Consider the following 57,671-nt stretch of genomic DNA (forward strand, 5'->3'; position numbering starts at 1 on the left):
GAAGGGTGTGGTGGTCTCGCATGCCGGTGTCGGTGGGGTGATTGCGGCCGAGCGTGAGCATTTCGGGGTCGATGCCTCGTCGCGGGTGTTGCATGTGTGTTCGCCGAGTTTCGATGTGTCGTTGCTCGAGTTGGGGGTGGGGTTTTCGGCGGGGGCGACGGTGGTGGTGGCGCCGGCGGGGGTCGGTGGTGGTCCGGATCTGGCGGATGTGATTGCGTCGCAGTCGGTGTCGCATGTGTTCATGACGCCGGGTGCGTTGGGGTCGATGGATCCTGCCGGGTTGGACGAGTTGCGTGTGGTGGTGGTGGCGGGGGAGTCGTTCACGCCGGATCTGGTGCGGCGGTGGTCGGTGCCGGGTCGGCGGCGGTTCTTCAATGCTTATGGTCCGACGGAGACGACGATTCTGGCGACGTCGTCGGCGGAGTTGGTGCCGGAGGCGCCGGTGGTGATCGGGTCGGCGATCGCGGGGGTGGGTGCGTTCGTGCTCGACGAGCGTCTGCGTCCGGTGCCCGAGGGTGTGGTGGGGGAGTTGTATGTGGCCGGGGCGCAGGTGGCGCGGGGTTATCACGGTCGGTTCGGGTTGACGGCGGCGCGGTTCGTGGCCGATCCGTTCACTGCGGGTGGTCGGATGTATCGGACGGGGGATCTGGTGCGTCGGGGTGGCGATGGGGTGTTCGAGTATGTGGGGCGTAGCGATTTCCAGGTGAAGATCCGGGGGTTCCGGGTCGAGTTGGGGGAGATCGATGCGGCGTTGTCGGCGGTGCCGGGGGTCGGTTTCGCGGTGACGGTGGGGGCGGTGTTGGCGTCGGGGGAGTCGGCGTTGGTGTCGTATGTGGTGCCCGAGGCGGGGGCGGTGTTGGATCCGGTGCGGGTGCGGGAGTCGGTGGCCGAGGTGGTGCCGGGGTTCATGGTGCCGTCGTTGGTGATGGTGCTCGATCGGGTGCCGTTGACGCCGGTGGGGAAGGTGGATCGGGCGGCGTTGCCGGAGCCGGTGTTCGAGGTGGCCGAGTATCGGGCGCCGCGGACGCCGATGGAGGTGGCCGTGGCCTCGGAGGTTGCGCAGGTTCTGGGTCTCGAGCGGGTCGGGTTGGATGATTCGTTCGTCGATCTCGGGGGTAATTCGTTGGCGGCGACGCGGTTGGTGGCGCGGTTGTCGGCGCGGTTGGGGTATCGGGTGGCGGTGCCGGTGGTGTTCGAGGCGTCGTCGGTGCTGGAGTTGGCGGCGCGGCTCGACGACACCGCCGGTGCCGGTGTCGGTGCCGGTGTCGATGCTGCTGCGGCCGGGGCCGGGGTGGTGTTGGCGGCGCGGCGGCGTCCGGAGCGGGTGCCGTTGTCGTTGGCGCAGCAACGCATGTGGTTCCTCGGTCGGTTCGATTCCTCTGCGGCATACAATATTCCGATCGTCGTACGGTTGACCGGCCGGCTCGACGTCGAGGCGATACGGGCGGCGGTCCGTGATCTCGTCGCCCGGCACGAAACGCTCCGTACCGTCTACCCCGAGGTCGACGGTGTCCCGGTGCAGGATGTCCTTCCGGTCGAGGCGTTCGTTCCGGATCTCGTCCCGATCGAGGTCGATTCCGGCGACGTGCAGGCCGAGATCGAAGCCGTCCTGGCGACCCGATTCGACGTCACCCGTGAGGTTCCCGTCCTCGCCCGGCTCCTGCGCTGCAGGAACGGTAGCGAAAGTGGCGACAGTGCAACCGATCACGTGCTCGTCGTGGTCGTCCATCACATCGCCGCCGACGGAGCGTCGCTGGCTCCGCTGACCCGCGACCTCGCCGCGTCCTATGCGGCGCGCGCGGCCGGAACGGTCCCGGATCTCCCGCCGTTGTCCGTCCAGTACGCGGACTACGCACTGTGGCAACGGGACGCGCTCGGAAGCGCGTCCGCCCCCGAGTCGGTCGCCGCACGGCAGCTCGACTACTGGCGACGCGCCCTCGACGGGTTGCCCGACCAGCTCGACCTGCCCACCGATCGCCCCCGCCCGACGGTGCAGTCGCACCGCGGGGGAAGCGTCGACGTCACCGTCGCCGCCCACGTCTACGACCGACTGCGCGAACTCGCCGCGAGCCGGGGTGCGACCCCGTTCATGGTCGTGCAGGCCGCGTTCGCGGTGATGTTGGCCCGACTGTCCGGGACGCGCGACATCGCGATCGGCACACCCATCGCCGGACGCACCGATCCGCTGCTCGACGATCTCATCGGCATGTTCGTCAACACGCTCGTCTTCCGGACGGTGGTGGACGCTGCCGAATCGTTCGAGGAACTCCTCGACCGCAGCCGCACAACGGTGCTGGAGGCCTTCGACCACGCCGACCTGCCGTTCGAGCGTCTCGTCGAAGCGCTCGATCCCGCCCGCTCCCTGGCCCGGCATCCGCTCTTCCAGGTGGGCCTGTCGTTCCAGAACCTGGCGCCGTCGCGACTGGAACTCCCGGACCTGGCCGTCGAGAGCCTCGTGCCCGAGACCCGGACGTCGCAGTTCGATCTGCATCTCGTCGTCGGCGAACACTTCGACCGGGACGGGCGGTGCACCGGTCTGGCCGGTCAGCTCACGTACGCGGCCGACCTGTTCGACGAGGAGACCGCCCGCTCGTTCTCGGACATGTTCGCGCGTGTGCTCGATGCGCTCGTCGCCACGCCGTCACGTCCCGTGGGGGACGCCGACATGCTGGGCGCACACCAGCGGTCCCGGGTGCTCGAGGCCGGCCGGGGCGCGCAGCGTCCACTGGACGCCTGCACCCTTCCCGATCTGTTCCGGGCGCAGGCGGGTCGCCGACCCGACGCGATCGCACTCGTCCACGACGGAACATCGATGTCCTACAAGGACTTCGACGATCGTGTGAACCAGTGTGCCCGTGCCCTGATCGCCGCCGGTGTCGGTCCGGAGACCCGGGTCGGCCTCATGATCGAGCAGTCGGCCGAACTGGTGGTCGCGATGTACGCTGCGTCCGTTGCCGGCGGAGCCTACGTTCCGCTCGACCCGTCCCTGCCGGCCGGACGCATCGCGCAGATCGTCGCGGCTGCCGGACCCGCCGTCGTCGTGTGTGCGGGTGCGGAGCCTGCCGCCGGCGATCTCGGCGACGCCGTGGTCATCGACGTCGACGACCCCGCCCACGCCTCGCTGTCCGCGGCGCCGGTGACCGACGCCGACCGGCGCGGCCCGCTGCAACCGGAGAACATCGCGTACGTGCTGTTCACCTCCGGCTCGACGGGCGTCCCCAAGGGCGTCGCGGTCACCCACCGCGCGGTGACCAACCAGATGCGGTGGATGCAGGAACGTTTCGGCCTCGGGCCCGACGACGTGTCGGTCCTGCACACCCCGGCGACCTTCGACCTGTCCGTCTGGGAGTTCTGGGGCTGGTCGACGTGCGGTGGTCGCCTGGTCGTCGCCGACCGCGGACGCCATCCCGATCCTCGTGCCATGACCGCCATGCTCGAGCGCGAAGGGGTCACGACCTTCCACGGCGTTCCGACGATGCTCGACATGCTCCTGTCGGGTGTGGAGGGGAGACTCCCGTCGACCCTGCGGCACGTGCTGTCCATCGGCGAGTCCCTGCCCGTCGCCACCGCGCAGGCGTTCGCCACGCGCAGCGACGCCGAGTTGGTGAATCTCTACGGGCCGACGGAAGCGGCCGTCGCGGTGACCGATCATCCGGTGACCGGCGCGGACGTCCACGCCGTTCCGATCGGGACGCCGGTATGGAACACCGGGGTCCATGTCCTCGACGACCGCCTCGGCGCGGTCCCGATCGGCACCGTCGGAGAGTTGTACCTCGCCGGGGATCAGCTCGCGCGCGGCTATATCGCGCGGGAAGGCGAGACCGCCGGCAGGTTCGTCGCGAATCCCTTCGGCTGCGGAGAACGTCTGTACCGGACCGGCGACCTGGTGCGCTGGGTGACCACGGCGCGCGGACCGGAGTTGGAGTACGTCGGCCGGCGGGATCTGCAGGTCAAGATCCGGGGATTCCGGATCGAGCTCGGTGAGATCGAGGACGCATTGCGCGCGTGCCCCGGAATCATCGCCGCAGCGGCGACGGTGCAGCAGGACGCACGTCGCGGCGACCGCGTGGTGGCCTTCGTCGTCACCGCGGACGGCAGCGCCCCGGACACCGCCGCACTGCGGACCTCACTGGGCGAGCGGCTGCCGAACTACATGGTTCCGGCCGACATCCGCGCGATCGACTGCTTGCCGAAGGGGAACACGGGCAAACTCGACCGGAAGGCCCTCCCGCTCGTCCCGTCCGCACCGACCGGGCATCGTCCGCCTGTCACCGGCGTCGAATCCGTCGTCGCCGAGACGTTCGGGAAGGTCCTCGGCGTCGAGTCGATCGGGCGCGACGACGACTTCTTCCGGTCGGGCGGTACCTCTCTCGTCGCGGTCCGGGCGGTCAGCGAGCTCGGGACGGTCCTGGGGCGTCCCGTGCCGCTCGAGTGGTTGTTCGCCCATTCCGTCGTCGCCGAGTTGGCGGAGCGGATCGAACGCGGCGACCGCGACGGTGAGCAGTCGGCGTCGAACGCGTTCGACGTGGTCTTCCCGCTGCGCACGGGCCTCACCGAGGGCGAACCGGTGTTCTTCGTGCACCCCGTCGTCGGCCTCGCGTGGGGATTCTCGCGGCTCGCCGAGTTCGTCGACGCCGACCGTCCGGTCTACGGATTGCAATCGCCCGCGTTGTCGGGTACCGAGGAGCTTCCCGGCTCGATCCGGGAATGGGCGGCCCTGTACGTGAACGAGATCCGGCGCGCGCACCCCGAAGGGCCCTACCACCTCGTCGGGTGGTCGATGGGCGGGGTGATCGCGCACGAGATGGCCGTGCAACTGCAACAGCGGGGAAGTTCGGTCGGCTCGCTCGTCCTGCTCGACGCGCATGTGCCGGCGCCGCTGCCCGAGTCCGTCGATCCGCAGTCGGTGGCGCTCGCGGCACTGAACGGTCTCGACAACGGCAGTCGCGGTGTCACTTCTGTCGGAGATATCACATCGATTCTCGGGCGTGGCGAAATCGACAACGACGTATTTCCGTCCATGGAGTCGTTTCTCGGCGGCATCAGTCATTCGTTCGACGTCCTCGAGCGGCACTGCCCGGGCCGCTTCGACGGCGAGCTGCTCTTCGTGGGGTCGCGGAGTTCGTCGTCGCCGGAAGGCGATTCCCGCAGGGACTGGACCGAGTTCGTCACCGGGAGGGTGCACCGCCACGACATCGACGTCTCGCACTGGGCCATGACGGGAGAGCACGCGTGCCGCACCGTCGGCCCGCTGCTCGCCTCCTGGTGCAATCGTCGAGTATGTCCGAATTGTGAAGCATCCGAGCGCGACTCGAAACTTCGTGTCGGCGATTGAAGTGGCAACGTCTGTACTACTGTGAAAGACTCGTGTAGTTCGGCGAACGTGAACGGGCAGTCGGGGGCCTGATCACGTCGATGAGCCAGAGCGCGTGCCGATTTCGGCGTGCGTTCATCAGCCGTACCATCCCCGGCGCGAAGCGGGGAGTGGTATGACGACGAATGCGATGGACTTCGACTCGGCCCACTCGGACGGGGATTCGGCTTCCGGAATCCGTCCGTCGGACCGGCCTCGAAGGTTGCGCCGTAGCGCACCGACCGCACTGTTGCCTCATCTGCTCGCCGTTGCCGTCGAACGGAATCCGGACGGCACCGCCGTCGTCTCCGAATCCGGGGCTCTCGCCTACCGCGAACTCGACGCCGAATCGTCACGCCTTGCGCGTCTTCTCATCTCGCGCGGAATCGGCCCCGAGGACCGCGTTGCGCTCGTCCTCACACGGTCGATCGAATCCGTCCTCGCGACCTGGGCCGTGGCGAAGACCGGTGCGGCGTTCGTGCCCGTCGACCCCACTTATCCTGCCGATCGCGTCGCGTACATGCTGGGCGATTCGGGTGCCGGACTCGTCCTGACCACCGAGGCCCACGCCGACGCGGTGACCGTCGACGTGGCCGCTCTCGTGCTCGACTCGGCGGAGGTGCGCGCCGAGACGGCCGAGATGTCGCCGGATCCCGTCTTCTTCGACGAGCGCATCGGTGTCGTGCACGCGGACAACACCGCGTACGTGATCTACACATCCGGTTCGACCGGCCGCCCCAAGGGCGTCGTGGTGACGCACTCCGGTCTCGGCAACTTCTGCGCCGAGCAGGTGGAGCGCTACGGCCTGTCGCCGCAGTCGCGCACATTGCATTTCGCGTCACCGAGTTTCGACGCGTCCGTGCTGGAACTGCTGATGGCCGTGGGTGCGTCGTCGACCATGGTCGTCGCCCCGCCGTCCGTCTTCGGGGGCTCGGAATTCGCGGATTTCGTGCTGCAGCACGGGGTCACCCACGCGTTCGTCACGCCGGCGGCTCTGGCCTCGGTGGACCCGGCCGGCCTCGACGTGCTCGGCACCGTCGTCGTGGGCGGCGAGGCGTGCCCGCCCGAACTGGTGTCGCGGTGGGCGCCGGGACGTCGCTTCCACAACGGGTACGGCCCGACCGAGACGACGATCATGTCGAACATCTCCGATGCGCTCGCCCCGGGCGAGAAGGTGACGATCGGACCGCCGATCCGCAATGTCGCGGAGGCCGTGCTCGATTCGCGACTGCATCCCGTTCCCGTCGGGGTCGCCGGCGAACTCTACGTCGCCGGACCCGGTCTGGCCCGTGGATATCTGGGACGGCCCGCGCTGACGGCGGCGAGGTTCGTCGCGGCACCGGGAGGCGGGCGGATGTACCGCACCGGCGACGTCGTGCGAGGGCCGGAAACGACCTCCTCGGGCATCGTCTACCTGGGCCGTAACGACTTCCAGGTGAAGGTCCGCGGATTCCGCATCGAACTCGGGGAGATCGACGCCGCACTTGCGTCCTTCCCCGGGGTGGACTTCGCACTCACCGTCGGCCGCGAGACACCGGCCGGAGAGACACAACTCGTCTCCTACGTGCACGGCACCGACGGTCCCCTCGATCCGGGCAGTCTCGTGGAGCATGTGGCCGGGCTGCTCCCGGCATACATGGTTCCCGCCGCGGTCGTGCCGCTCGACCGCATCCCGCTGACCCCGTCCGGAAAGATCGATCGCGCAGCGCTTCCCGAGGTGGGAGCGACCGCCGCCGAGTTCCGGGCTCCGGTCACCGATTCCGAGAAGGCCGTCGCGGACGTCTTCGCCGACGTCCTCGGGCTCGATCACGTCGGACTCGACGACGACTTCTTCGATCTCGGTGGCAACTCGCTGCTCGCGACGTCCGTGGTGGGACGCATCCGGGCGCGGCTCGGCGTCGCCGTCCGCGCGGCCGCGCTGTTCGATGAGCCGACCGTCGAGGCACTCGCCCGGCACGTCGCGGCGACCACCTCCATCCGCGCGGTGCCGCTCGTCGCGGGCCCGCGACCCGCACACCTGCCGCTGTCCTACGCGCAGCAGCGCATGTGGTTCCTCAACCGCCTCGACCCCGAATCCGCCCTGTACAACATCCCGCTCGCGGTGCGTCTGGTCGGGGCGCTCGACGTCGACGTGATGCGTGCGGCATTCGCCGACCTCGTCGAACGTCACGAGACACTCCGTACCGTCTATCCCGAGATCGACGGCGTGGGGGAGCAGCGCATCCTCGAGCCGCACGCGCGGGTCGCCGACGTGTCGGTCGAACAGGTGTCGGTCGACGAACTGCCGGAGCATCTCGCGCGCGTCGCCGGCCGCGGATTCGACGTGACCGCCGAGGTTCCCGTCCGCGCACATCTGTTCGCGACGGCACCCGACGAGCACATCCTCGTCCTCGTCCTACATCACATCGCCGGTGACGGCACCTCGCTCGCACCTCTTGTGCGCGACCTCGTGACCGCCTACACGGCGCGACTGGCCGGGCATGCGCCCGGCTGGGCCCCGCTGCCGGTGCAGTACGCCGACTACACGCTCTGGCAGCGGGAAGTGCTCGGTACCGACGACGATCCCGAATCCGTCGCGGGCCGTCAGCTCGCGTACTGGACCGAAGCGCTCGGCGGTGTCCCCGAGCACCTCGATCTCGCCACCGATCACGTGCGTCCCCCGATCCTCGGCGCGGGTGGCGGTGCCGTGCGGGTCGAACTGGACGGCGACGTCCACGAGGCGATCACCGCGCTCGCCCGCCGGGCGGGCGCCACCCCGTTCATGGTGGTACACGCCGCTCTCGCCGCGCTGCTCGCGCGCCTGTCGAACACCCACGACGTCGTGATCGGCACCCCCGTCGCCGGACGTCCGGCGCCCGAACTCGACGGTGTCGTGGGCATGTTCGTCAACATGCTCGCGCTGCGCACCGAGGTCGATCTCGGCGGCACCTTCGCCGATCTGCTCGAGCAGGCGCGCGGCGTCGACGTCGCGGCCTTCGACCACGCCGACATCCCGTTCGAGCGACTCGTCGAGGTGCTCGACCCCGTCCGGTCCCCGTCCCGCCATCCCCTCTTCCAGGTGGGCCTGTCGTACCACAACTTCGCGGTCGACGCGCTCGAGCTGCCGGGCCTGCGCGTGGAGGCTCTCGACGCCTCGTCCTCGTCGGTCCGTTTCGACCTCCACGTGACGATCGCCGACAAGGGCATCGACGGAGGACCGGGCGGATTCGACATCGAATTCGGTTATGCCACCGACCTGTTCGAGGAAGCCTCGATCCGGCGCATGGTCGACCGCTATCTGCGTATCCTGCGGGTCGTCGCCGAGGACCCCGACGTCGTGGTCGGCGACATCGACCTGCACGATCCCGACCAGCTTGCCGCCATGCTCGAAGCGTGGGAGGCCGAGCAGATCGCGGTGGGCCCGGGTCGGACACTCGCCGACCTGTTCGCCGACCAGGTCCGCGCAACGCCCACCGCGTGCGCGCTCGTCGACGCGAACGGCGAACTCACCTACCGCGAATTCGCCGACCGGGTCCGTCGTCTCGCCCGGCTGCTGATCGAGGAGGGAGTGGGTCCGGAGACGGTCGTCGCGCTCCCGATCCGACGCTCGATCGATCTCGTCGTCGCGATGTACGCCGTCGTCGAGGCGGGAGGTGCGTACCTGCCGCTCGACCCCGACCATCCGCGCGACCGTGTCGAGTACATCGTCGAATCGGCGGATCCGGCGTGTGTCCTCACCACGAGCCGCGACGGCGTCGACCTGCCCGGCGACCGCCCGGTCATCGAGGTCGACACGGTCGATCTCACCGCCTACAGCGGCCGGGAGATCCGCAATGCCGATCGCCTCGCCCCGTTGCGCGCCGGCAACGCGGCCTACGTGATCTACACCTCCGGGTCCACGGGACGCCCGAAGGGTGTCGTCGTCTCGCACGAGGCGATCGTCAACCAGCTCGTCTGGAAGCGGAAGGAATACCACCTCGGCGTAGGCGACGCCGTCCTGCTCAAGACCGCGGCGACCTTCGACCTGTCGGTGTGGGAGTTCTGGTCGTCGCTCACCTCCGGTGCGAAGCTCGTCGTCGCCGCACCCGACGGGCACCGGGATCCGGCCTACCTCAACGACCTGATCCGGCGTGAGCACGTGACGACCCTGCACGTCGTGCCGTCGATGCTCGACGCCCTGCTCGACGACGCGGACGGCGAGCTGCCCGAGTCGTTGCGACGGGTGCTGGCGATCGGGGAGGTTCTCCCCGTCGACACCGCCGAACGCACCCTCGAACGATCGCACACCGATCTCGTCAACCTTTACGGCCCGACCGAAGCGGCCGTCTCCGTGACCGCGCACCGTGTCACCGAGACGGGGGAGAGCTCCGTTCCGATCGGCGGTCCGATCCCCAACACGCAGGTGTTCGTCCTCGACGAACGACTGCACCCGGTGCCGCCGGGCGTAGCCGGAGAGCTCTACCTCGCCGGAACCCAGCTCGCCCGCGGCTATTCCGGGCGTCCGGAGCTGACCGCCGAGCGGTTCGTGGCGAATCCCTTCGGTGAGCCCGGCACGCGCCTCTACCGCACCGGAGACCTCGTGCGCTGGCGGTTCGACGACGATCAACTCTCGGGCACGCTCGAATACCTCGACCGGGCCGACTTCCAGGTGAAGGTGCGCGGATTCCGCATCGAGCTGGGGGAGATCGAGTCGGCGCTGCGTGCACTGCCGCAGATCCGCGATGCGGTGGCGACGGTGCAGCACGGTGACCGGATCGTCGCGTTCGTCGTCCCGGCCGCGGGAACACCCGACATCACGTCCATCCGTGCCGCGCTGGCCCGGACGCTGCCGTCCTACATGGTCCCGCAGGGCTTCGTGACACTCGACGCGCTTCCTCTCAACGTCAACGGCAAGGTCGATCGCAAGGCACTCCCGGAGGCGGAGGTCGTCACGGCGCCGTACCGCGCTCCGCGCACCGACACGGAGACGGCAGTGGCGTCGGTGTACGCCGAAGTGCTCGGCAGCGACGAGCCGGCCGGTCTCGACGACGACTTCTTCGGAATCGGCGGCACTTCGCTCAGCGCGGTCAAGGTCGCCGCGCGCCTGCGCGACCGGCTCGACGCCCACGTCGAGCTGCCGTGGCTGTTCCTGCATCCGGGCGTGGAGGAACTCGCCGCGCGGATCGATTCCCACAGCACCTCCGAGACGAACACGCTCGGCAACGCCGGTCTCGACCCGCTGCTGCCCCTGCGTTCCGGTGGGGACGGTGCACCGGTGTTCTGCATCCACCCGGTCACCGGACTCGCGTGGGGTTTCGCCGGCCTCGTCCCGTACCTCGGAGACCGTCCGGTCTACGGCCTGCAGTCGCCCGCGCTCGGCGAGACGGGCAACCTGCCCGACGACATCGGTAGCTGGGCGGACGAGTACGTCCGGCTCATCCGGCAGACGCACCCCCATGGCCCCTACCATCTCGTCGGATGGTCCATGGGTGGCATGCTGGCCCACGCCGTCGCCGTCCGTCTGCGGCGTGCGGGGGAGCAGGTCCCGACCCTCACGATCCTCGACGCCTACCCCGAGGCCGGAGTTGTCGCCGCCGGAACGCAGGTGACCGCACCGACCATCGCGAACGTGCTCGGCATTCCGGTGGACGGCCCGGCTGCGGATGTTCCCCTCACCGAACTCACCGCCGAAAGCGCGCAGGAAGTGGTGCAGGCCCTGCCCGCTCCGTTCGACAGCCTGTCGCCGGAGCGGATCACGCGGATCGTCGAGGGGGTCCGGCACTCGTACTCGGTTCTCGCGGCGCATCGTCCCGAGGTCTACGACGGGGACCTGACCGTCTTCGTCGCCGAGGCCGATCGTCCGATGTCCTCCACCGAGGCCTGGTATCCCTACGTGAACGGCCTGGTGACCACGCGCGAGGTGCCGGTCTCCCATTGGGACATGGCAACGAGAAAGGCGTGGGCGATCATCGGCCCCGCGATCGGCCGCCGTCTCGACGAGAGGCGCTGACCAGCCACAACTCGACATCCCTCCACCGTGGGGCGGCCCCGACCGGGTCGTCCCACCGTGGCGTGCGTGCCCACAGCCGTAACATGGCTCCCCGGTCGCCGATGCTCTAATGGGCACATGACCGCCCGGTAACAACCGGGGGGTCGCGGCCGGAACGGGACATACGAGGGATCGGGACCAGTGGTGAGTGAAGCCTTGCGTAAGGTCGGCGAGCAGCAGGGAGACGGAGTGAAGGTCGGGGACCCCGACGACACCCGTCCCGCGGCAGCCGAGCGGCGACGGCCTCGCCGGCGGCCCGAGCGTCGCGGAGCCCGGGCAGCACTGCTTCCGCAGCTCCTCGCGGCGGCCGTCGAACGCGACCCGTCCGCGACCGCGGTGGTCGAGGACGAGCGCTCGCTCACCTACGCCGAGCTCGACGAGGCGTCCTCGCGGCTCGCGCGGTATCTGATCGGCCTCGGTATCGGTCCCGAGGACGTCGTCGCCCTCGCGATCGTCCGGTCGGTCGAATCCGTGCTCGCCACGTGGGCGGTCGCGAAGACCGGTGCCGCCTTCGTGCCCGTCGACCCGAACTATCCCGCCGACCGGGTCGAGCACATGACGGTCGACTCCGGCGCGGCGCTCGGCCTGACCCTCACCCGTACCGAGGCGGCGCTGCCCGTCACGACCCGGTGGATCGCGCTCGACGACCCCGCGATCGAGCAGCAGCTCGCGGACCTTCCGTCCGAGCCTGTCTCGTTCGACGAACGGGTGCGGACGCTGCGGGTCGAGAACACGGCCTACATCATCTACACCTCGGGATCGACGGGACGGCCGAAGGGCGTCGTCGTCACCCATTCGGGGCTGGGCAACTTCTGCGCCGAGCAGGTGGAGCGGTACGCCCTGACCTCCGCGTCGCGCACCCTTCACTTCGCGTCACCGAGCTTCGACGCCTCGATCCTCGAACTGTTGCTGGCGATCGGCGCCTCGTCGACGATGGTGATCGCCCCGACCTCCGTGTACGGCGGTGAGGAGTTCGCCGATCTTGTTGTGCGACAAGGAGTCACGCACGCTTTCGTCACCCCCTCCGCCCTGGCCTCGGTCGACCCGGCGGGCCTGGGCGTGCTCGACTGCATCGTCGTCGGCGGGGAGGCGTGCCCGCCGGACCTCGTGACGCGATGGGCGCCGGGCCGCCGGTTCTTCAACGGATACGGCCCCACGGAAACGACCATCATGACGAACATCTCGGATCCGCTGGTTCCGGGTGAGCAGGTCACGATCGGTGCTCCCATCCGCAACACCACCGCGCACGTGCTGGATTCGCGGCTGCACGCGGTTCCGGCCGGAGTGACGGGCGAGCTCTATCTGTCGGGACCGGGCGTGGCCCGCGGATACCACCGCCGGGCGGAGCTGACCGCCTCCCGATTCGTCGCAGCACCGGGCGGCACGCGCATGTACCGCACGGGAGACCTCGTCCGCGGTCCCCGCGACGCCGAGTCCCCGATCGTCTACATCGGACGGAACGACTTCCAGGTCAAGGTCCGCGGCTTCCGCATCGAACTCGGCGAGATCGACGCCGTGCTGGCCTCCTCGCCTGCAGTGGATTTCGCGGCGACGCTGGCGCGCACCGGCCCGTCAGGGCAGGCGCAGCTCATCGCGTACGTCCACGCCGCCCCCGGCGCGACCGTCGACTCGCAGGAATTGTCGGCCCTCGCCGCGGAACGGCTTCCGGCCCACATGGTTCCCTCGGCCATCGTGTCGATCGACGAGATCCCCCTCTCGCCCACCGGCAAACTCGATCGCGACGCGCTTCCGGATCCGGGGCCGATCGTCACCGAATTCCGGGCGCCGCGGACGGGCACCGAGCTCGCGATCGCTGCGGTGTTCGCCGACGTGCTCGGGCTCGCGACCGAACAGGTCGGCCTCGACGACGACTTCTTCGATCTCGGTGGCAACTCGCTGGTCGCCACCCGCGTGGCGGCGCGGCTGAGCGAGCGCCTCGGCGTGCGGGTGCCCGCCCGCCTGCTGTTCGAGGGCTCGACGGTCGCCGCGCTCGCAGCCCTGGTCGAACCCCTCGCCGGCGACGACCGGATCCCCCTCGTGGCAGGCCCCCGCCCCGAGACGATCCCGCTGTCGCTCGCCCAGCAGCGCATGTGGTTCCTGAGCCGGTTCGACACCGCCTCGGCCGCGAACAACATCCCCGTCGCGCTGCGTCTGCGCGGGAAGCTCGACACCGATGCGCTCGGCGCCGCCGTCGCCGACCTCGTCGAACGCCACGAGACGCTGCGGACCGTCTACCCGGACCACGACGGCGTGGGCAGTCAGCTGATCCTGCCCGCCTCGCAGGCGACACCGGCGCTGCGTGCCGAGGTCGTCACGGAGGCCGAGGTACAGAGCCGCGTGGTGCGCGCGGTGACCACCGGCTTCGACGTCACCGCCGAGGTGCCGCTGCGCCTCGAACTGCTGCGCATCACGCGTGACGACGCCTCCGGAGCCACCGGCGACGACGAGCATGTCCTGATCATCGTCGTCCACCACATCGCCGCCGACGGCACCTCGATCGAACCGTTCGTGCGCGACCTCGTCACCGCCTACCTCGCCCGCGCGAACGGCGCTGCGCCCGGCTGGGAACCGTTGGCGGTGCACTACGCGGACTACACCCTGTGGCAGCGGGCCGTCCTGGGCGACGAGGACGATCCGGATTCGCCGGTCTCGCAGGAGATCGCCTACTGGACATCCGTACTCGCCGATCTGCCGGATCGCCTCGACCTGCCCACCGATCGGCCCCGCCCGGTCGAGGCCTCGGGTCGCGGCGCCACCGTCGAATTCGAGATCGACGCCGTCCTGCACGAGGCCGTGGTCGAACTCGGGCGGGCCGCGGGGTGCTCACCGTTCATGGTCGTGCACGCCGCCTTCGCGATTCTGCTGTCCCGGATCTCGGGTGCGAACGACATCGCCATCGGCACGCCGGTCGCAGGGCGCGGTGAGCAGGTCCTCGAGGATCTCATCGGCATGTTCGTCAACACGCTCGTGCTGCGGACATCCGTCACCCCGGAGCGGACGTTCGCCGACGTCCTGCGCGAGGTCCGCGCCTCGGACATCGACGCTTTCGCCCACGCCGAGCTACCTTTCGAGCGCCTCGTCGAGATTCTCGACCCGGTCCGGTCCGCCGGTCACCATCCGCTCTTCCAGGTGGCCCTGTTCTTCCAGAACATGGAGCAGCCCGAACTCGCCTTGCCCGGGCTGGAGGTCGAGCCGGTGGACCTCGGCGGCAGCATCGCCAAGTTCGACCTGCAGCTCACCGTCGGACCTCGGGAGATCGAGGGCCGTCCCGCCGGAATGGGTGCCCAGTTCACCTACGCGAGCGATCTTTTCGACGAGTCGACGGTGCAGTCTCTCGCAACGCGTCTCGTGACCGTCCTCGACGCGCTCACCGGCGACGTCGACGCGGTCGTCGGCGACGTCGAGCTGCTGTCCCCGCCGGAGCGGCATGCGCTCACCGTCGAGGTGAACGCCACCGAGCGCCCGATCGCCCCGCAGACACTGCTGTCGCGGTACCGGGCGCAGGTCGCCGCGACACCGGACGTCACCGCCGTCGTCTTCGGCGACGACTCGCTCACCTACGCGGAGTTCGATGCGAGGGTCAATCGCCTGGCCCGGCATCTGATCTCGGTCGGTGTCGGTCCCGAATCGCTGGTTGCGCTGGGGATCCGGCGCTCGATCGATCTGGTCGTCGCCATGTACGCGGTCGTCGCGGCGGGTGGTGCCTACGTGCCGCTCGACCCCGACCATCCGGCCGACCGGATCGGGCACATCCTCGACACCGCACGACCGGTGTGTGTGCTGAGCACCGGCACCGATGCCGGCGACCTTCCCGAGGGCGTCGACATCATCCTCGTCGACGGTCCGGACCTGCCGGAATACCCGGCCGGCCCCGTGCGTGAGGATGAACTGCGGGGCACCGTCCGGGGCACGTCGCCGGCCTACGTGATCTTCACGTCCGGGTCCACCGGACGCCCGAAGGGTGTGTCGGTGCCGCACGAAGCGATCGTCAACCAGCTCGAGTGGATGGCGGCGGAATACGACATCTCCGCCCGGGACGTGTACCTGCAGAAGACCGCCACGACCTTCGACGTGTCGCTGTGGGGCTATTTCCTGCCGCTGCGGACCGGGGGGACGCTCGTCGTCGCGACGCACGACGGGCACCGCGACCCGGCCTACGTGGCCGAGGCGATCGTCCGGTACGGCGTCACACTCACCGACTTCGTCCCGTCGATGCTCACCGTCTTCGCGGCGCACGCCCCGGCCGGTGTTCGCGCGAGCCTGCGTCACGTCTTTGTGATCGGTGAGGCGCTCCCGCCGGAGACGGTGACGGCCTTCCGGCGTCTCGCCGACGCGGCGGTCCACAACCTCTACGGCCCCACCGAGGCCGCGGTCTCGGCCACCTACTGGCCCGCCGAGGGCGGCGACCATTCCGTGCCGATCGGCGTTCCCGAAGCGAACGTGCAGGTGTACGTGCTGGATTCGCGTCTGCGGCCCACGCCGGTGGGAACGCCGGGCGAACTCTATCTCGGTGGGGTGCAGCTCGCTCGCGGCTACGAGAAGCGTCCCGACCTGACATCCGACCGGTTCGTCGCGAGCCCCCTCGGGGCGCGGGGAAGCCGCATGTACCGCACCGGCGACCTGGTGCGGTGGCGCCGCACCGACGACGGTGCACTCGTCCTGGACTATCTGGGCCGCACCGACTTCCAGGTCAAGTTCCGCGGTCAGCGTATCGAGCTCGGCGAGATCGAGACCGCTCTGCTCGGGTGCCCGGAAGTGAGCCAGGCCGTCGCGCTCGTCGTGCCCACTCCCACCGGCGAGCAGCTGGTCGCCTACGTCGTGCCGGCGCCCGGGCACAGCGTCGAGAAGACGGCGCTCCTCGACGCCGTGCGCAGCGTCCTGCCGTCGTACATGGTGCCGTCGGCGGTCGTCGTGCTCGACGCGTTCCCGCTCAACACGAGCGGCAAGCTCGACCGTAAGGCCCTGCCGGAACCCGTCTTCGAGGTTCGCGAATTCCGCGCTCCCCGAACGCCGATCGAGGAGATCGTCGCGAACGTCTACGCCGACGTCCTCGGTGTCGACCGGGTCGGACGCGACGACCACTTCTTCGACCTCGGCGGCAACTCGCTCGTTGCCACGCAGGTCGCCGCGCGTCTCGGTGCCGCGCTCGGCACGCGGGTCGCGGTGCGGTCGCTCTTCGAGCATCCCGTCGTCGAATCCCTCGCCGCCCACATCGAGTCGTCGGCGGCCGGTGCCGCAGCCGTCCCGCTCACGGCCCGCACCCGGCCCGATCACGTGCCGCTGTCGCTGGCGCAGCAGCGGATGTGGTTCCTCAACCGGTTCGAACCGGACTCGGCGGTGAACAACCTGCCGCTCGTGATCCGGCTGCGCGGATCGCTCGATCTCGACGCGTTGCGCGGCGCAGTCGGCGACGTGGTGCTGCGGCACGAATCCCTGCGGACCGTCTACCCGGAGACCGACGGCATCGCCCACCAGGTCGTCCTCCCGGCGTCCTCGGTGGTTCCCGCCGTGGAGCTGTCCGAAGTGGATCCCGGCGACGTCCTGACGCAGGTCGCGGCGATCCTCGACACCGGCTTCGACGTCACGGCGGAGGTTCCGCTGCGGATCCGGCTGTTGCGGGTCGCCGCCGACGATCACGTCCTCGTCGTGGTGCTCCATCACATCAGCGGCGACGGCTTCTCGATGGGCCCGCTCGCCCGCGATGTCATGGTGGCCTACAGTGCCAGAACCGAAGGACTGCAGCCGAACTGGGCGCCGCTTCCGGTCCAGTACGCCGACTACACGCTGTGGCAGAGGGAGGTGCTCGGTTCCGAGGACGACCCGGACGCGCCGATCTCCCGCCAGCTCGCCTACTGGCGCGACGCGCTGAAGGGCATCCCGGAGCAGATCGATCTGCCCGCCGACCGTCCGCGACCCGCCGTCGCCTCGGGCCGCGGTGCGAATACCGCCGTGGCGATCGATGCGCAGACGCACGCGGCGCTCGAACATCTCGCGCGCGACCGCGGCGCGTCGTTGTTCATGGTGTTCCACAGCGCCCTGGCGGCCGTCCTCGCGCGACTGTCGGGGACCGAGGACATCGTCGTCGGCGCCCCCATCGCCGGACGCGGCGAGCAGCTGCTCGACGACATGATAGGTATGTTCGTCAACACGCTCGTGCTGCGCAGCGAGGTGCGTCCCTCCGACACCTTCGCCGACCTCCTCGGCCGGGTCCGCGAGAGCGATCTCGGGGCATTCGGACACGCCGACCTGCCGTTCGAGCGGCTCGTGGAGGTGCTCGACCCGGAACGGTCGCAGGCACGCCACCCGCTGTTCCAGGTCGCGCTGACCTTCCAGAATCTCGGACGGTCCCGATTCGAACTGCCCGGCCTGGCCGTCGAAGCGTTCGACGTTCCCGTCGCCCATGCCAAGTTCGACCTGCAGGTCACCGTCGTCGAGAGGTTCGACGCCGACGGCGCTCCCGGTGGTCTCGACGTCGTGCTGACCTACGCCGTCGATCTGTTCGACGAGGCGACGATGCGCCGGTTCGGCGACCGCCTCGGCCGGATGCTCACGGCCGCGGCGACGAATCCCGAGGCCGTGATCGGCGATGTGTCACTGCTCGATCCGGCCGAACGCCGCGAGGTGCTCGAGGCATGGAACGAGCCCGGAGCCCGCGCCGCCGATGTCACGCTCGTGGACCGCTTCCGCGAAGCCGCCGAAGCGCATCCGGATTCGGTTGCCGTGACCTTCGGTGACCGGCAGCTCACCTACGCCGAACTGTCCGCACGGGTCAACCGTCTCGCGCGCGAACTCGTCGACCGCGGTGTCCGCCCCGACACCCTCGTCGGCGTCGCGTTGCCGCGCACGGAGGAACTCGTCGTCGCGCTGCTCGCGGTGCAGCAGGCCGGTGGCGGTTACCTGCCGATCGACCTCACCTATCCGGCCGAGCGCCTCGCGTTCATGCTCGCCGACGCGGCACCGGTCTGCGTGCTCGTGGCGGGGGAGTCCGGATCGCTGCCCGCGACCGACGTCCCGGTGATCGATCTCGACCGGCTCGATCTCTCGACGCGGTCGGCCGACCCGATCTCCGACGAGGAGCGCGTGGCACCGCCGCGCAGCGACAATCTCGCGTACGTCATCTACACCTCCGGCTCCACGGGCCGGCCCAAGGGTGTGCAGATCCCGCACCGCACGGTGCTCGAGCTGTTCGAGAACACCGCGCCCGCATTCGGATTCGACGCCGACGACGTGTGGACTCTGTTCCACTCCTACGCCTTCGACTTCTCCGTGTGGGAACTGTGGGGCCCGCTGCTCCACGGCGGACGGCTCGTGGTCGTCGACTACCACACCTCGCGCTCCCCGGAGGATTTCCACGCCCTTCTGCGGCGCGAGCGGGTCACCGTGCTCAACCAGACCCCCTCGGCGTTCTACCAGCTCGCCGAGGCGGACGCCGTCGTGGCAGAGCAGGATCCCGACGCACAGCCGCTGTCCCTGCGGTACGTCGTGTTCGGCGGAGAGGCACTGGATCTGCGTCGCCTGGCCGGCTGGTATCGGCGGCACGGGGATTCAGGGCGAGCGCCGCGCCTGGTCAACATGTACGGCATCACCGAGACCACCGTGCACGTCTCGCATCTCGAACTGTCCTCCGCCGACGTCGACAACCCGGCGAGCACCGTCGGCCGCGCGATCCCCGGCCTCGGCATCTACGTGCTCGACGCCCGTCTGCAGCCCGTCCCGGTGGGCGTACCCGGTGAGATCTACGTCCGCGGCGGCCAGCTCGCACGCGGTTATCTCGGTCGTGCCGAGCTGACGTCCGGACGGTTCGTCGCCGATCCCTACGGTGCGCCGGGCTCCCGCATGTACCGCACCGGTGACGTCGCCCGATGGAACGCGCGCGGTCACCTCGAATACGCCGGTCGCAGCGACCTGCAGGTACAGCTGCGCGGCTTCCGCATCGAACTCGGCGAGATCGAGGCAGCACTGACCGGTGTGGAGGGTGTCGCGCACGCCGTCGCATCCGTGTGGTCGGACGAGAACACCGGGGAGAAGCTGGTCGGTTACGTCGTCCCGCGTGCCGGACACACCGTTGCCCCGTCCGAGGTGCTCGAGCGGGTCGGTGAATTCCTTACCGGCTACATGGTTCCCGACGCGGTGCTCGTGCTCGACGCGCTGCCGCTGACTCCGAACGGCAAACTCGACCGCAGGTCGCTGCCCGCCCCCGTGTTCACCAGCGACCGGGAGTTCCGGGCGCCGCGGACACCGATCGAGCAGACCATCGCCGAGGTCTTCGCTGACGTGCTCGGCCTCGAGCAGGTCGGGCTCGACGATTCGTTCTTCGCGCTCGGCGGCGACAGCATCGTATCGATCCAACTGGTGTCCCGGGCGAAAGCCCGCGGTGTCGTGTTCACCCCGCGCGAGGTGTTCGAGCAGCGCACGGTGGCAGGACTCGCCGAGGTGGCGCGCGCCGGAACGGGATCCGAGCCGGTGTTGCGTGAACTCGAGGGGGGTGGGGTCGGCGAGATCCCGCTCACCCCGATCGTGCGGTACATGGTCGAACGCGGCGGCGGTTTCGACCGGTACACCCAGACCATCGCACTCGAACTGCCGGCCGGCATCGACCGCAGCGACGTCGTGGCGACCGTCGCCGCCGTGGTGGATCGGCACGACATGCTCCGGGCAACCTTGCGGGACAACGGTTCCGGTGAGTCGGTGCTGTCCACCTCCGCGCCGGGAAGTATCGACGTCGACGCCCTCGTGACCCGGGTGGAGGTCCCTGCGGATGCGGGCGACGACGAGTGGGTCGCGATCGCCGCGCGCGAACTCGACGCTGCAGAGGGGCGTCTCGCTCCGTCGCAGGGCATCGTCACACAGTTCGTCTGGCTCGATCCCGCTGCCGAGGCGACGCGTACCGGGCGGCTGATCGTCGTGGCGCACCACCTCGTCGTCGATGGGGTGTCGTGGCGGATCCTGGTGCCCGACTTCGTCACCGCGTGGGCTCAGATCAGCCACGGACAGCGACCCGCACTCCAGCCCGTCGGCACGTCGTTCCGCACCTGGGCACACGCTCTCGTCGACGGCGCGTCCGGCCGCACGGCGGAGCTGCCGCTGTGGTCCTCGGTCCTCGAAGGACCCGACCCGCTGCTCGGCGACCGCCCGTTCGACCCGTCGGTCGACCTGGCATCGACGGTCGTGAAGGTGCCGGTCCGGGTCGACGCGGCGACCACCGAGACACTGCTGACCACCCTGCCCGAGCTCTACCACGGCTCGGTCAACGACGTGCTGCTCACGGGTCTCGCACTGGCCCTGGCCGAGTGGCGTCGGGCGCGGGGCACGGACGTGCGGTCGGCACTGATCCGTCTCGAGGGTCACGGCCGCGAGGAGGACGTCGTCCCGGGCTCGGACCTCTCGCGCACCGTCGGCTGGTTCACGACGATGTTCCCCGTGCGGCTCGACCTGTCCGACGTCGACCTCGACGACGCGGCGGCCGGTGGTGCGAGTGCGGGTGCGGCGCTGAAGGCGGTCAAGGAGGATCTCCGCCGCGTCCCCGACAAGGGCATCGGCTACGGCCTGCTCCGGTACTGCAACCCCGAGACGTCCGCTCGTCTCGCCACGACGCCCGCCGGGCAGATCAGCTTCAACTATCTCGGTCGGCTCGACGCCGGTGAGGTCTCGACCGACCGGGTGCCGGAACTCGGGTGGCTGCCCGCCGGCGACCTCGGGGACCTGTCCGGAACCGATGATCCCGACGCACCGGCCCTCGCGGCCGTCGACATCAACGCCGTCGTCCTCGGAGGCGAACTCGGAGCGAACTTCGGGTACGCGTCCGGGCTGCTCGACCGCGCCGACGTCGAGGACCTCGCACAGCGCTGGGTGCGTGCACTCGAAGCCCTCGCCGCGCACGTCACGCGCCCGGAGGCCGGGGGACGGACCCCGTCCGACCTGTCGCTGGTCGACGTCACCCAACGCGACATCGACCTGTGGGAGTCGCGGTACTCCGGCGCCGACGACGCGTGGCCGCTCGCTCCGCTCCAGGCCGGACTGCTCTACCACGCACACCTGGCGGAGGGGCACTCCGACGTCTACAACACGCAGGTGCTCGTGCACCTTGCGGGAGTGGTCGACGCGCAGCGACTGCGCGCGGCGGCGGGTGCCCTGCTCGAGCGCTACCCGAACCTCCGCGCGGCGTTCGTGGCGAGCGAATCGGGTCTCCCCGTACAGGTCGTCGTCGACGACGTCGTCCTGCCGTGGCGCGAACTCGACATCCGGAGCGACGACCCCGCGGCACTCGCCGAGGTGCTACGGGCGGAACAGGCCGTCGCCTTCGACATGGCCGAGCCGCCGCTGATCCGCTTCGTCCTGGTCCGCACCGGGGACGACGGTTGGACCCTCGCGGTCACGAGCCACCACATCCTTCTCGACGGCTGGTCGATGCCGCTGCTGATGAAGGACCTGCTGGTGCTCTACGCGACGCGGGGCGACGCGGACGTCCTCGGCCGGGCACCGTCCTATCGCGCGTATCTCGAATGGCTCGCGCGTCGTGACCACGAGGCTTCCGTGCAGGCGTGGATCCGCTCGCTCGACGGGATCGAGGAACCCACCCTGCTGGCGGGGGGGAACACCGACGACACCGGCGGCACACCGGCCGAGCATCGGATCGACCTCGGTCGTGAACGGTCCGACGGTCTCACGGACACGGCCTCGCGGCTCGGTGTCACGGTCAACACCGTGCTCCAGGGCGCATGGGCGGTGCTCCTGGCCCGGACGACCGACCGCGACGACGTCGTGTTCGGTACCACCGTGTCGGGGCGGCCCGCGGACCTTCCGGGTGTCGAGTCGATGGTCGGGCTCTTCATCAACACCCTTCCAGTGCGAGTGCGCCTCGGCACCACCGACACCGGGCACGATCTGCTCCGCCGCATCCAGGGTGAGCAGGCCGAACTGCTCGATCACCATCACGTCGGGCTCGCCGAGATCCAGCAACGCACCGGCACGGGGGCGCTGTTCGACACGCTGCTCGTGTACGAGTCCTATCCGGTCGACCGGAGCGGAATCGAGGCCGCGGGATCGATCGACGGACTCGTCGTCGCCGGCGTCAACGCCCGGGACGCGACGCACTACCCGCTGACCGTCGTCGTCACCTCCGACGACGCGTTGACCCTCGCGTTCAAGTACCGCAGCGACATCCTGGACGCGGCGGACGTGGAGGAGCTCGCCACCAGGTACGTCCGGATCCTCGATGCACTCGTCGCCGCTCCCGAGTCCCCGGTGGACTCCCTGCCGTATCTCGACGCGGTCGAGATCGAGGACCTCACGGACCGGTGGGGCGGACCGGCGCTGCCCGCGGTGCCGCTCGGCGATCTGCTGGCGGCCACGGCCGCCCACAACCCCGACGGCGTCGCGGTCGTCCACGCAGGACGCTCGCTCACCTATGCCGAACTCGACGCCCGGTCGTCGCGACTGGCGCGGCTGCTCGTCGGCCGGGGGATCGGGACGGAGGACGTGGTCGCGCTGGGACTGACCCGTTCGTTCGACTCGATCACCGCCGTGTGGGCGGTCGCCCGGGCCGGAGCCGCCTACGTGCCGGTCGACCCGAACTATCCGGCCGACCGTGTCGCCCACATGATCTCCGACTCGGGGGCGGTCCTCGGTCTCACCCTCTCGACCGAGCGGGACCGCCTGCCCGGCGACGTGCAGTGGATCGACCTGACCGATCCGTCCACGCTCGCGGAGCTGGAAGCGCTGTCCGACGAACCGTTCGCCGCGCACGAACGGCTCCGTCCGGTGCGGGCGGGCAACGTCGCCTACGTCATCTACACGTCGGGGTCCACGGGTCTACCGAAGGGCGTCGTGGTGTCGAACTCCGGGTTGGCGAACTTCGCTGCGGCGCAACGTGAGCACTACGGACTGGACACCGGTACGCGTGCGCTGCACTTCGCGTCGCCGAGTTTCGACGCCTCCGTCCTCGAATTGCTCCTCGCGGTGGGCGGGGGTGGAACCCTCGTGATCGCATCCCCGGGGATCTACGGAGGCAGCGATCTCGCCGAGCTGATCCGGTCGGAAGGTGTGACGCACGCGTTCATCACCTCCGCGGCGGTCGCCACCCTCGATCCGGAGGGGCTCGACGGGCTCCGGGTACTCGCCGCCGGCGGCGAGGCCGTGCCACCGGAACTGGTGGCGCGCTGGGCGCCCGGACGGGCGTTCCACAATGTCTACGGTCCGACGGAGACCACGATCGTGACCACGATCAGCGAACCGCTGGCACCGGGGGATCCGATCACGATCGGAGGACCGATCCGGGGTGTCCGCGCGCTCGTGCTCGACAAGCGTCTCCGCCCGGTGCCGGTCGGAGTGCCCGGCGAGCTGTACATGTCCGGAGTGCAGACGGCACGCGGATACCACCGCAGGCCGGGGCTCACGGCGGAGCGCTTCGTCGCCGATCCGTTCGGGTCCGGTGGACGTCTCTACCGCACCGGCGACGTGGTCCGGTGGACCGGCGACGGGAAGATCGCCTATGTGGGACGGTCGGACTTCCAGGTGAAGGTGCGCGGATTCCGCATCGAACTCGACGAGATCGACGCCGTCCTGCGGCGCGAGCCGAGCGTGGACTTCGCCGTCACCGTCGCCCGCAGGTACGACACCGGCGGTGTTCGCCTGATCTCGTACGTGACCGCCACGGCCGGCCACGTCGTCGACCCGGAGGACCTGCTGCGCGCAGCCACCCGAGCTCTACCGCAGCACATGGTGCCCGCCGACCTCGTCGTGCTCGACGCCGTGCCGCTGACACACGTCGGAAAGCTCGATCGCGCAGCGTTGCCGGACCCGGAGACACGGACCCGTCCGTACCGTGCTCCGCGCACCGGCCTCGAACGGGTCGTCGCGCGGGTGTACGCCGACGCCCTCGACGTGGAACAGGTCGGTCTCGACGACGACTTCTTCGATCTCGGTGGCAACTCCCTTGTGGCCACCCAGGTGGTCGCGAGGCTGCGCGACGAGACCGGACTCCAGGTGCGCGTCCCGTGGCTGCTCGAGACGCCGGCTGTCGAATCGCTCGCGTCGCGGCTCGCCGAGGCCGTGAACGGAACCGGTACCGAGCCCGTCGAGGGTGGGGACGCCGGTTCGGCCGTGCTCGTGACGCTGCGACCGGGTGACGCGACGGCGCCGGTGTTCTGCTTCCACCCGATGATCGGGTTGGCCTGGCCGTACGCGCCGCTCGCGGCGCGACTCGCGACGAGCAGTGCCGTGTACGGGGTGCAGACCCCGGCGCTGAGCGAACCCGGCTTCACCGCGGCCTCGCTCACCGATCTCGCGCGGAGGTACACGGACGAGATCGTTGCCGCCGCGCCCGACAGCCGGTACCGCCTGATCGGGTGGTCGCTCGGCGGTGTGCTCGCCCACGCCGTCGCGGTCGAGTTGCAGGCGCGCGGGTTGCAGGTCGAGGACCTCGCCCTGATCGACAGCATCCCGCGGATCGACACCGACCGGTTCGCGGCCGAGCTCTCGGAGAACCTGCGTGCCTTCGGCGTCTCCGTGGACACCACCGCACTCGACGGCGGTCTTCCGCACGAAGCCGCGGAATCGCTGGTCCGCGCGATGCCGGACGGCCTGATCGACCTGGATGTGGAGCGGGTGCAGGGCATCTTCGCCGCGGCCGTCACTTCGCCCGAGCTGATCAACGCCCACGAACCGGAGCTGTTCTCCGGCGACATGGAATTCTTCAGCGCGACGGAGGATCACCCGACGGAGGCGGACGCCGCCGATCTGTGGAGGCCGTTCGTGTCGGGTCGTGTCCGGACGCGGTTCGTGCCGGGGGCGCACGGGGAGATGATGGATCCTTCCGCCATCGACATCATCGCCCCGGCGCTCGACGCCGCCACACGGGTGGTCGCCGAAAGTGGTGGAGACCGTCGGTCACGGTAATGTGCACGAACGATTCGTCGATACACGTTGTGCTGCGCCGGACGGCGCGCCTCGGCCCGCCCGAGGTCTGTAGCCCACGCCCGGAAGCGGGTCTGAGGAGGTTGTCGGAATGAAGGTTGTCCAGTCGAGGACGCGGGCTCGGAAGACGAAGTTCGCTGCGGTGTCCGCAGCGGTCGTCGCCCTGCCGTTGTTCTTCGGCGGCGTGACCGCCGGAGCGGATCCGGTCGCGGATACGCTTCAGCCGATCGAGTCGGTGACCAGTGAGAACGGCTCGAAGATCACCCGCATCGAGAACTACGGCGAGCAGCAGCTGCTGGTCTACGTGTACTCCGCCTCGATGGACGAGGAGATCCTGCTCGACGTCTGGCGTCCGGCCGACACGAGCGAGCCGCGCCCGACGTTGTACCTCCTCAACGGTGCCGGTGGCGGCGAGGACAGCGCCACCTGGCGCTTCCGCACCGACGCGATCGAGTTCTTCAAGGACAAGAACGTCAATGTCGTCTCGCCGGTCGGTGGCAAGTGGAGCTACTACACCGACTGGAAGAACGAGGACCCGGTCCTCGGCGTCAACAAGTGGGAGACCTTCCTGACGAAGGAGATCCCGCCCCTGATCGACGCCGCGCTGGGCACCGACGGCGTCAACGCGATCGCCGGTCTGTCGTCCTCCGGTACGTCGGTCCTGCAGCTGCCCATCGCTGCTCCCGGCCTGTACCAGGGTGTCGCGGCCTACAGCGGTTGCGCCCAGACCTCCGACCCGATCGGCCAGCAGTTCGTCAAGCTCGTCGTCGAGACCTGGGGTGGCGGCGACACCCGCAACATGTGGGGCGAACTGGACGATCCCGCCTGGGTCGAGAACGACCCGTACGTGCACGCCGAGGAGCTGCGCGGACTCGATCTGTACATCTCCAACGGCACCGGCCTGCCCGGGCGCTACGACACCCTCGCCGGCCCGCAGATCGACGGTGAGGTCGACGTGCTCGCCAACCAGATCATCGTCGGCGGCGTCATCGAGGCGGCGACCAACTACTGCACGCACAATCTCCGTACCCGCCTCGACGAGCTCGATATCCCCGCCACGTTCAACTTCCGCGACTCCGGCACCCACTCCTGGGGTTACTGGCAGGACGACCTGAAGGATTCGTGGCCGGTGCTCGAGAAGGCACTCGGCCTGACCTCCTAGGTCCTGCCCCGACAGGCCGGTCCTCGCGACCACACGGGAAGGCCTCTCTCCGCCCTAGCGGAGAGGGGCCTTTTTCGATCCCGTGCCGGGCGGGGGTGAGCTCAGTTCTGTTCGGCCGACCGCCGGTACCCGACGACGGCCGGGACCACGAAGACCGCCACCATGCCGGCCGACCACAGGACCGTCTTCAGGAACGGCTCGGCGACCGGACCGCCCATCGCCAGCGCGCGCATCGTGTCGATCGCGCAGGACATCGGCTGATTCGCCACGATGGGCTGCAACCAGCTCGGATACGCCATGACCGGCACGAACCCCGAGTTGAAGAACATGAGCAGGGTGCACAGGATCGAGACGGTCTCGACCAGGGGCGTGCGCCCCGGCAAGGTCGCCAGCGCCGTCACCATCATCGCGAAGCCCAGACCGAAGATCAGCGGGACCACGAGGATGAGCAGGGTGGGGCCGATGCCCTGCGTGAACCGGAAGCCCAGCGCGATGCCGGCGGCGAAGATCACGAGAGAGGTGACGAACACGCGCACCATCTCCGCCATCAACCGGCCCACGAGCCCAGCCGAACGATGAATCGGCAGTGTGTGGAACCGGCCGAGCAGCCCGGAATCTCGTTCGGTGCGCAATCCCACCGCGCTGACCACCGAGCCGAACATCGCGCCGACGAGCACGATCATGGGAACGGTGCCGAAGATCGACGAATATCCGGTCGCGGCGGTGATGCTGTCACCGAGCACGATGCGGAACATCACGAGCGTCAGCGCCGGATAGATGAGCGCCTGGATCATCGTGGCGGGATCGCGGGCCCACCTCAGCAGCAGCCGTCCGCACTGGAGACGGCTGTGCTCCCACAGGGCACCGAGCGAACTCTCGCTGCGGATGCGATCCGGTTCCGGGTAGGTGAAGGCCGGGCCCGGTCCCCGCGACGTCTCGACGGTCTCGCTCATGGCCTCACTCCCGTCTCGTCGCGGCCCACACGGCCCCCGGAATGCAGATCACGGCGAGCCCGATCATCCAGAACAGGCTCGGGCGGAAGACCTCCCAGGTCACCCCGTCCTGGGCCATGTCGCGCATCGCGAAGGAGAACTGGGAGATCGGCTGGTTGCGGACGAACGGCCTGATCCACTCGGGAAATCCCTCCTCGGGAACGAAACCGCACGACAGCATCCCGAGAATCAGCTGCGGCAGGGTCAGCGCCTGCGCGGTCGCTTCGGGGCTCCGGGACAGGCATCCGATCGCGTCGGCGCCCAGACACAACAGCAGGCTGATGATCAGTGCGGTCGCGCAGAACAACACCGCCTGCCCGAGCCCTGCGGAGAAGCGGAAGCCGATCAGGTAACCGAATCCGATCGCTGCCGCCAGGGAGATGACCGACCGCACCGTGCTCGCCGTCATCCGCGACGCCAACGGCGCCGCGGCGGCGACGGGCATCGTCTGCAGGCGTGAGGTTACACCGGTCGTGCCTTCCTGCGCCGCCAGCTGCGCCGCGGAGATGGCGGTGAACGCCATCGACTGCAACACGATGATGGGCATGAGGAACTGCGCGTAGTCGATGCCCTGCAGCTGCATGACGAACTTGAGCGGCAGGTAGAAACCCAGGCCGAAGACGAACGGTGCCAGGACCGCGAGGACCAGCTCGCCGTATCTGGCCATCGTGCGCAGCGAGCGGACCGTCAGCACCCACCACTGGTCGACCGACGACGGGGTGATCCGGCGGTGCGCGCCGCCCCGGCGTGAGGGAGGAGCGAACGAGGAGGTGTCGGGTGCGCTTCCCACCATCACCTCGTCGGTGCGGGCGGTCACGGTCGTTCCCCTGCCGAAGCAGGTTCCGCTTGTTCGGACGCCGGTGCAGCGGTTCGGTCGGCGAGCGCGGTCGGGTCGGTGTCGGACGCCCCCGGAGCGCGGCCGTCCGGAGTGGACGCCGAGTGCCCCGTGAGCCGGAGGAAGACGTCGTCGAGAGAGGGACGCCGCAGGCCGATGTCGGCGAGTTCGACACCCAGGGGCTCGATACGCCGCAGTACCTCGGTGAGGGTCGCGGCACCGTCGGGCGCCGGAACGGACACCCGATCCGCGTCGGGGACCGTACCCTCCCGCAGATCCTGCGGGAGGAGACCGTCCAGTGCCCGGAGGAGCTCGGGTATCGCGCGCGGGTCGACCGGGACGATCTCGCAGTGGGTGCCGCCTGCGGACGACTTCAACTGGTTCGCGGTGCCCTCCGCGATCACCGTGCCCTTGTCGATGACGATGATGTTGTCGCTGAGCACATCCGCTTCTTCGAGGTACTGCGTCGTCAGCAGCACCGTGATGCCCTGCTCCTTGAGCGCCGCCACCAGCGACCACACGCCCTGCCGGCTGCGCGGATCGAGTCCGGTGGTCGGCTCGTCGAGGAAGACCACGCGGGGCCGGACCACGAGACCGCACGCGATGTCGACCCGTCGGCGCATACCGCCCGAATAGCCCTTGACGGGGCGACGCCCGGCGTCGACGAGATCGAACTCCTCGAGAAGTTCGTCCGCGCGTCGCGTGGCGGACTTCTTGTCCAGGCCCATCAGGCGCCCGAACAGGATCAGGTTCTCGCGACCGGTGAGGGTGTCGTCGAGTGCGGCGAACTGGCCGGTCATCATGATCGAGCGCCGGACCGCAGCGGCCTCGGTCACCACGTCGTGCCCGGCGACCACCGCGCGCCCCGAGGTGGGTCGCAGGAGGGTCGACAGCACCTTGACCATCGTGGTCTTGCCGGCGCCGTTGGGACCGAGAATGCCGAGGACACGGCCCGGAGGCGCGGAAAAACTGATCCCGTCGAGCGCGTGGACCTCGCCGAACGACTTGTGGACGTCCTCCACGAGAACTGCCTGGTCGTGATCGCTCACATCACACCCCGCCGTAGATCTCGGTCCCCGTCGGGGACGGGTCGGTCCGTCACCGTCGGAATCGTACCGGGACGCACGGTTCCGGGAGGCGCGGACGGACACGCTCGTCCGCGTCCGCAGGTCAGGACCAGACGCCGAGCCCGTCGAGATGATCGACGAGGCGGCGGGCCCCGTCGGTGAAGTGCGCACGTATCTCGCGCCCGGCGGTCTCGACGTCGCCGGAGCGCAGTGCCTGCAGCAGTCGTTCGTGGGACGCGACCGCCTCCGTGCCCCAGCGGCGGTCGTCCGAGTAGAAGTGCACGGGCGTGTACCGGGTCGCGTTGTGCAGGAACCATGCGAGCTTGCGCGAACCCGCCGTCCGGTTCAGGGTCCGGTGGAACTCGAACTCCAGATCCTCGATGCGCGCACCGTCACCGGCCCGCACGGCCTCGGCGAAGCGCGTCTCCAATTCTTCGAGTTCGGCCAGGATCTCGTCCGTCATCAGCGTCGTGGCACGCTCCACGAGCCTCTCGGCGAGCCTGCCCTGGAGCCAGAAGATGTCGTCGATGTCCGATCTGTCGAGTGGGGACACCACGTATCCGCGGTGGGGGACGAGTTCGACGAGTCCTTCACCCCGCAGGGTCAGCAGAGCCTCGCGCACCGGGGTGACGCTCACCCCGAGTTCGGCCGCGGTCTCGTCCAAACGGACGAAGTCGCCAGGTCGCGCACCGCCGGACATGATGAGGTTTCTCACGTGCGCGGCGACGTCGTCGGAGAGCTGCGGGCGCCTGTGCAGCACACCGGATCTCGACGAACCGGACGAAGCGGACGGGTTCATGGGCGCGCCTTTCCGGGAGTCGATGGATTGCATTATCACCGGCGGGTCTCGACGGCATCACGGCCGGGGGTGACATGCCGCACACATTTCCGGGCCCGCCCGGACGGCGGCACGGTTCATGGTTTGGTGGCCGGGTGAGCACCGGAGTATCACGCCGACGGTTACTGGGAGGGGCCGCAGGCGGATTTCTCGCATGGGGCGCGAGCGCGGGAAGCAGTCGCGCCGCGCCGCCGCGCCGCCTCCCTCCGCCCGACTCGGTCGTCACCTCCGACCCCGCGAGGATGAGTGCGGTCGAGGCGGCAGCGCTGCTGCACGCCGGCGAACTGCATCCCCGCGAACTGCTCGACGCCTGCCTGGACCGCACGCGCTCGTTCGACGGTGGGATCGGAGCATGGATCCGTCTCTATCCCGAGGTCGCCTACGCGGCAGCCGGGGCGGCGGGCGAGCGGCTGGCGCGCGCACGCCGGGATCGTGTTCCGGCGCCGCTCGTGTGCGGCCTCCCCATCGCCCTCAAGGACATCTTCGCGGTCTCGGGACTTCCCCTCACCGCGTCCAGTCGCGTCCTCGAGGGGAACATCGCGGCCGGGCACTCGGGTGCATGGCGCCGCCTGGAGGACGCCGGTGCGGTGCTCATGGGGCACGTGCACACCGACGAGTTCGCGATCGGTGTCGCCACCCCGCAGGTCGGCAACCCGTGGAACACCGAGATGTCGCCCGGAGGATCGTCCGGTGGGAGCGCGGCCGCGCTCGCCGCGCGGTTCGCGCCCCTGGCGCTGGGCAGCGACACCGGCGGTTCCGTCCGGTTCCCGGCGAGCGCCTGCGGTGTCTCGTCGATCAAGCCGACCTACGGGCGCATCACCTCGCACGGCATGATCCCGCTGACCTGGACCCGCGACCACGTGGGGCCGATGGGGCGCAGCGTCGCGGACGCATCCCTGATGATGACCGTGCTGGCGGGTGCCGATTCCGCCGATCCGATCACGGCGCTCGGCCCCGACGTTCCGGCGAACGGCTATCCGGTGGCGGCGGCCGGGGGAGCGAACCCGCTCGCCGGCGTGCGGATCGGGCTGCCGGTGGCCGCGAGGCCCGCAGCGCCCGAAGCCGTGCAGCGTGTGGTCGACGACGCGGCGCGGGTGGCGGAGTCGCTCGGCGCGGTCACCGTCCCGGTGACGATGCCACCCCTGCCGGAATCGCTCGCGACCGGCGATCAGGTCGAAATGGGCGCCTATCACCAGCAATTCACCGATCGACTCGGTCTGTACCGCCCCGAGAACGCGGTGGCCGCGGGCACGGCGGTGGCATCGCTCGTCGTCCCGGTGGGCGACTACCTCACCTTCGAGCGTGATCGCCTACGGTACCAGAGCGAGTACAACCGGATGTTCGTCGAACAGGATCTCGACGCGATCATGCTCCCCGGCGCCTCCGTCGACGGCGCGCGACGCCAGGAGTTCCTCGGTATCAGCGTCACGGCCGGCGTCACTGGCGAGGTGAGGTGGGCGAACTACTCCGGTGCCCCGGTGGTGACGCTGCCCGCCGGGTATTCCGCCGCGACCGGGATGCCGGTCGGCGTGCAGCTCGGTGCGCGGCCGTGGCAGGACGAGCGACTCATCGGGATCGGACTCGAACTGCAGGAGGCGCTTCCCCTGTGGCGTGACGAGCCGCAACTCGTCGCCGCCGCGGCGCGCGCTCCCGAGGTCGCGCAGGTCCCGCCCGGCCCCGGCCCCGATCCGACGAATACGATCGGAGCGGCTGCGCCGGTTCGGACACTGCCGATGAACCCCATCGGCTAGGCGCGATCGCGCAGGCCCGACCGAGCGGTGCGTCTTTCGAGGCGCACATCACGCACCGTCGCGAGTTGAACTCTCGGCCGTGCTCCTGCATACTGGTCGGGTTGCCTTGACCGGGCCATGGATGTTTCGCGGCTCGGAACGGGAAAGACGTGACAGTCGCGGATCGAGCCTCACGGCCTGGTCGCGGCCACATGCAAGACGGAAGCAGTACCCCTGTGTGCTCCTGCGAGCGCAGCCGGTTCCGTTCCTTGCGGTGTCGAAGCCTTTGAGTCTCGACGCCGGGGAATGAGCGGCGGGCCGACACGCCCGACCGCGTGGGCCGGAGAACAATGACAGATGAACAGCGGCAAGCGGATCGGATACGTCCGGCTCGCAATGTGTTTCGAGTGCTGTTCTCGGTCGCCGTTCCCGGGGGAACTGTGCAGACGAGGTGGTTTCCGGCTCCGCCGGGGATCACGAAACGCGGCAAGAAAAGGACACTAAGCGTGGCGGGACAGAAGATCCGCATCAGGCTCAAGGCCTATGACCACGAGGCGATCGACGCATCTGCGCGCAAGATCGTCGAGACGGTGACCCGTACGGGTGCCCGCGTGGTCGGCCCGGTGCCGTTGCCCACTGAAAAGAACGTGTACTGCGTCATCCGCTCGCCGCACAAGTACAAGGACTCGCGCGAGCACTTCGAGATGCGGACGCACAAGCGGCTCATCGACATCCTCGACCCGACGCCGAAGACCGTCGACGCGCTCATGCGCATCGATCTCCCGGCGAGCGTCGACGTCAACATTCAGTGACATTCGATTACAGCGAGCTTGTGAAAGACGCAGCGGAGACAACACATGACTAACCAGATCAAGGGAATCCTGGGCACCAAGCTCGGCATGACCCAGGTCTTCGACGAGAACAACCGGGTCGTCCCGGTGACCGTCGTCAAGGCCGGACCGAACGTGGTCACGCAGATCCGTACCGAGGAGCGCGACGGCTACAACGCCGTGCAGCTCGCCTACGGTGCCATCGCGCCGCGCAAGGTCAACAAGCCGGTCCGCGGCCAGTTCGACAAGGCCGGCGTCACGCCGCGCCGTCACCTGGTCGAGTTCCGGGTCGAGGACGCCTCCGAGTACGAGGTCGGCCAGGAACTCACCGCAGAGGTCTTCGAGGACGGCGCCTACGTCGACGTCACCGGAACCTCGAAAGGCAAGGGCTTCGCCGGCACCATGAAGCGTCACGGCTTCGCCGGCCAGGGTGCGTCGCACGGTACGCAGGCCGTGCACCGTCGTCCGGGCTCCATCGGTGGTTGCGCCACCCCGGGCCGCGTGTTCAAGGGCACGCGCATGTCCGGCCGTATGGGCTCCGACCGCATCACGACGCAGAACCTCTCGGTCCACAAGGTGGACGCCGAGAACGGTCTGCTGCTGATCAAGGGCGCGATCCCGGGTCGCAAGGGCGGCCTCGTGATCGTCAAGACCGCAGTGAAGGGTGGTGCACGGGCATGACCAGCACCGAGACCGCAACCAAGCTGACCTTGGACGTCAAGGCCCCCGGTGGCCAGACCTCCGGCTCCGTCGATCTCCCCGCCGAGATCTTCGACGCTCCCGCGAACATCGCACTGCTGCACCAGGTCGTCACCGCGCAGCTCGCCGCGGCTCGTCAGGGAACGCACGCCACCAAGACCCGCGGCGACGTCCGCGGTGGTGGCAAGAAGCCGTACCGCCAGAAGGGTACCGGCCGCGCACGTCAGGGCTCGACCCGTGCGCCGCAGTTCGCCGGCGGTGGCGTCGTCCACGGCCCGCAGCCGCGCGACTACAGCCAGCGCACCCCCAAGAAGATGAAGGCCGCCGCTCTGCGCGGTGCCCTCTCCGACCGGGCGCGCAACGAACGCATCCACGTGATCACCGAGCTCGTCGCGGGTCAGACCCCGTCGACCAAGGGTGCCCGCACCTTCCTCGGTGAGCTGACGGATCGCAAGAACCTGCTGCTCGTCGTCGGTCGCGAGGACATCGCGGCGTGGAAGTCCGCGCAGAACCTGCCGAACGTCCACGTGCTCGCGCCGGATCAGCTGAACACCTACGACGTGCTCTACAGCGACGACGTCGTGTTCAGCGTCGAGGCGCTCAACACGTTCATCCACGGGCCGGCCGAGTCCGGCCAGGAAGTGAAGGAGGAGAGCAAGTGAGCACGATCGCCGATCCTCGCGACATCCTGCTGGCTCCCGTCGTCTCCGAGAAGTCCTACGGGCTGATGGAAGAGGGCACCTACACCTTCCTGGTGCACCCGGACTCGAACAAGACGCAGATCAAGATTGCCGTCGAGAAGGTCTTCGGCGTCAAGGTGAGCAGCGTCAACACCGCCAACCGTCAGGGCAAGCGCAAGCGGACCCGTTTCGGTTACGGCAAGCGCAAGGACACCAAGCGCGCGCTCGTGACCCTCGCGGCCGACAGCAAGCCCATCGAGATCTTCGGAGGCCCGGTCGCCTAGCGATCGGAACTCTCGAGAGATAGAGGACGAGAAGACTCATGGCAATCCGTAAGTACAAGCCGACTACGCCGGGCCGCCGTGGCTCCAGCGTGTCGGACTTCGCCGAGATCACTCGGTCGACGCCCGAGAAGTCGCTGATCCGCCCGCTGCACGGTCGCGGTGGACGTAACGCGCACGGCCGCATCACCACCCGTCACAAGGGTGGCGGACACAAGCGCGCCTACCGCCTGATCGATTTCCGTCGCAACGACAAGGACGGCGTGCCGGCCAAGGTCGCTCACATCGAGTACGACCCCAACCGCACCGCGCGCATCGCGCTGCTCCACTACGTGGACGGCGAGAAGCGCTACATCATCGCTCCCAAGGGACTCGTGCAGGGCGCCCCGATCGAGTCGGGCCCCAACGCCGACATCAAGCCGGGCAACAACCTGCCGCTGCGCAACATCCCGACGGGTACGACCATCCACGCGGTCGAGCTGCGTCCGGGTGGCGGCGCCAAGATGGCCCGTTCCGCCGGTGCGAGCATCCAGCTCCTCGGTAAGGAAGGCACCTACGCCACGCTGCGTATGCCCTCCGGTGAGATCCGTCGCGTCGACGTGCGCTGCCGCGCCACCGTCGGCGAGGTCGGCAACGCCGAGCAGTCGAACATCAACTGGGGCAAGGCCGGCCGTATGCGCTGGAAGGGCAAGCGCCCGACGGTCCGTGGTGTCGTGATGAACCCGGTCGACCACCCGCACGGTGGTGGCGAGGGCAAGACCTCGGGTGGTCGCCACCCGGTCAGCCCGTGGGGCAAGCCCGAGGGCCGCACCCGCAAGAACAAGGCGTCCGACAAGCTCATCGTCCGTCGTCGCCGTACCGGCAAGAAGCGCTAGTCAAGGAGGGAGTTAGAGAATGCCACGCAGCCTCAAGAAGGGCCCGTTCGTCGACGACCACCTCCTGGCGAAGGTGGACACGCAGAACGAGAAGGGCACCAAGCAGGTCATCAAGACCTGGTCGCGCCGTTCCACGATTCTGCCCGACTTCATCGGTCATACGTTCGCTGTCCACGATGGACGCAAGCACGTGCCGGTGTTCGTCTCGGAGTCCATGGTCGGTCACAAGCTCGGTGAGTTCGCGCCGACCCGTACGTTCAAGGGCCACATCAAGGACGACCGGAAGAGCAAGCGTCGATGAGCACTGAAACCACCACCAACAGCGCTCGGGCTGTTGCGCGCCACGTGCGCGTGACCCCGATGAAGGCGCGCCGCGTCGTCGACATCGTTCGCGGTAAGTCCGTCGAGGAGGCCCTGGCCATCCTCAAGTTCGCGCCGCAGGCCGCGGCCGAGCCGGTCGCCAAGGTGATCGCGTCGGCCGCTGCGAACGCGCAGAACAACTACAACCTCGACCCCAGCACGCTCGTCGTCGCGACGGCGTACGTGGACGAGGGTGCGACCCTGAAGCGGTTCCAGCCGCGCGCCCAGGGCCGTGCGTTCCGCATCCGCAAGCGGTCGAGCCACATCACCGTGATCGTGGAAAGCGTCGGGTCGGCGTCGACTCGTAACCGCCGGAAGGGAGCTCAGTAGTGGGCCAGAAGATCAACCCGCACGGCTTCCGTCTGGGCATCACCACCGACTGGAAGTCTCGTTGGTATGCGGACAAGCAGTACGCGGACTACGTCAAGGAAGATGTCGCGATCCGCAAGTTCCTGGCCTCCGGCCTCGAGCGCGCGGGCATCGCGAAGGTCGAGATCGAGCGCACCCGCGACCGCGTGCGTGTGGACATCCACACCGCTCGTCCGGGCATCGTCATCGGACGCCGCGGCGCCGAGGCCGATCGCATCCGCGCCGAGCTCGAGAAGCTGACCGGTAAGCAGGTCCAGCTGAACATCCTCGAGGTCAAGAACTCGGAGTCCGAGGCTCAGCTCGTGGCGCAGGGCGTCGCCGAGCAGCTCTCGAACCGTGTCGCCTTCCGTCGTGCGATGCGCAAGGCCATCCAGTCGGCCATGCGTCAGCCGAACGTCAAGGGCATCCGCGTGCAGTGCTCGGGCCGCCTCGGTGGCGCCGAGATGTCGCGTTCGGAGTTCTACCGCGAAGGTCGCGTCCCGCTGCACACGCTGCGCGCGGACATCGACTACGGCCTCTACGAGGCACGGACCACTTTCGGCCGTATCGGCGTGAAGGTCTGGATCTACAAGGGCGACATCGTCGGTGGCCGTCGTGAGCTCGCTGCTGCTGCAGCTGCTCCCGCCGACCGGCCGCGTCGTGAGCGTCCGAGCCGCCCGCGTCGTTCCGGCGCGTCGGGCACCACCGCGACGAGCACCGAGGCCGGCCGCGCCGCATCGAGCGACGCTCCTGCCTCGACCGAGAACAAGGAGGGCTGACGCAATGTTGATCCCCCGGCGGGTCAAACACCGCAAGCAGCACCATCCGAGCCGTACGGGTGCCGCCAAGGGCGGAACCCAGGTGGCCTTCGGTGACTACGGCATCCAGGCTCTCGAGCCGGCCTACATCACCAACCGGCAGATCGAGTCCGCTCGTATCGCCATGACCCGGCACATCAAGCGTGGCGGCAAGATCTGGATCAACATCTTCCCGGATCGCCCCCTCACCAAGAAGCCTGCCGAGACCCGTATGGGTTCCGGTAAGGGTTCGCCGGAGTGGTGGGTCGCGAACGTCAAGCCCGGTCGCGTGCTGTTCGAGATGAGCTACCCCAACGAGGAGATTGCGCGCGAGGCCCTGCGACGCGCGATGCACAAGCTCCCCTGCAAGTGCCGCATCGTGACGAGGGAGGAGCAGTTCTGATGGCTACCGGTACCCCCGCCGCGGAACTCCGCGAGCTGAGCGACGAAGAGCTGACCGACAAGCTCCGCGAGGCCAAGGAAGAGCTGTTCAACCTCCGCTTCCAGATGGCCACCGGCCAGCTGGACAACAACCGTCGGCTTCGCGTCGTGCGCAACGAGATCGCCCGTATCTACACGGTGCTGCGCGAGCGCGAGCTCGGACTGGCCACCGGCCCGAATGCGGGTGACGTGGCATGAGTGAGGAAAAGGCAGTGAGCAACCAGGAACAGCGCGCGAGCCGTAAGGTCCGCATCGGCTACGTCGTCTCGGACAAGATGGAGAAGACCATCGTCGTCGAGCTCGAGGACCGCGTGAAGCACCCGCTGTACGGCAAGATCATCCGCCGTACGACCAAGGTGAAGGCGCACGACGAGAACGGTCTGGCCGGCATCGGCGACCGCGTTCAGCTGATGGAGACCCGTCCGCTGTCCGCGTCGAAGCGCTGGCGTCTGGTCGAGGTGCTCGAGAAGGCCAAGTAGGCCTCCTCGTCCTCGACGAGAGCACGACCATGCAGCACCCCACCGCCCGCCTCGCGGGTGGTGGGGTGCTGTGCGTCCGGTAGGTCGCCCTTGCGGGGGAGCGATGGATGTCGCTGCGACACGCCCGGTTCCAGGGTGGGGAGTGACATCACAATTCGCGAATTTGCCCTGCATACGCTATATGGCCTACTCTGGACGGGTTGCTTACGGGACCCGTGTGTTATTCGCGCGTGCGCCGTGAGCTACCGACGACCGCGTACGTCCAGGTCGGAAATCTGACGTACACACCAATCCAGGTCAAGGAGAAGTAAGTGATCCAGCAGGAGTCGCGACTGCGCGTCGCCGACAACACGGGTGCCAAGGAGATCCTCTGCATCCGCGTTCTCGGTGGCTCGTCCCGTCGCTACGCCGGAATCGGTGACGTCATCGTCGCCACCGTCAAGGACGCGATCCCCGGCGGCAACGTCAAGCGCGGCGATGTCGTCAAGGCCGTGATCGTGCGCACCGCCAAGGAGCGTCGCCGGCCGGACGGCTCGTACATCAAGTTCGACGAGAACGCTGCCGTCATCATCAAGGGCGACAACGATCCTCGCGGCACCCGCATCTTCGGACCCGTCGGTCGCGAGCTCCGCGACAAGCGTTTCATGAAGATCGTCTCGCTCGCTCCGGAGGTGCTGTGATGAAGGTGCACAAGGGTGACACCGTGCTCGTCATCTCGGGCAAGGACAAGGGCGCCAAGGGCAAGGTCATCGCGGCCTACCCGGCGACCGGCAAGGTCCTCGTCGAGGGCGTGAACCGTATCAAGAAGCACACCGCCGTCTCTGCGAACGAGCGTGGCGCCTCCTCCGGCGGCATCGTGACGCAGGAGGCCCCGATCCACGTTTCCAACGTTGCGGTCGTCGACTCGGACGGAAACCCCACTCGCGTGGGCTACCGCACCGACGAGGAAACCGGCAAGCGCGTTCGGATTTCCCGGAAGAACGGGAAGGACCTCTGACATGACTTCCACCGAGAACAAGACCCAGCCGCGCCTGAAGGCCCGCTACCGCGCCGAGATCAAGGATGCGCTGAACGCGGAGTTCGACTACGCGAACGTCATGCAGATCCCCGGCGTCGTGAAGGTCGTCGTCAACATGGGTGTCGGCGACGCCGCCCGCGACGCGAAGCTCATCAACGGAGCCGTCAACGACCTCGCGCTCATCACCGGTCAGAAGCCGGAGATCCGCAAGGCCCGCAAGTCCATCGCACAGTTCAAGCTGCGCGAGGGCATGCCGATCGGTGCGCGCGTCACGCTGCGCGGCGACCGCATGTGGGAGTTCCTGGACCGTCTCGTGTCCATCGCGCTTCCCCGTATCCGGGACTTCCGCGGCCTCAACGGCAACCAGTTCGACGGCAACGGCAACTACACGTTCGGCCTGAACGAGCAGTCGATGTTCCACGAGATCGACGTGGACAAGATCGACCGCCCGCGCGGCATGGACATCACTGTCGTGACCACCGCTACCAACAACGAAGAAGGCCGTGCCCTGCTCAAGCACCTCGGCTTCCCGTTCAAGGAGAACTGAGCCCATGGCTAAGAAGGCACTGGTCAACAAGGCCAACAAGAAGCCGAAGTTCGCGGTGCGCGCCTACACCCGCTGCCAGCGCTGCGGGCGCCCGCACTCGGTCTTCCGCAAGTTCGGACTCTGCCGCATCTGCCTTCGCGAGATGGCACACCGCGGAGAACTTCCGGGAGTTCACAAGAGCTCCTGGTGACGTGAGCGGTGGGCGGAGGACCGAGTAGTTCTCCGCCCACTCTCACGCTGTCATGGGTTCGTCGCCGTTCCGGCCGACGAATCCGCTATCGAACCGAGTTTCGATGTAGGCCCACGGCCGGCATGGTCCGGCGTTGCATGGGAACCGCATCGAGAAAGGTGAACAGGTCAGCCATGACCATGACCGACCCCATCGCAGACTTCTTGACGCGTCTGCGTAACGCCAACACGGCGTACCACGACGAGGTCAAGCTCCCGTCCTCGAAGATCAAGGTGAACATCGCCGAGATCCTCAAGCGCGAGGGTTACATCTCCGACTACCGCACCGAGGACGCCGAGGTGGGCAAGACCCTCATCGTCGACCTCAAGTACGGACCTTCCCGTGAGCGCAGCCTCGCCGGCGTGCGTCGCGTGTCGAAGCCCGGCCTGCGCGTGTACGCGAAATCCACCAACCTGCCCAAGGTCCTGGGCGGCCTCGGCGTGGCGATCATCTCCACGTCCTCCGGCCTGCTCACCGATCGCCAGGCGGCCAAGCAGGGAGTGGGCGGGGAAGTCCTCGCCTACGTCTGGTAAAGGGAGGCCACCACAATGTCGCGAATCGGAAAACTCCCCGTTGCAGTTCCTTCGGGCGTCGAGGTCAGCATCGACGGCCAGGATGTTGCAGTCAAGGGTCCCAAGGGCAACCTGTCCCTGACGATCGCCGAGCCGATCGCCGTCGCCAAGGGCGAGGACGGGGCAATCAACGTCACGCGCCCGAACGACGAGCGCCGCAGCCGCGCGCTGCACGGCCTGTCGCGGACGCTCGTGCAGAACCTCATCGTCGGTGTGACCCAGGGTTACACCACCAAGATGGAGATCCACGGCGTCGGCTACCGCGTGGCCCTCAAGGGCAAGGACCTCGAGTTCTCGCTCGGTTACAGCCACCCCGTGCTGATCGAGGCGCCCGAGGGCATCACGTTCGCCGTCGAGAACCCCACGCGCTTCTCGATCTCGGGCATCGACAAGCAGAAGGTCGGCCAGATCGCGGCCAACATCCGCCGGCTGCGCAAGTCCGACCCCTACAAGGGCAAGGGCATCCGCTACGAGGGTGAACAGGTCCGTCGCAAGGTCGGAAAGACGGGTAAGTGATCATGAGCCAGACCGAGAACCAGAAGGCCAAGCGCATCCCGCGCGGCAAGGACGCCTCCACCACGCGTCGCCTTTCGAAGACGCGTCGTCACTTCCGCCTCCGCAAGAAGATCTCCGGCACCGCCGAGCGTCCCCGCCTCGTCGTCAACCGGTCGTCGCGTCACCTGCACGTGCAGCTGATCGACGACCTGACGGGCACGACCCTCGCGGCAGCGTCGTCCATCGAACCCGATGTGCGCGCTCTCGAGGGCGACAAGAAGGCTCGCGGCGCGAAGGTCGGTCAGCTGATCGCCGAGCGCGCCAAGGCTGCCGGCGTGGAAGCCGTGGTCTTCGACCGCGGTGGCCACACCTACAGCGGACGCATCGCGGCCCTCGCGGACGCGGCTCGCGAAAGCGGGTTGAAGTTCTGATGACCATTTTCTCGAACGGAAGGAACGCCTGATGCCGGGACGTCAGCGGCGTGACGGCGGCAACGGCCCCGCCGGACAGAACCCCAACAGCAGCGGTGACAACCGCGGCGGCGGTCGCGATCGCCGCGATCGTGACTCGCGTGGCGGCAACGCTGCGGAGAAGTCGAACTATATCGAGCGTGTCGTCTCGATCAACCGTGTGTCGAAGGTCGTCAAGGGCGGTCGTCGCTTCAGCTTCACCGCTCTGGTGATCGTGGGCGACGGCAACGGCCTGGTCGGCGTCGGCTACGGCAAGGCCAAGGAAGTTCCCGCGGCCATCCAGAAGGGTGTCGAGGAAGCTCGCAAGAACTTCTTCCGCGTCCCGCTCATCGGCGGAACCATCACCCACCCCGTCCAGGGAGAGGCTGCAGCCGGTGTCGTCCTGCTGCGTCCGGCTTCCCCCGGTACCGGTGTCATCGCCGGTGGCGCGGTGCGCGCGGTGCTGGAGTGCGCGGGTGTCCACGACATCCTGTCGAAGTCGCTCGGCTCCGACAACGCCATCAATGTGGTGCACGCGACGGTTGCGGCCCTCAAGGGTCTGCAGCGTCCCGAGGAAGTCGCGGCTCGCCGCGGCCTCACCCTCGAGGAAGTTGCTCCTGCCGGCATGCTGCGCGCACGTGCACAGGCTGCTGGGAGCGTGAAGTAATGGCAGAGCTGAAGATCACCCAGATCAAGAGCACCATCGGGGCCAAGTCGAATCAGCGCGACAGCCTCCGGACCCTCGGTCTGCGGAAGATCCGCCAGTCCGTCGTCCGCGAGGACAATGCGCAGAACCGTGGCTTGATCAACGTGGTGCGTCACCTCGTCACTGTTGAGGAGGTCTGAGAATGACCATCAAGCTGCATCACCTGCGCCCGGCTCCGGGCGCGAAGACGGACAAGACCCGCGTCGGACGCGGTGAGGGTTCGAAGGGCAAGACCGCCGGCCGCGGTACGAAGGGCACGAAGGCACGCAAGAACGTGTCGCCGGCCTTCGAGGGTGGCCAGATGCCCATCCACATGCGTCTGCCGAAGCTCAAGGGTTTCAAGAACGCATTCCGTACCGAGTACCAGATCGTCAACGTCGGGGACATCGCTCGCGTGTTCCCCGAGGGTGGACAGATCGGTATCGAGGATCTCGTGGCGAAGGGTCTGGTTCGCAAGAACCAGCTCGTCAAGGTCCTCGGCGAGGGCGAGCTGACGGTGGCCGTGCAGGTCACCGCCCACAAGTTCTCGGCCTCCGCTCAGGAGAAGATCGCTGCCGCCGGTGGCAGCGCGACCGTCCAGGCCTGACCTGAACTTTCGCGTATGAATCACGGCTGAGAACGGCCGCGGTGCAGACTTCTGCACCGCGGCCGTTCGCTCGTTCTCAGCGGTGACATAGGCTACCGGGCTACCCCTCTCATCGGGGGCCACTGTTAGAGTTTCAGAGTTGTCTACCGTCCGACGGATCCGTTTCGATCCGTCGTCCCCGATCGGCCCGCCAGGAGGATCTTTGCTTTCCGCCTTCGTCTCGGCCCTCAGGACACCGGACCTGAGGCGGAAGATTCTCATCGCCCTCGGGCTCGTGGCGCTGTACCGCCTCGGCGCTACCGTGCCGTCCCCGGGCGTCGACTACGGCAACGTCCAGGCCTGTGTCGATCAGCTCGCCGGCAGCGAACAGGCCGGCATCTACTCGCTGATCAACCTGTTCTCCGGTGGCGCGCTGTTGCAGTTGTCGGTCTTCGCGATCGGCATCATGCCGTTCATCACGGCGAGCATCATCGTGCAGCTGCTCACCGTGGTCATTCCACGCTTCGAGGAGCTACGCAAGGAAGGCCAGGCCGGCCAGGCCAAGATGACGCAGTACACGCGTTATCTCGCCGTCGCCCTCGCCGTTCTGCAGGCCACCGGCATCGTCGCCCTCGCCGCCCGAGGGCAGCTGCTGCAGGGCTGTTCCGAACCGATCCTCGCCGACGACAGCATCTTCGCGATGGTCGTCATCGTGCTCGTGATGACCGCGGGCGCCGCTGTCGTGATGTGGTTCGGTGAGCTCATCACCGAACGCGGCGTCGGCAACGGCATGTCGCTGCTGATCTTTGCGGGTATCGCAGCTGCGCTGCCCACCGAGGGTCGCACGATCCTCGAGTCCCGCGGTGGTCTCGTCTTCGCGATCGTCTGCGTCGTGGCTCTGGTCCTCATCACGGGTGTCGTGTTCATCGAGCAGGGTCAGCGCCGGATCCCGGTCCAGTACGCCAAGCGCATGGTCGGCCGGCGCATGTACGGCGGGTCGTCGACCTATCTGCCGTTGAAGGTCAACCAGGCGGGCATCATCCCCGTCATCTTCGCGTCGTCGTTGCTGTACCTGCCGAACCTCATCGCTCAGCTCACCGGTGCCACGACGAACCCGGATCCGAGCTGGTGGCAGCGGATCATCAACGAGTACCTGGTCAACCCGAACAACCCGGTCTACATCGCGATCTACTTCGCGCTGATCGTGTTCTTCGTCTTCTTCTACGTCGCCATCACCTTCAATCCGGAGGAGCGGGCCGACGAGATGAAGAAGTACGGCGGGTTCATCCCGGGCATCCGCCCCGGTCGCCCGACCGCCGAATATCTCAGTTTCGTGCTCAACCGCATCACGGTTCCGGGCTCGATCTACCTCGGTCTCATCGCGACGCTGCCGAACTTCTTCCTGTCCGGCAGCCAGACGGCCTCGAGCATCTTCGGTGGCGCCGCGGTTCTCATTCTCGTCAGTGTCGCGCTGGACACTGTCAAGCAGATCGAAAGTCAACTGATGCAGCGCAACTACGAAGGGTTCCTCAAGTGAGACTTGTACTGCTCGGTCCTCCCGGTGCCGGCAAGGGCACACAGGCCGCGATTCTGTCCGAGAAGCTCGGCGTCCCCGCCATCTCGACGGGCGATCTTTTCCGCGCGAACATCGGGCAGGGCACCCCGCTCGGCGTCGAGGCCAAGAAGTACATCGACGCGGGGGAGCTCGTTCCCGCCGAGATCACCAACAACATGGTGCGTGAGCGTCTGGCCGAGCCGGACGCCGCCAACGGCTTCCTCCTCGACGGCTTCCCGCGCAGCGTGGAGCAGGCCAAGGAACTCGAGAACATCCTGAAGGATCTCGGCGTCGAGCTCGACGGCGTCCTGTCCTTCGTCATCGACGAGGACGTGGTCGTCGAGCGCATGCTCGCCCGCGGTCGCGCCGACGACACCGAAGACGTGATTCGCAACCGTCTTCGGGTCTACCGTGAAGAGACGGCCCCGCTGCTCGATTACTACGTCGGCTCGATCATCACGGTCGACGCGATCGGTGAGGTCGAGGAGATCAACTCGCGGGCTCTGTCCGCACTCGGAAAGTAGACGGGTAGTTCGACATGGGTTTCGGGCGCAAGCGCTCAGTGGTTCCGTTCCGCACCTCGGGTGAACTCGACGCGATGGCGGCGGCGGGAGCCGTGGTCGGTGCCGCACTCGTCGCAGTGCGCGAGGCCGCGAAGCCGGGCGTGAGCACCCTCGAACTCGACCAGGTGGCGGAATCGGTCATCCGCGATGCGGGGGCCGTTCCGTCCTTCCTGGGCTACCACGGCTTCACCGGTTCGATCTGTTCCTCGGTCAACGAGGTCGTCGTCCACGGCATCCCGTCGGCGTCGGTGATCCTGGCCGAGGGCGATCTCGTCTCGATCGACTGCGGCGCGATCCTCGACGGATGGCACGGCGACTCCGCATGGACCTTCGGGCTCGGGGAGCTGTCGCAGGCCGACATCGACCTCAGCGAGGCCACGCGCCTGTCGCTCGAGGCCGGCATCGCGGCGATGCTTCCGGGCAACCGCCTGACCGACGTCTCGCATGCCATCGAGCAGGGCACGCATGCCGCGGAGAAACTGCACGGCCGGTCGTACGGCATCGTCGACGGCTACGGTGGGCACGGCATCGGACGCGAGATGCACATGGATCCGTTCCTCCCCAACGAGGGCAAGCCGGGTAAGGGCCCGAAGCTCGTCGTCGGGTCGGTGCTCGCAGTCGAGCCGATGCTTACTCTCGGTACCTACGAGACCGAGGTCCTCGACGACGAGTGGACGGTCGTGACCGTCGACGGCAGCCGGGCCGCGCACTGGGAGCACACGGTCGCGGTCACCGAGGACGGGCCGCGCATCCTCACCCTCCGGCCGGAATGACCGCCGCGGTCACACCTCGGTGTCTCAGACTTCGACGAGGAGCGTGACCGGGCCGTCGTTGACGAGGCTCACTTCCATGTGGGCCCCGAACTTCCCCGTCTCGACGCTCGCGCCGAGATCGCGCAGGGCGCTCGCGAAGGCATCGACGAGAGGCTCGGCGACCGCACGCGGAGCGGCGGCCGACCAGGACGGGCGCCGGCTCTTCCTCGTGTCGGCCATGAGCGTGAACTGGCTGACCACGAGGATCGGGGCATCGACGTCGGAGGCGGATTTCTCGTCCTCCAGGATGCGCATCGTCCACACCTTCCGTGCGAGCGTCGCGGCCTTCGCCTCGTCGTCGTCGTGCGTGACGCCGACGAGCACGAGCAGGCCGTGACCGCCGTCGGAGGGCGTGATACGGGCCACCTCGGCCCCGTCGACCGCCACTGCCGCCGTGGTCACCCGTTGAATCAACGCCCGCACGCGACGTCCTCCTCGTAGTTGCAGGCACACGTGTGCCGGAGCTCATTTGTCCTGGACGGTCAACTTCCCGTACCATTGATCGGTGGTGCGCGCTGCGCTCCGATCGGTCCCGTGTCGAATTCCTGTCGAATGTCGGTTCGTGTCCGGTCCCGGAGTTGCCGAGCGTCACGGTAACGGATGCCGATGCAACCACAACGCCGAACAACGGATCGCGGAGGATATGGCTAAGAAAGACGGGGCAATCGAGGTCGAGGGCCGGGTAATCGAACCGCTGCCCAATGCGATGTTCCGCATCGAGCTGGAGAACGGGCACAAGGTTCTCGCCCACATCAGCGGAAAGATGCGTCAGCACTACATTCGTATCCTTCCCGAGGACCGCGTTGTCGTGGAGCTTTCTCCCTACGACCTCACGCGTGGACGCATCGTCTACCGCTACAAGTAACGAAGCTTCCCCGGCCACACGGTCGGGGAGAATCATGTCGCCGGGCCGGTTTCTGCCGTGTCCGGCGGCGCACATACAGGAGATCGGACTTACGTGAAGGTTCAGCCTAGCGTCAAGAAGATCTGCGAGAAGTGCAAGGTGATCCGTCGTAACGGGCGGGTCATGGTGATCTGCGAGAACCTGCGCCACAAGCAGCGTCAGGGCTAGATCCACCTTCGTCTCGAAGATCTGCTTGGCAACAAGCACGAAGACCTTCCAGCACCAGTCGCGTGGTTACGATCCTCGATCCGTCGAGGAGCTGCGCGATCAACCCCCGGTACGGAGGCCGGGGCCCCACTGTGTTCACGACCTATACAGGTTCACGACCTACACAGTTCTTCGACGCAGGGGACGGGCTGGGAGCAGACCTCCGCACACCGAATAGGAATGCCACATGGCACGTCTCGCAGGTGTCGATCTTCCCCGCGAAAAGCGGATGGAGATCGCACTCACGTACATCTACGGCATCGGCCGTACCCGCTCCAAGGAGATCCTCGAGGCCACCGGCGTCAGCCCGGACCTGCGCAGCAAGGATCTGACGGACGAGGACCTCGCCAAGCTCCGCGAGTACATCGAGGAGAGCTACAAGGTCGAGGGTGACCTCCGTCGCGAGGTTCAGGCGGACATCCGCCGCAAGATCGAGATCGGCTGCTACCAGGGCCTGCGACACCGTCGTGGTCTGCCCGTGCGTGGACAGCGCACCAAGACCAACGCCCGCACCCGTAAGGGTCCGAAGCGCACCGTCGCAGGAAAGAAGAAGTAATGCCTCCCAAGTCACGCAGCACCGGTCCGAAGAAGACCCAGAAGGCACGGCGCAGGGACAAGAAGAACGTTCCGCACGGTGCCGCTCACATCAAGAGCACGTTCAACAACACCATCGTGTCCATCACGGACCCGCAGGGCAACGTGATCTCCTGGGCGTCCTCCGGCCACGTCGGCTTCAAGGGTTCGCGCAAGTCGACCCCGTTCGCCGCTCAGCTCGCCGCCGAGAACGCCGCCCGCAAGGCGCAGGAACACGGTGTCAAGAAGGTCGACGTCTTCGTCAAGGGCCCGGGTTCGGGCCGCGAGACGGCGATCCGTTCGCTCCAGGCCGCAGGCCTCGAGGTCGGCACCATCTCCGATGTCACGCCCCAGCCGCACAACGGCTGCCGGCCGCCCAAGCGTCGTCGCGTCTAATACGGGAAAGGAAAAGGTTCTAAGTCATGGCACGTTATACCGGTCCCGTCACCCGTAAGTCGCGGCGTCTCCGTGTCGACCTGGTCGGAGGCGATCAGGCTTTCGAGCGTCGCCCCTACCCGCCCGGCCAGCACGGCCGCGCGCGGATCAAGGAGAGCGAGTACCTGCTCCAGCTGCAGGAGAAGCAGAAGGCTCGCTTCTCCTACGGCATCATGGAGAAGCAGTTCCGTCGCTACTACGAAGAGGCCGCAAGCCGTCCCGGCAAGACCGGTGAGGTTCTGCTGGTCATCCTCGAGTCGCGTCTGGACAACGTCGTCTACCGTGCCGGCCTCGCCCGCACGCGTCGTCAGGCCCGCCAGCTGGTGAGCCACGGCCACTTCCTGGTCAACGGCAAGAAGGTCGACATCCCCAGCTACCGCGTCTCGCAGTACGACATCATCGATGTCCGCGAGAAGTCGCTGAGCACGCTGCCCTTCCAGGTCGCCCGCGAGACCCAGGGCGAGCGCCCGGTTCCGGGTTGGCTGCAGGTCGTCGGTCCGCGTCTGCGGGTGCTGGTCCACCAGCTCCCCGAGCGCGCACAGATCGACATCCCGCTGCAGGAACAGCTGATCGTCGAGTACTACTCGAAGTAAGACACCTCGGTGTCGTGGTGTCCTCCGGTCCACCCGGACGGGAGGACACCGCTCCATTCCACTAGGGCGTCATATGGCGGACGCCCACAAGGAGGCAACAGATGCTCATCTCTCAGCGACCCACACTGACCGAAGAGGTCATCGCTGAAAACCGCTCGAAGTTCGTCATCGAGCCGCTCGAGCCTGGCTTCGGGTACACCCTCGGCAACTCGCTTCGTCGCACCCTGCTCTCCTCGATCCCGGGCGCAGCCGTCACCAGCATCCGCATCGACGGCGTGCTCCACGAGTTCACCACCGTTCCCGGCGTGAAGGAGGATGTCACCGACATCATCCTGAACCTCAAGGGTCTCGTGGTCGGCTCGGAAGAGGACGAGCCGGTCACCATGTACGTCCGCAAGCAGGGACCGGGCACCGTCACGGCCGGCGACATCGTGCCTCCGGCCGGTGTCACCATCCACAACCCGGATCTGCACATCGCCACCCTGAACGACAAGGGCAAGCTGGAGATCGAGCTCGTCGTCGAGCGCGGTCGTGGCTACGTTCCTGCCGTGCAGAACAAGGCGTCCGGCGCCGAGATCGGCCGCATCCCGGTCGACTCGATCTACTCGCCGGTGCTCAAGGTGACGTACAAGGTGGAAGCGACCCGCGTCGAGCAGCGCACCGACTTCGATCGGCTCATTCTCGACGTGGAGACCAAGAACTCGATCAGCGCGCGGGACGCGCTCGCCTCGGCGGGCAAGACCCTCGTGGAGCTCTTCGGTCTGGCTCGTGAGCTGAACGTCGAAGCAGAAGGCATCGAGATCGGTCCCTCGCCCGCCGAGGCCGACCACATCGCCTCCTTCGGACTTCCGATCGAGGACCTCGACCTCACGGTCCGGTCCTACAACTGCCTCAAGCGCGAGGGTGTTCACACCGTCGGCGAGCTCGTGGCACGTACGGAGTCCGACCTGCTCGACATCCGCAACTTCGGCCAGAAGTCCATCGACGAGGTCAAGGTCAAGCTGCACTCGCTCGGCCTGTCCCTCAAGGACAGCCCGGCATCGTTCGACCCCAGCACCGTCGCCGGTTACGACGCCGCGACCGGTACCTGGAGCGACACCGACGCCGGCTCCTTCGGTGACAACGACGGCAACGAGGACTACGCCGAGACCGAGCAGCTGTAGCAGCTCACGGTCCGTTACTAGGAGAAAATCATGCCCAAGCCCAAGAAGGGCGCCCGCTTCGGCGGATCGGCCTCGCATCAGAAGGCGCTCATGGCCAACCTGGCCACCGCGCTCTTCGAGCACGGCCGTATCACCACCACCGAGGCCAAGGCCAAGGCCCTGCGCCCGTACGCCGAGAAGCTCGTCACGCACGCCAAGGCCGGCACGCTGGCCTCGCGTCGTGAGGTGCTGAAGGTCATCCGCAACAAGGACGTCGTCCACTCGCTGTTCGCGGAGATCGGTCCCTCCTTCGAGGACCGCAACGGCGGCTACACCCGCATCATCAAGACGATGCCGCGCAAGGGCGACAACGCCCCCATGGCCATCATCGAGCTGGTGCGCGAGAAGACCGTCACCTCCGAGGCCGACCGCGCACGTCGCGTCGCCGCCTCGCAGGCACCCGCCGAGGACAACGCGGTCCAGGCCGTCGAGGCCGAGGCCACCGACGCCGAGGTCGCGAACGCCGACGCCGTCGTCGAGGGTGTCGAAAACACCAACGCCACGGCTGCCGACGCACCCGAGGCCGACGAGGCCAAGAAGGACTAGTCCACTTGGTTTCGGCATCTGCTGAAGCTCACGAGCCCGCCGCCCCTTCCGAGGGTGGCGGGCTCGTGGCTTCTCACGAGAGGACACGTCTGCGACTCGACATCGCGTACGACGGCACCGACTTCTCCGGCTGGGCACGGCAACCCGGCCGTCGCACGGTGTGCGGGGAGATCGAGGAGAAGCTCTCCGCGATCGTCCGGGCCCCCGTGCTGCTGACCGTCGCCGGTCGTACCGACGCCGGCGTGCACGCTTCCGGACAGGTCGCCCATGTGGACGTCCCGACCGCGGCCCTGCCCGACGACCCGTCGCGCTGGATCCGCCGTCTCGCACGGTTCCTGCCCCGCGACGTGCGTGTCACCGGGATCTCCGTCGCCCCAGAGCATTTCGACGCGCGCTTCTCGGCGATCCGGCGTCACTACGAATATCGCCTCACCACAGCGGTGTACGGCGCCGAGCCGCTGCGGGCGCGCGACACCGTCTCGTGGCCGAAGGCCGTCGATCTCGAGGCGATGCGACGCGCGTCGCACTCGCTGCTCGGTCTCCACGACTTCGCCGCCTTCTGCAAGCGGCGCGAGGGTGCGACGACCGTGCGCGAACTGCAGCGATACGACTGGACCCGTGAGGGCGACATCCTCACCGCCTACGTCAGCGCCGACGCCTTCTGCTGGTCGATGGTGCGCAGCCTCGTCGGCGCGGCACTGGCCGTCGGGGAGGGGCGACGCAGCGTCGACTGGATTACGGCCCTGCTCGAGGAGCGCGAACGTGCGGCCTCGGTCGCAGTGGCACCGGCCCACGGCTTGTCGCTGGTTCGAGTCGACTACCCTGCTGACGAGGAACTGGCCGCGCGCAACGCTGCGACGCGGGAGATGCGCGGGCCCATCACGCCCGGCTGTTGCGGATGAAGGGAACGAATGTGCGCGCACGACGGTTTGCGTTGATGGGGACGATCGGGGCGCTCGCAGTCTCGTCGCTGGTCCTGCCCGGCGCCGCGGTTGCCCACGCCGAGGAGTCCCCGGCTGCCGCGACCGGCGAGACCCGGTCTGCCGGCGCGACTCTCGAACGCATGGAGAAGCACACGGACCGCGACTGGTCGTTGTTCGTGTACTCGCCGTCGATGGATCGCACGATCGAGCTGCAGGTGCTGCGCCCGGCCGACACGAGCGCTCCGCGGCCGGTCTTCTACCTGCTCAACGGTGCAGGTGGGGGACAGGACCGGGCGACCTGGCGCGAGCAGACCGACGTCGTGGAGTTCTTCGACGACAAGAACGTCAACGTCGTCACTCCGATCGGTGGCGCGTTCAGCTACTACACCGACTGGCTCGAGGACGATCCCGTTCTCGGACGCAACAAGTGGACGACCTTCCTCACCGAGGAGGTCCCGTCGGTGGTCGACGAGACGCTCGGCGCGAGCGGCCGGAACGCGATCGCGGGTGTGTCGATGTCGGCGACGTCGGCGCTGGCGCTCGCCCAGCACGCGCCCGATCTCTACCAGGGCGTGGGCTCGTACAGCGGATGCGCCGAGACCGCCACGGAGACCGGTTCGCGCTACGCGGAGATCGTCGTCGGGTTCGGGGGCGGCGAGGTCGAGAACATGTGGGGACCGGTCGCCGGCGAGCACTGGACCGAACAGGACGTCGTGCGCAACGCGGAGAAGCTGCGCGGCAAGGCCGTCTACGTCTCCACGAGTAGCGGTGTCCCGGGTCCGTACGAGTTGAAGGCATGGGAGCAGTCCGGTGTCGCCGTCCTGCCCGACGTGGCTCTGCTGGGGCTCATCGAGGCCGGCGTGAGCGACTGCACGACGCGACTGCGCGGTGCGCTGGACGCGGCCGGGGTCGAGGCGACCTACTCGATCCGGCCCGACGGCACCCACACCTGGGGTTACTGGCAGGAGGCCCTGCACGAGTCGTGGCCTGTGCTCGGCGAGGCCATCGGCGCCTGACACGACGACACTGCGCGACGAGCGCCGAGGGGGTGAGGTCCGCGACCTCACCCCCTCGGGCGTTCTCACATGCTCGTCAGATCAGCCAGTCCAGGAAGTTGAGGACGTTGCTGATGAGCGCATCGAGCGAACCGAGAAGCATGTGGTGACCTCCATCTGGAAACGAATTGGACGTATGTCCAGAGCTGATTCAATCGAAACCGCCGGTAGCAGGCAACCTTGTGGGGTGTGACAAATATCCGACGAAGATGCGTCAACGCGCTACAGCCGAGAGGCGAGCAAGGGCCTCGGCGATCATGCGGTGCCCCTCGGCCTCGTAGCAGTCGTCGCCCACATGGAAGGCCCACACCGCGACCGCGACCGCCGCGCGCACGCGTTGACGGAACCAGGCCTCCGCTTCGCGCGGATCCTCCCCGTAGCCGCGCAGGAAGGCCTGCTCGGCGCCCGGAACCCGGAGGAACTCGCGCACCGCGAGCCGTTCGAAGTCCTCACCCGCGGGACGCAGGGCGGCGCGGCCGAAATCGATCACCTTCACCACTCCCGCGTCGTCGGCGAGCCAGTTCCGGCTCTGCCAATCGCCGTGGGTGGGCACCAGGATGACCGTCGGTGTCGGCCACCCCTCGACCATCGCACGCAGCCGACCGGCGACCTCGGGACCGATGCGGTGCGGCGCCGCCAGCCACCGCAGCGTCCTCGCGTTCGCCGATCGCTCGTACTCCTCGTCCACGGCCCGCTCCTGGCGGTGGAACTGCGCGAGCAGCGCACCGGCCTGCTCGTAGACGTCGAGGGACGACGAGGCTGCCGTGCCCTGGATCAACCGGCCCGGAAGGTATTCCGTCACGACCAGTTTCGTGGCCCGGTCGGCGAACACCATCCGGGCGGCCCGCCCGCATCCCACCCACGGAGCGGTCCAGCGCTCGTGGGCGCTGATCTCGCGTTCGATGTGGCGATCGGGCACCCCACCGGCCTTCACGACGAGCCGACCCTCATCGGTGTCGATCGCGAGGACGGTGGTCGACACCAGGCCCCAGCTCATGTCGGCGACCACGACCGTACGGCCGAATCGCTGTGTCAGCAGGTGGCGTTGCTGTGGAGTGAGCCGCTCCCGGGCGTCCGGCATGCAGGCACTCTAGCGACCTTTGTGCCGTGCGGCGGTCGTCCGATCGGTTATCCCGCCAGCGACCGCGCGATCACCAGCCGCTGTATCTGATTGGTGCCCTCGAAGATCTGCGTGATCTTCGCGTCGCGCATGAAACGCTCGACGGGGAAGTCGCGGGTGTAACCGTATCCACCGAGGACCTGGACGGCATCGGTCGTGACCTTCATCGCGGCGTCCGTCGCGACCAGCTTGGCCACCGACGCCTGCCGCGAATAGGGGAGACCGGCGTCTTTGCGTCGCGCGGCGTCGAGATAGGTGGCGCGGGCCGAGTCGACTGCGGCGGCCATGTCGGCGAGGACGAATCCGAGGCCCTGATGGTCGATGATGCGCTTGCCGAAGGCCTGCCGTTCCTTGGCGTAGGCCGTTGCCTCGTCGAGCGCGGCCTGGGCCAGGCCCGTCGCGACCGCCGCGATCCCCAGGCGTCCGGAATCCAGCGCGCTGAACGCGATCGGCAGCCCCTGCCCCTCCGCGCCGATCCGGCGTTCGGCCGGGATGAAGGCGTCGTCGTAATGGGCAGAGGTGGTGGGGATCGCGTGCAGGCCCATCTTCTCCTCGGGCTTGCCGAAGGACAGCCCCTCGGTGCCGGCGGGCACGAGAAAGCACGAGATGCCCTTGCTGCCGGTGTCGGCCGTGCGGGCGAACAGGGTGTAGAAGTCGGCCTTGCCGCCGTTGGTGATCCACGCCTTCGAACCGGTGATGCGGTAACCGCCCTCGACGGGCTTCGCGCGGCACGCGAGGGCGGCGGCGTCGGATCCGGCCTGCGGCTCGGAGAGGCTGTACGCGCCGATGGTGTTGCCGCCCAGCATGTCCGGGAGCCACGTGTTCTTCTGCTCGTCGGTGCCGTGGGTGGCGAGTGCGAAGCACGACAGGCCGTGGACGCTCACCGCGACCGCCACGGCGGCCCAGCGGGCGCCGAGTTCTTCGAGAACCTGCAGGTACACCTCGTACGGCTGGTCACCGCCGCCGAACTCCTCGGGGTACGGCAGGCTCAGCAGTCCCGCAGCGCCGAGTGCGGGGAAGACACCCTCGGGGAAGGTCTCCGTGCGTTCGTGCTCGTCGACGCGCGGCGCGAGCACCTTGTCGGCGACGTCGCGGGTGAGGTCGATCAGGTCGTAGGCCTCGCGGGTGGGAAGCAGACGCTCGACGGGCACGGTGGTTCCTCCTGGAAGGCTGGGGACCGAAATAGTACTGAGTACGATACTGGCGTACTGTTTTCCGTATGGCAAGAGTCGGTAGTCGGCGACCCACCGCCCGGCAGGCGCAACTGTTCGACGATCTGGTCGCGTTGTTCCTGGCTGAAGGGTTCGCGCACCTGACCCTCGACGACATCGCGGCGCGCCTGCGCTGCTCGAAATCCACTCTCTACGCGCTCGCCGAGAACAAGGACCGGCTCGTCTACGCCGCGACCGTGCACTTCTTCAAAGGCGCCGCCGAGCGGGTCGAGGCCGACGTCGCACAGGCTGCGGACGCGCAGGCACGCATCGGCGCCTATCTCGAGGCCGTGGGGCGCGAACTCGAACCGGCGTCCTCCCGCTTCATGGAGGACATCGCTCATACGCCGGTCGCGCGCAAGGTGTACGAGCGCAACACCCGCTTCGCGGCCGACCGGGTCCGCCAGCTCATCTCCGGCGGGGTCGCGACCGGCGAACTGCGCGACGTGCACGCGGCCTTCGTCGCCGACGTCGTCGCGTCGGTCATGGTGCGCATCCAGCAACGACAGGTGGCCGAGGCGACCGGACTCGAGGACGCGCGCGCCTATCGGGAACTCGCCGCGCTGCTCGCACACGGACTGTCCGCCGCGCCCCACCTACGATCGACTTCATGACCACGGCAGTACCGAACGATCCGATCCGTCTCGAGATCGTCGTCGCGAGTGTCCGTGCCGGTCGCATCGCCCCGGTCGTCGCCGACTGGTTCGCGGCCACCGCGCGGCGCCGCTCCGAGTTCGACGTCGGTGTTCTCGATCTCGCCGAGATCCCGCTCCCACAGGACCTCTCGGGTGGGCCGGACGCCGATGCCTTCGCTCGCCGCGTCGGCGCCGCGGACGCCTTCGTGGTGGTGACCTCCGAGTACAACCACGGCTATCCCGCCGCGTTGAAGACGGCCATCGACACCGTCAAGCACGAATGGCGCACCAAGCCGATCGGATTCGTCTCCTACGGTGGCCTTTCCGGCGGGTTGCGCGCGGTCGAACAACTGCGGCAGGTCGTCGTCGAGGTCCACATGGTGCCGGTGCGGCAGTCGGTGAGCTTCCACCGCGTCAAGCACGCCTTCGCGGCTGACGGAACCGCGACCGACGAGGCCGCGATCGACGGCGCGGAGCGCATGCTCGATCAGATCGCGTGGTGGGCGCGAACCGTCCGCGCCGGGCACGACCGCGACCGGTATCCCGGCTGACCGGCCCGGGAGTCAGCGAGTCGGCGAGTCGTACCGGGAATCCGGCATGCGCGACCGGCCGAGATGGGTGCTCTCGGCCGCGATCGTCACGAGGGTGAGAGGCGTGCGTTCGTCGCCCGCCGTGATCACGACGCGATCCCCGGCGGCCCCGGGCTGCAGCAGCGACACCGTAGGGCGCTCGCGGGGCCATCCGTCCGGGTGGATGTGCACGTGGATCGCGGTCGCGTGCGGCATCGAGGAGGTCGGCGGGACCCCGTCGTAGACGACCGTGTCGAAATCGCGGTCGCCGGCGTACTCGCCCGCCAGCCGCAGACGGTCGGGCCCTGCCGCCGATCCGACCAGGCCGCGCCACGCCCCGGGACGGTCGGTGTGGACGAGGACCCGGGCCCCGACCGCGACGGCGCGGAAGACCACCTGCTGGGCGAGATACAACTCTCCCGCGATGTGGACCGAACGGACGCCGGGACCGGTGAGGCGGGCGGTGACAGCGCGACCGGCGTCGTCCGACCCGACGAGTTGCCCGCACCCGCCGGCCGGCAATGCGAGAGCGTCGAGTTCCTCGGCGTCCGACTCGCGCAGGGGAACCCGTTCCTCCAGATGCGGAACACCGAGTGGCAGTGCGGCTGTGAGAAGTTCGGCGTGACGTCCGTACGCCGGAAGCAGGCCCGCAGCGGACGGGACGTCCGACTCGCGCGTCGTGAACCGTGCCAGTGCCCCGATCCGGACCGAATCGTGGTCGCCCGGTCGCAGCCGGAGCACTAGTGTCGACGCCGACGTCGGATGTGCCCAGACCGCGGCCGTGTGGTGACGGTCGATCCGTCGGGGTTCGAACACCCCTCCGGAATCGACGGCGGAGGACAACGCGACGTGCCGAGGCGTCGGTGCCCATTCCGTCGCCGGAACACCGTGGGAGATCCGCAGCGCGGTCTGTTCGATCTCGTTCGCGGTGAGCAACCGCGCGGTGTACCCGTCGTCGCCGAGTGCGCGGATCACGCGCCGCGCCCCTGCGACGACCGTGCGCGCGGCACCCTCCGAACCACCGCCCCGGCGGGCCACGGCGGTCGCACAGGACGTGACATCGAGGCGGAGCACCACCCGGACCGTGCGTTCGGCGGCGGCGGGAAGCGGCCCGAGCAACTGCGCGTAGGCCTGTCCGGCGGGAGTCGAGTCGAGAACCCGACGCCCCTGCATCACGACGTCGATCCCGTCGAGGACGACGTCGTGCCGGTACAGGCATGCGGCGATCGCACCGAGGGGGAGTGTTCGTCCCGATTCCTCGCTCTCGCGGCCGAGCCTGGTGAGCGTGCCGGCCGGTGGCGCAAGCTCGAGGACGACGGTCGCGTACGGGCCGTCCCATCGCACCCCCACCGGGGCCGCCGACCCGGTCGGGAAGTCCCGGAGGACACCCGACAGGGGTACGCCGCCGGGGTGGCGACGCAGAACGGTCGCGATCCATTCGACCGTGCCGCGTCCGCCGATCCGTAGGAGGCACGCCGCGGCGACCGGCACGGCGAGTGCAGAGGCCACCCACACAGACGACCCGAGCGCCATCGCGAGCACCCACACGACGACGGCCGCGCACTGTGCGCTCGTCAGCCGGACGGCGATACGACTTCTCGCATCACCTGCCGCGGTGACGACTCGCGCGTGCTCCGACGCGGTCACGAATTGCGCGTGCTCCGACGCGGTCACGAATTGCGCGTGCTCCGACGCGGCCACGGTCCGTTGCATCGATCCCCCCGAACGACGGCCGGCAATCATCTCGACGGGGTGCCGACCTTCCCCCTGTGCCGCGCGGCGCGCGTGCGGTGAGCGCCCGACAGGACTGTACTGTGTTGCGCCAGAGAGCGTGCCGTACGGGGGGAGATCGATGGCAGCGCAACCGACCACACGGTGGCAGGTCAGTGGATACCGGTTCCTGGCACGACGCATGGATCATGCGTTGGTGCGGGGCGACGTACGAATGATCCACGATCCCATGCGTTCCCAGTTCCGGGCGCTGGTCGTCGGGGTGGTCGTCGCGTGTGTCGTGCTGGGAGGTTGCGCCGCCCTCGCCCTGTTCCGCCCCCAGGACCGGATCGGTGATGCCGCCGTCGTGGTCGGACGCGACTCCGGTGCGCTCTACGTCGCGATCGACACGACGTTCCACCCCGTCCTGAACCTGGCGTCGGCGCGGTTGATCCTCGGATCTCCGGCCGAACCGGCGGTCGTGGCCGACCAGGAACTGACGAAACGCCCGCGCGGCCCGCTCGTGGGTATCCCGGGTGCACCGTCCTCCCTGGGCTACGACGCGGAGGACGCGCCGTGGACCGTCTGCGACGTCGCCGACCACGATGGCCTGCAGTCCTCGACCACCGCCGTGCTCGCGGGCACCCCCGATCATCGGGCAGGATCGGTGCTCGCCCACGACGAAGCACTCCTCGTGACGGAGGACGGTAGGTATCACCTGCTCTACGACGGACGACGCGCCGAGATCGATCCGAACGACAGGTCGCTCGTGCGTCTGCTGGGCATCGA

49 protein-coding genes (1 of these 49 running past the window's edge) are annotated in these 57,671 nt (G+C 68.3%); 41 read left to right on the forward strand and 8 right to left on the reverse strand.

The window, feature by feature from the left end:
- Positions 1-10: 10 nt before the first annotated feature.
- The 4 genes from GON09_RS00310 (at position 11) to GON09_RS00325 (ending at position 26,436) form a co-directional block, all read left to right on the forward strand.
- The gene (locus tag GON09_RS00310; RefSeq protein ID WP_307854257.1) at positions 11-5,335 is read left to right on the forward strand and encodes a non-ribosomal peptide synthetase; all 5,325 of its coding nucleotides are present in this window, start codon (positions 11-13) and stop codon (positions 5,333-5,335) included.
- A 154-nt stretch (positions 5,336-5,489) separates the two neighbouring features.
- Positions 5,490-11,321 (forward strand): amino acid adenylation domain-containing protein, encoded by a 5,832-nt coding sequence (locus tag GON09_RS00315; RefSeq protein WP_213930114.1) that lies wholly within the window; start codon positions 5,490-5,492, stop codon positions 11,319-11,321.
- Positions 11,322-11,549: 228 nt separating this feature from the next.
- Positions 11,550-25,256: a non-ribosomal peptide synthetase gene (locus tag GON09_RS00320; RefSeq protein ID WP_213934192.1), complete on the forward strand. Its 13,707-nt coding sequence runs from the start codon at positions 11,550-11,552 to the stop codon at positions 25,254-25,256.
- 109 nt (positions 25,257-25,365) lie between these two features.
- The gene (locus GON09_RS00325) at positions 25,366-26,436 is read left to right on the forward strand and encodes an alpha/beta hydrolase (protein WP_213930115.1); all 1,071 of its coding nucleotides are present in this window, start codon (positions 25,366-25,368) and stop codon (positions 26,434-26,436) included.
- Between the two features lie 101 nt (positions 26,437-26,537).
- Here GON09_RS00325 and GON09_RS00330 read toward each other — a convergent pair whose 3' ends face one another.
- The 4 genes from GON09_RS00330 to GON09_RS00345 form a co-directional block, all read right to left on the reverse strand.
- The gene (locus GON09_RS00330; RefSeq protein ID WP_213930116.1) at positions 26,538-27,389 is read right to left on the reverse strand and encodes an ABC transporter permease; all 852 of its coding nucleotides are present in this window, start codon (positions 27,387-27,389) and stop codon (positions 26,538-26,540) included.
- Positions 27,390-27,393: 4 nt separating this feature from the next.
- Positions 27,394-28,245: an ABC transporter permease gene (locus tag GON09_RS00335; RefSeq protein ID WP_213930117.1), complete on the reverse strand. Its 852-nt coding sequence runs from the start codon at positions 28,243-28,245 to the stop codon at positions 27,394-27,396.
- Positions 28,242-29,312, reverse strand: a complete 1,071-nt coding sequence (locus tag GON09_RS00340; protein ID WP_213930118.1) for an ATP-binding cassette domain-containing protein — start codon at positions 29,310-29,312, stop codon at positions 28,242-28,244. The genes GON09_RS00335 and GON09_RS00340 overlap by 4 nt, the downstream gene beginning before the upstream one ends.
- Positions 29,313-29,433: 121 nt before the next feature.
- A complete protein-coding gene (locus tag GON09_RS00345; RefSeq protein ID WP_213930119.1) occupies positions 29,434-30,129 on the reverse strand; it encodes a GntR family transcriptional regulator in 696 nt (231 codons plus the stop codon).
- A gap of 281 nt (positions 30,130-30,410) precedes the next feature.
- Here GON09_RS00345 and GON09_RS00350 point away from each other — a divergent pair, with 281 nt between their 5' ends.
- The 25 genes from GON09_RS00350 to map all read left to right on the forward strand — a co-directional run bounded on the left by GON09_RS00350 (position 30,411) and on the right by map (position 45,160).
- Positions 30,411-31,919 carry an amidase gene (locus GON09_RS00350; protein ID WP_213930120.1) on the forward strand — a complete coding sequence of 503 codons (1,509 nt, stop codon included), beginning with the start codon at positions 30,411-30,413 and terminating at the stop codon, positions 31,917-31,919.
- 485 nt (positions 31,920-32,404) lie between these two features.
- On the forward strand, positions 32,405-32,710 hold the full coding sequence (gene rpsJ / locus GON09_RS00355; RefSeq protein ID WP_003938093.1) for a 30S ribosomal protein S10: 306 nt from the start codon (positions 32,405-32,407) through the stop codon (positions 32,708-32,710).
- Positions 32,711-32,755: 45 nt separating this feature from the next.
- Positions 32,756-33,409 (forward strand): 50S ribosomal protein L3, encoded by a 654-nt coding sequence (gene rplC / locus GON09_RS00360; protein ID WP_213930121.1) that lies wholly within the window; start codon positions 32,756-32,758, stop codon positions 33,407-33,409.
- Entirely contained in the window at positions 33,406-34,089 is a 684-nt protein-coding gene (rplD, locus tag GON09_RS00365) for a 50S ribosomal protein L4 (protein WP_213930122.1), read from the forward strand. Before rplC ends, rplD begins: the two co-directional genes overlap by 4 nt.
- Positions 34,086-34,391, forward strand: coding sequence for a 50S ribosomal protein L23 (gene rplW / locus GON09_RS00370; protein ID WP_016935026.1), 306 nt, complete (start codon positions 34,086-34,088; stop codon positions 34,389-34,391). The genes rplD and rplW overlap by 4 nt, the downstream gene beginning before the upstream one ends.
- Before the next feature lie 38 nt (positions 34,392-34,429).
- A complete protein-coding gene (gene rplB, locus GON09_RS00375) occupies positions 34,430-35,263 on the forward strand; it encodes a 50S ribosomal protein L2 (protein WP_213930123.1) in 834 nt (277 codons plus the stop codon).
- Between the two features lie 19 nt (positions 35,264-35,282).
- Positions 35,283-35,564 (forward strand): 30S ribosomal protein S19, encoded by a 282-nt coding sequence (gene rpsS, locus GON09_RS00380; protein WP_003938088.1) that lies wholly within the window; start codon positions 35,283-35,285, stop codon positions 35,562-35,564.
- Positions 35,561-35,953 (forward strand): 50S ribosomal protein L22, encoded by a 393-nt coding sequence (gene rplV / locus GON09_RS00385; RefSeq protein ID WP_006554606.1) that lies wholly within the window; start codon positions 35,561-35,563, stop codon positions 35,951-35,953. The genes rpsS and rplV overlap by 4 nt, the downstream gene beginning before the upstream one ends.
- Positions 35,953-36,750, forward strand: a complete 798-nt coding sequence (gene rpsC, locus GON09_RS00390) for a 30S ribosomal protein S3 (protein WP_059382415.1) — start codon at positions 35,953-35,955, stop codon at positions 36,748-36,750. Before rplV ends, rpsC begins: the two co-directional genes overlap by 1 nt.
- Positions 36,751-36,754: 4 nt before the next feature.
- Positions 36,755-37,171, forward strand: a complete 417-nt coding sequence (rplP, locus tag GON09_RS00395) for a 50S ribosomal protein L16 (protein WP_006554604.1) — start codon at positions 36,755-36,757, stop codon at positions 37,169-37,171.
- Positions 37,171-37,407, forward strand: a complete 237-nt coding sequence (gene rpmC, locus GON09_RS00400) for a 50S ribosomal protein L29 (protein ID WP_006554603.1) — start codon at positions 37,171-37,173, stop codon at positions 37,405-37,407. Before rplP ends, rpmC begins: the two co-directional genes overlap by 1 nt.
- Positions 37,404-37,688, forward strand: a complete 285-nt coding sequence (gene rpsQ, locus GON09_RS00405; RefSeq protein ID WP_024101619.1) for a 30S ribosomal protein S17 — start codon at positions 37,404-37,406, stop codon at positions 37,686-37,688. Before rpmC ends, rpsQ begins: the two co-directional genes overlap by 4 nt.
- A 311-nt stretch (positions 37,689-37,999) precedes the next feature.
- Positions 38,000-38,368 carry a 50S ribosomal protein L14 gene (gene rplN, locus GON09_RS00410; protein WP_006554601.1) on the forward strand — a complete coding sequence of 123 codons (369 nt, stop codon included), beginning with the start codon at positions 38,000-38,002 and terminating at the stop codon, positions 38,366-38,368.
- Positions 38,368-38,685 carry a 50S ribosomal protein L24 gene (rplX, locus tag GON09_RS00415; RefSeq protein WP_006554600.1) on the forward strand — a complete coding sequence of 106 codons (318 nt, stop codon included), beginning with the start codon at positions 38,368-38,370 and terminating at the stop codon, positions 38,683-38,685. Before rplN ends, rplX begins: the two co-directional genes overlap by 1 nt.
- 1 nt (position 38,686) lies before the next feature.
- Positions 38,687-39,253, forward strand: coding sequence for a 50S ribosomal protein L5 (gene rplE / locus GON09_RS00420; RefSeq protein WP_006554599.1), 567 nt, complete (start codon positions 38,687-38,689; stop codon positions 39,251-39,253).
- A 4-nt stretch (positions 39,254-39,257) separates the two neighbouring features.
- Positions 39,258-39,443 (forward strand): type Z 30S ribosomal protein S14, encoded by a 186-nt coding sequence (locus GON09_RS00425; RefSeq protein WP_006554598.1) that lies wholly within the window; start codon positions 39,258-39,260, stop codon positions 39,441-39,443.
- A gap of 173 nt (positions 39,444-39,616) precedes the next feature.
- On the forward strand, positions 39,617-40,015 hold the full coding sequence (rpsH, locus tag GON09_RS00430) for a 30S ribosomal protein S8 (RefSeq protein ID WP_006554597.1): 399 nt from the start codon (positions 39,617-39,619) through the stop codon (positions 40,013-40,015).
- Positions 40,016-40,030: 15 nt separating this feature from the next.
- Positions 40,031-40,570: a 50S ribosomal protein L6 gene (gene rplF / locus GON09_RS00435; RefSeq protein WP_213930124.1), complete on the forward strand. Its 540-nt coding sequence runs from the start codon at positions 40,031-40,033 to the stop codon at positions 40,568-40,570.
- A gap of 2 nt (positions 40,571-40,572) precedes the next feature.
- Positions 40,573-40,980: a 50S ribosomal protein L18 gene (gene rplR / locus GON09_RS00440; RefSeq protein ID WP_026002910.1), complete on the forward strand. Its 408-nt coding sequence runs from the start codon at positions 40,573-40,575 to the stop codon at positions 40,978-40,980.
- 31 nt (positions 40,981-41,011) lie between these two features.
- Complete coding sequence (rpsE, locus tag GON09_RS00445; protein WP_213930125.1) at positions 41,012-41,665, forward strand: 30S ribosomal protein S5; 654 nt, start codon at positions 41,012-41,014, stop codon at positions 41,663-41,665.
- Entirely contained in the window at positions 41,665-41,844 is a 180-nt protein-coding gene (rpmD, locus tag GON09_RS00450; protein ID WP_006554593.1) for a 50S ribosomal protein L30, read from the forward strand. Before rpsE ends, rpmD begins: the two co-directional genes overlap by 1 nt.
- 2 nt (positions 41,845-41,846) lie before the next feature.
- Complete coding sequence (gene rplO, locus GON09_RS00455; RefSeq protein ID WP_213930126.1) at positions 41,847-42,290, forward strand: 50S ribosomal protein L15; 444 nt, start codon at positions 41,847-41,849, stop codon at positions 42,288-42,290.
- 202 nt (positions 42,291-42,492) lie between these two features.
- Entirely contained in the window at positions 42,493-43,806 is a 1,314-nt protein-coding gene (gene secY / locus GON09_RS00460; RefSeq protein ID WP_213930127.1) for a preprotein translocase subunit SecY, read from the forward strand.
- The gene (locus tag GON09_RS00465) at positions 43,803-44,348 is read left to right on the forward strand and encodes an adenylate kinase (RefSeq protein WP_213930128.1); all 546 of its coding nucleotides are present in this window, start codon (positions 43,803-43,805) and stop codon (positions 44,346-44,348) included. Before secY ends, GON09_RS00465 begins: the two co-directional genes overlap by 4 nt.
- A gap of 14 nt (positions 44,349-44,362) precedes the next feature.
- On the forward strand, positions 44,363-45,160 hold the full coding sequence (gene map / locus GON09_RS00470; RefSeq protein ID WP_213930129.1) for a type I methionyl aminopeptidase: 798 nt from the start codon (positions 44,363-44,365) through the stop codon (positions 45,158-45,160).
- 24 nt (positions 45,161-45,184) lie between these two features.
- Here the strand turns inward: map and dtd are convergent, their stop codons facing one another.
- Positions 45,185-45,622 (reverse strand): D-aminoacyl-tRNA deacylase, encoded by a 438-nt coding sequence (gene dtd / locus GON09_RS00475; protein ID WP_213930130.1) that lies wholly within the window; start codon positions 45,620-45,622, stop codon positions 45,185-45,187.
- 220 nt (positions 45,623-45,842) lie between these two features.
- Here dtd and infA point away from each other — a divergent pair, with 220 nt between their 5' ends.
- The 9 genes from infA (at position 45,843) to GON09_RS00520 (ending at position 51,598) form a co-directional block, all read left to right on the forward strand.
- Positions 45,843-46,064, forward strand: a complete 222-nt coding sequence (gene infA, locus GON09_RS00480; protein WP_006554587.1) for a translation initiation factor IF-1 — start codon at positions 45,843-45,845, stop codon at positions 46,062-46,064.
- Positions 46,065-46,157: 93 nt separating this feature from the next.
- Positions 46,158-46,271 carry a 50S ribosomal protein L36 gene (gene rpmJ / locus GON09_RS00485; protein WP_003938068.1) on the forward strand — a complete coding sequence of 38 codons (114 nt, stop codon included), beginning with the start codon at positions 46,158-46,160 and terminating at the stop codon, positions 46,269-46,271.
- Between the two features lie 226 nt (positions 46,272-46,497).
- Positions 46,498-46,866: a 30S ribosomal protein S13 gene (gene rpsM, locus GON09_RS00490; protein WP_016932426.1), complete on the forward strand. Its 369-nt coding sequence runs from the start codon at positions 46,498-46,500 to the stop codon at positions 46,864-46,866.
- Complete coding sequence (gene rpsK, locus GON09_RS00495) at positions 46,866-47,279, forward strand: 30S ribosomal protein S11 (RefSeq protein ID WP_006554585.1); 414 nt, start codon at positions 46,866-46,868, stop codon at positions 47,277-47,279. Before rpsM ends, rpsK begins: the two co-directional genes overlap by 1 nt.
- 26 nt (positions 47,280-47,305) lie before the next feature.
- Positions 47,306-47,911, forward strand: a complete 606-nt coding sequence (rpsD, locus tag GON09_RS00500; RefSeq protein ID WP_213930131.1) for a 30S ribosomal protein S4 — start codon at positions 47,306-47,308, stop codon at positions 47,909-47,911.
- Between the two features lie 101 nt (positions 47,912-48,012).
- Positions 48,013-49,074: a DNA-directed RNA polymerase subunit alpha gene (locus GON09_RS00505; RefSeq protein WP_213930132.1), complete on the forward strand. Its 1,062-nt coding sequence runs from the start codon at positions 48,013-48,015 to the stop codon at positions 49,072-49,074.
- A gap of 30 nt (positions 49,075-49,104) precedes the next feature.
- Positions 49,105-49,659 carry a 50S ribosomal protein L17 gene (rplQ, locus tag GON09_RS00510; RefSeq protein ID WP_213930133.1) on the forward strand — a complete coding sequence of 185 codons (555 nt, stop codon included), beginning with the start codon at positions 49,105-49,107 and terminating at the stop codon, positions 49,657-49,659.
- A 65-nt stretch (positions 49,660-49,724) separates the two neighbouring features.
- Complete coding sequence (gene truA / locus GON09_RS00515; RefSeq protein ID WP_307854260.1) at positions 49,725-50,561, forward strand: tRNA pseudouridine(38-40) synthase TruA; 837 nt, start codon at positions 49,725-49,727, stop codon at positions 50,559-50,561.
- A gap of 35 nt (positions 50,562-50,596) precedes the next feature.
- Positions 50,597-51,598, forward strand: coding sequence for an alpha/beta hydrolase (locus tag GON09_RS00520; protein ID WP_213934194.1), 1,002 nt, complete (start codon positions 50,597-50,599; stop codon positions 51,596-51,598).
- Between the two features lie 253 nt (positions 51,599-51,851).
- On the opposite strand, the gene GON09_RS00525 is transcribed toward GON09_RS00520, so the two are convergent.
- Positions 51,852-52,718, reverse strand: coding sequence for a phosphotransferase family protein (locus GON09_RS00525; protein ID WP_213930134.1), 867 nt, complete (start codon positions 52,716-52,718; stop codon positions 51,852-51,854).
- A gap of 47 nt (positions 52,719-52,765) precedes the next feature.
- The gene (locus tag GON09_RS00530; protein WP_213930135.1) at positions 52,766-53,908 is read right to left on the reverse strand and encodes an acyl-CoA dehydrogenase family protein; all 1,143 of its coding nucleotides are present in this window, start codon (positions 53,906-53,908) and stop codon (positions 52,766-52,768) included.
- Between the two features lie 68 nt (positions 53,909-53,976).
- Here GON09_RS00530 and GON09_RS00535 point away from each other — a divergent pair, with 68 nt between their 5' ends.
- Both GON09_RS00535 and GON09_RS00540 read left to right on the forward strand, forming a co-directional pair.
- The gene (locus GON09_RS00535) at positions 53,977-54,582 is read left to right on the forward strand and encodes a TetR/AcrR family transcriptional regulator (protein WP_213930136.1); all 606 of its coding nucleotides are present in this window, start codon (positions 53,977-53,979) and stop codon (positions 54,580-54,582) included.
- Positions 54,579-55,154: an NADPH-dependent FMN reductase gene (locus GON09_RS00540; protein WP_213930137.1), complete on the forward strand. Its 576-nt coding sequence runs from the start codon at positions 54,579-54,581 to the stop codon at positions 55,152-55,154. The genes GON09_RS00535 and GON09_RS00540 overlap by 4 nt, the downstream gene beginning before the upstream one ends.
- A gap of 12 nt (positions 55,155-55,166) precedes the next feature.
- On the opposite strand, the gene eccE is transcribed toward GON09_RS00540, so the two are convergent.
- Entirely contained in the window at positions 55,167-56,885 is a 1,719-nt protein-coding gene (eccE, locus tag GON09_RS00545) for a type VII secretion protein EccE (RefSeq protein ID WP_213930138.1), read from the reverse strand.
- A gap of 139 nt (positions 56,886-57,024) precedes the next feature.
- Between eccE and eccB the strand changes: the two genes are divergently transcribed.
- Positions 57,025-57,671 carry the start of a type VII secretion protein EccB gene (eccB, locus tag GON09_RS00550; protein ID WP_213930139.1) on the forward strand. 808 nt of this gene lie beyond the right edge of the window, so only the first 647 of its 1,455 coding nucleotides appear in the window; it begins with the start codon at positions 57,025-57,027; the stop codon falls past the right edge of the window.

The sequence above is a fragment of the Rhodococcus sp. B50 genome, assembly GCF_013602415.1.
Classification (GTDB): domain Bacteria; phylum Actinomycetota; class Actinomycetes; order Mycobacteriales; family Mycobacteriaceae; genus Rhodococcus.

Coding starts and splice junctions, on each gene's coding strand:
- GON09_RS00315 (WP_213930114.1), top strand. CDS start 5,490: ATGACGACGAATGCGATGGACTTCGACTCGGCCCACTCGGACGGGGAT.
- GON09_RS00325 (WP_213930115.1), top strand. CDS start 25,366: ATGAAGGTTGTCCAGTCGAGGACGCGGGCTCGGAAGACGAAGTTCGCT.
- GON09_RS00330 (WP_213930116.1), bottom strand. CDS start 27,389: ATGAGCGAGACCGTCGAGACGTCGCGGGGACCGGGCCCGGCCTTCACC.
- GON09_RS00345 (WP_213930119.1), bottom strand. CDS start 30,129: ATGAACCCGTCCGCTTCGTCCGGTTCGTCGAGATCCGGTGTGCTGCAC.
- GON09_RS00350 (WP_213930120.1), top strand. CDS start 30,411: ATGAGTGCGGTCGAGGCGGCAGCGCTGCTGCACGCCGGCGAACTGCAT.
- rplC (WP_213930121.1), top strand. CDS start 32,756: ATGACTAACCAGATCAAGGGAATCCTGGGCACCAAGCTCGGCATGACC.
- rplD (WP_213930122.1), top strand. CDS start 33,406: ATGACCAGCACCGAGACCGCAACCAAGCTGACCTTGGACGTCAAGGCC.
- rplB (WP_213930123.1), top strand. CDS start 34,430: ATGGCAATCCGTAAGTACAAGCCGACTACGCCGGGCCGCCGTGGCTCC.
- rpsS (WP_003938088.1), top strand. CDS start 35,283: ATGCCACGCAGCCTCAAGAAGGGCCCGTTCGTCGACGACCACCTCCTG.
- rplV (WP_006554606.1), top strand. CDS start 35,561: ATGAGCACTGAAACCACCACCAACAGCGCTCGGGCTGTTGCGCGCCAC.
- rplP (WP_006554604.1), top strand. CDS start 36,755: ATGTTGATCCCCCGGCGGGTCAAACACCGCAAGCAGCACCATCCGAGC.
- rpmC (WP_006554603.1), top strand. CDS start 37,171: ATGGCTACCGGTACCCCCGCCGCGGAACTCCGCGAGCTGAGCGACGAA.
- rpsQ (WP_024101619.1), top strand. CDS start 37,404: ATGAGTGAGGAAAAGGCAGTGAGCAACCAGGAACAGCGCGCGAGCCGT.
- rplX (WP_006554600.1), top strand. CDS start 38,368: ATGAAGGTGCACAAGGGTGACACCGTGCTCGTCATCTCGGGCAAGGAC.
- rplE (WP_006554599.1), top strand. CDS start 38,687: ATGACTTCCACCGAGAACAAGACCCAGCCGCGCCTGAAGGCCCGCTAC.
- GON09_RS00425 (WP_006554598.1), top strand. CDS start 39,258: ATGGCTAAGAAGGCACTGGTCAACAAGGCCAACAAGAAGCCGAAGTTC.
- rpsH (WP_006554597.1), top strand. CDS start 39,617: ATGACCATGACCGACCCCATCGCAGACTTCTTGACGCGTCTGCGTAAC.
- rplF (WP_213930124.1), top strand. CDS start 40,031: ATGTCGCGAATCGGAAAACTCCCCGTTGCAGTTCCTTCGGGCGTCGAG.
- rplR (WP_026002910.1), top strand. CDS start 40,573: ATGAGCCAGACCGAGAACCAGAAGGCCAAGCGCATCCCGCGCGGCAAG.
- rpsE (WP_213930125.1), top strand. CDS start 41,012: ATGCCGGGACGTCAGCGGCGTGACGGCGGCAACGGCCCCGCCGGACAG.
- rpmD (WP_006554593.1), top strand. CDS start 41,665: ATGGCAGAGCTGAAGATCACCCAGATCAAGAGCACCATCGGGGCCAAG.
- rplO (WP_213930126.1), top strand. CDS start 41,847: ATGACCATCAAGCTGCATCACCTGCGCCCGGCTCCGGGCGCGAAGACG.
- map (WP_213930129.1), top strand. CDS start 44,363: ATGGGTTTCGGGCGCAAGCGCTCAGTGGTTCCGTTCCGCACCTCGGGT.
- infA (WP_006554587.1), top strand. CDS start 45,843: ATGGCTAAGAAAGACGGGGCAATCGAGGTCGAGGGCCGGGTAATCGAA.
- rpsM (WP_016932426.1), top strand. CDS start 46,498: ATGGCACGTCTCGCAGGTGTCGATCTTCCCCGCGAAAAGCGGATGGAG.
- rpsK (WP_006554585.1), top strand. CDS start 46,866: ATGCCTCCCAAGTCACGCAGCACCGGTCCGAAGAAGACCCAGAAGGCA.
- rpsD (WP_213930131.1), top strand. CDS start 47,306: ATGGCACGTTATACCGGTCCCGTCACCCGTAAGTCGCGGCGTCTCCGT.
- GON09_RS00505 (WP_213930132.1), top strand. CDS start 48,013: ATGCTCATCTCTCAGCGACCCACACTGACCGAAGAGGTCATCGCTGAA.
- rplQ (WP_213930133.1), top strand. CDS start 49,105: ATGCCCAAGCCCAAGAAGGGCGCCCGCTTCGGCGGATCGGCCTCGCAT.
- GON09_RS00520 (WP_213934194.1), top strand. CDS start 50,597: ATGGGGACGATCGGGGCGCTCGCAGTCTCGTCGCTGGTCCTGCCCGGC.
- GON09_RS00525 (WP_213930134.1), bottom strand. CDS start 52,718: ATGCCGGACGCCCGGGAGCGGCTCACTCCACAGCAACGCCACCTGCTG.
- GON09_RS00535 (WP_213930136.1), top strand. CDS start 53,977: ATGGCAAGAGTCGGTAGTCGGCGACCCACCGCCCGGCAGGCGCAACTG.
- GON09_RS00540 (WP_213930137.1), top strand. CDS start 54,579: ATGACCACGGCAGTACCGAACGATCCGATCCGTCTCGAGATCGTCGTC.
- eccE (WP_213930138.1), bottom strand. CDS start 56,885: ATGCAACGGACCGTGGCCGCGTCGGAGCACGCGCAATTCGTGACCGCG.